This window comes from Acinetobacter sp. YH12252 (genome assembly GCF_013417365.1).
Classification (GTDB): Bacteria; Pseudomonadota; Gammaproteobacteria; order Pseudomonadales; family Moraxellaceae; genus Acinetobacter; species Acinetobacter towneri.
In genome coordinates, this window is sequence record NZ_VPEA01000007.1 from 115344 (window position 1) to 172707 (window position 57364).

General features: G+C 40.0%; 60 protein-coding genes and 1 other RNA gene (1 of these 61 running past the window's edge). 36 read left to right on the forward strand and 25 right to left on the reverse strand.

Annotated elements, in window-relative coordinates; genetic code table 11:
- The 6 genes in view from rseP to lpxA are tightly spaced (at most 42 nt apart) and all read left to right on the forward strand, a layout consistent with a single transcriptional unit that may run on beyond the window.
- On the forward strand, positions 1 to 1310 hold the 3' portion of the coding sequence (gene rseP / locus FTV28_RS08870; protein ID WP_179988734.1) for an RIP metalloprotease RseP. The gene continues 46 nt to the left of window position 1, outside the view; the window shows 1310 of its 1356 coding nt (coding positions 47-1356); its start codon lies beyond the left edge, outside the window; it ends in the stop codon at positions 1308 to 1310.
- 42 nt (positions 1311 to 1352) lie between these two features.
- Positions 1353 to 3893 (forward strand): outer membrane protein assembly factor BamA, encoded by a 2541-nt coding sequence (gene bamA / locus FTV28_RS08875; RefSeq protein WP_179988735.1) that lies wholly within the window; start codon positions 1353 to 1355, stop codon positions 3891 to 3893.
- A 41-nt stretch (positions 3894 to 3934) separates the two neighbouring features.
- Entirely contained in the window at positions 3935 to 4435 is a 501-nt protein-coding gene (locus FTV28_RS08880) for an OmpH family outer membrane protein (RefSeq protein ID WP_154320776.1), read from the forward strand.
- A 3-nt stretch (positions 4436 to 4438) separates the two neighbouring features.
- A complete protein-coding gene (lpxD, locus tag FTV28_RS08885; protein ID WP_179990154.1) occupies positions 4439 to 5509 on the forward strand; it encodes a UDP-3-O-(3-hydroxymyristoyl)glucosamine N-acyltransferase in 1071 nt (356 codons plus the stop codon).
- 5 nt (positions 5510 to 5514) lie between these two features.
- Positions 5515 to 6000, forward strand: a complete 486-nt coding sequence (gene fabZ, locus FTV28_RS08890) for a 3-hydroxyacyl-ACP dehydratase FabZ (protein ID WP_026438029.1) — start codon at positions 5515 to 5517, stop codon at positions 5998 to 6000.
- Entirely contained in the window at positions 5997 to 6785 is a 789-nt protein-coding gene (gene lpxA / locus FTV28_RS08895; RefSeq protein WP_004976696.1) for an acyl-ACP--UDP-N-acetylglucosamine O-acyltransferase, read from the forward strand. The genes fabZ and lpxA overlap by 4 nt, the downstream gene beginning before the upstream one ends.
- A 71-nt stretch (positions 6786 to 6856) precedes the next feature.
- Here the strand turns inward: lpxA and FTV28_RS08900 are convergent, their stop codons facing one another.
- Positions 6857 to 7702, reverse strand: a complete 846-nt coding sequence (locus FTV28_RS08900; RefSeq protein ID WP_179988741.1) for a YbgF trimerization domain-containing protein — start codon at positions 7700 to 7702, stop codon at positions 6857 to 6859.
- A gap of 348 nt (positions 7703 to 8050) precedes the next feature.
- Here FTV28_RS08900 and ffs point away from each other — a divergent pair.
- Positions 8051 to 8147, forward strand: an RNA gene (gene ffs / locus FTV28_RS08905) — signal recognition particle sRNA small type.
- Positions 8148 to 8213: 66 nt separating this feature from the next.
- Here the strand turns inward: ffs and FTV28_RS08910 are convergent.
- The 4 genes from FTV28_RS08910 to FTV28_RS08925 form a co-directional block, all read right to left on the reverse strand.
- On the reverse strand, positions 8214 to 8897 hold the full coding sequence (locus FTV28_RS08910) for a regulatory protein RecX (protein ID WP_179990156.1): 684 nt from the start codon (positions 8895 to 8897) through the stop codon (positions 8214 to 8216).
- A gap of 81 nt (positions 8898 to 8978) precedes the next feature.
- Positions 8979 to 10025 carry a recombinase RecA gene (recA, locus tag FTV28_RS08915; RefSeq protein WP_004976691.1) on the reverse strand — a complete coding sequence of 349 codons (1047 nt, stop codon included), beginning with the start codon at positions 10023 to 10025 and terminating at the stop codon, positions 8979 to 8981.
- A gap of 144 nt (positions 10026 to 10169) precedes the next feature.
- On the reverse strand, positions 10170 to 10610 hold the full coding sequence (locus FTV28_RS08920; RefSeq protein ID WP_004976690.1) for an RNA-binding S4 domain-containing protein: 441 nt from the start codon (positions 10608 to 10610) through the stop codon (positions 10170 to 10172).
- Positions 10603 to 11277, reverse strand: a complete 675-nt coding sequence (locus tag FTV28_RS08925; RefSeq protein ID WP_096901429.1) for an HAD-IA family hydrolase — start codon at positions 11275 to 11277, stop codon at positions 10603 to 10605. Before FTV28_RS08925 ends, FTV28_RS08920 begins: the two co-directional genes overlap by 8 nt.
- A gap of 285 nt (positions 11278 to 11562) precedes the next feature.
- On the opposite strand from FTV28_RS08925, the gene FTV28_RS08930 reads away from it, so the two are divergent.
- The 5 genes from FTV28_RS08930 to FTV28_RS08950 all read left to right on the forward strand — a co-directional run bounded on the left by FTV28_RS08930 (position 11563) and on the right by FTV28_RS08950 (position 17552).
- Entirely contained in the window at positions 11563 to 11808 is a 246-nt protein-coding gene (locus FTV28_RS08930) for a hypothetical protein (RefSeq protein WP_004976684.1), read from the forward strand.
- Between the two features lie 584 nt (positions 11809 to 12392).
- Positions 12393 to 12572, forward strand: a complete 180-nt coding sequence (locus FTV28_RS08935; protein ID WP_004976682.1) for a hypothetical protein — start codon at positions 12393 to 12395, stop codon at positions 12570 to 12572.
- 182 nt (positions 12573 to 12754) lie between these two features.
- Positions 12755 to 13612: a 3'(2'),5'-bisphosphate nucleotidase CysQ gene (locus FTV28_RS08940; RefSeq protein WP_179990158.1), complete on the forward strand. Its 858-nt coding sequence runs from the start codon at positions 12755 to 12757 to the stop codon at positions 13610 to 13612.
- Between the two features lie 57 nt (positions 13613 to 13669).
- Positions 13670 to 14404 (forward strand): histidine phosphatase family protein, encoded by a 735-nt coding sequence (locus tag FTV28_RS08945; RefSeq protein WP_004976677.1) that lies wholly within the window; start codon positions 13670 to 13672, stop codon positions 14402 to 14404.
- A gap of 349 nt (positions 14405 to 14753) precedes the next feature.
- Positions 14754 to 17552 carry a M66 family metalloprotease gene (locus FTV28_RS08950; RefSeq protein ID WP_179990160.1) on the forward strand — a complete coding sequence of 933 codons (2799 nt, stop codon included), beginning with the start codon at positions 14754 to 14756 and terminating at the stop codon, positions 17550 to 17552.
- A gap of 93 nt (positions 17553 to 17645) precedes the next feature.
- Here FTV28_RS08950 and rpsT read toward each other — a convergent pair whose 3' ends face one another.
- Positions 17646 to 17915, reverse strand: a complete 270-nt coding sequence (gene rpsT, locus FTV28_RS08955) for a 30S ribosomal protein S20 (RefSeq protein WP_004976669.1) — start codon at positions 17913 to 17915, stop codon at positions 17646 to 17648.
- 215 nt (positions 17916 to 18130) lie between these two features.
- Here rpsT and FTV28_RS08960 point away from each other — a divergent pair, with 215 nt between their 5' ends.
- From FTV28_RS08960 to FTV28_RS08990, 7 genes are all read left to right on the forward strand, one after another.
- Positions 18131 to 18796 carry an NAD(P)H-binding protein gene (locus FTV28_RS08960; protein ID WP_004976668.1) on the forward strand — a complete coding sequence of 222 codons (666 nt, stop codon included), beginning with the start codon at positions 18131 to 18133 and terminating at the stop codon, positions 18794 to 18796.
- A 12-nt stretch (positions 18797 to 18808) separates the two neighbouring features.
- The gene (rraA, locus tag FTV28_RS08965; RefSeq protein WP_004976667.1) at positions 18809 to 19321 is read left to right on the forward strand and encodes a ribonuclease E activity regulator RraA; all 513 of its coding nucleotides are present in this window, start codon (positions 18809 to 18811) and stop codon (positions 19319 to 19321) included.
- A gap of 53 nt (positions 19322 to 19374) precedes the next feature.
- Positions 19375 to 20154 (forward strand): glutathione S-transferase N-terminal domain-containing protein, encoded by a 780-nt coding sequence (locus FTV28_RS08970; RefSeq protein ID WP_004976665.1) that lies wholly within the window; start codon positions 19375 to 19377, stop codon positions 20152 to 20154.
- A gap of 226 nt (positions 20155 to 20380) precedes the next feature.
- Positions 20381 to 20740, forward strand: coding sequence for a hypothetical protein (locus tag FTV28_RS08975; RefSeq protein ID WP_131261458.1), 360 nt, complete (start codon positions 20381 to 20383; stop codon positions 20738 to 20740).
- Between the two features lie 150 nt (positions 20741 to 20890).
- Complete coding sequence (mfd, locus tag FTV28_RS08980) at positions 20891 to 24352, forward strand: transcription-repair coupling factor (protein WP_179990162.1); 3462 nt, start codon at positions 20891 to 20893, stop codon at positions 24350 to 24352.
- A 208-nt stretch (positions 24353 to 24560) separates the two neighbouring features.
- Positions 24561 to 24995, forward strand: coding sequence for an HIT domain-containing protein (locus FTV28_RS08985; RefSeq protein ID WP_004976660.1), 435 nt, complete (start codon positions 24561 to 24563; stop codon positions 24993 to 24995).
- 60 nt (positions 24996 to 25055) lie between these two features.
- Complete coding sequence (locus FTV28_RS08990) at positions 25056 to 26543, forward strand: adenylate/guanylate cyclase domain-containing protein (protein ID WP_026438389.1); 1488 nt, start codon at positions 25056 to 25058, stop codon at positions 26541 to 26543.
- A gap of 121 nt (positions 26544 to 26664) precedes the next feature.
- On the opposite strand, the gene fdx is transcribed toward FTV28_RS08990, so the two are convergent.
- The 8 genes from fdx to FTV28_RS09030 all read right to left on the reverse strand — a co-directional run bounded on the left by fdx (position 26665) and on the right by FTV28_RS09030 (position 32850).
- Entirely contained in the window at positions 26665 to 27003 is a 339-nt protein-coding gene (gene fdx / locus FTV28_RS08995; RefSeq protein ID WP_004976656.1) for an ISC system 2Fe-2S type ferredoxin, read from the reverse strand.
- Between the two features lie 15 nt (positions 27004 to 27018).
- The gene (hscA, locus tag FTV28_RS09000) at positions 27019 to 28878 is read right to left on the reverse strand and encodes a Fe-S protein assembly chaperone HscA (protein WP_179990164.1); all 1860 of its coding nucleotides are present in this window, start codon (positions 28876 to 28878) and stop codon (positions 27019 to 27021) included.
- A 45-nt stretch (positions 28879 to 28923) separates the two neighbouring features.
- Positions 28924 to 29439, reverse strand: a complete 516-nt coding sequence (hscB, locus tag FTV28_RS09005) for a Fe-S protein assembly co-chaperone HscB (protein ID WP_179990166.1) — start codon at positions 29437 to 29439, stop codon at positions 28924 to 28926.
- A gap of 99 nt (positions 29440 to 29538) precedes the next feature.
- Complete coding sequence (gene iscA, locus FTV28_RS09010; protein ID WP_004976650.1) at positions 29539 to 29859, reverse strand: iron-sulfur cluster assembly protein IscA; 321 nt, start codon at positions 29857 to 29859, stop codon at positions 29539 to 29541.
- A 36-nt stretch (positions 29860 to 29895) separates the two neighbouring features.
- Positions 29896 to 30282 (reverse strand): Fe-S cluster assembly scaffold IscU, encoded by a 387-nt coding sequence (iscU, locus tag FTV28_RS09015; protein WP_004976649.1) that lies wholly within the window; start codon positions 30280 to 30282, stop codon positions 29896 to 29898.
- A gap of 104 nt (positions 30283 to 30386) precedes the next feature.
- Entirely contained in the window at positions 30387 to 31604 is a 1218-nt protein-coding gene (locus FTV28_RS09020; RefSeq protein ID WP_004976647.1) for an IscS subfamily cysteine desulfurase, read from the reverse strand.
- Between the two features lies 1 nt (position 31605).
- Positions 31606 to 32079, reverse strand: coding sequence for an Rrf2 family transcriptional regulator (locus FTV28_RS09025; protein WP_004976645.1), 474 nt, complete (start codon positions 32077 to 32079; stop codon positions 31606 to 31608).
- A 123-nt stretch (positions 32080 to 32202) separates the two neighbouring features.
- Positions 32203 to 32850 carry a hypothetical protein gene (locus tag FTV28_RS09030; protein WP_179990168.1) on the reverse strand — a complete coding sequence of 216 codons (648 nt, stop codon included), beginning with the start codon at positions 32848 to 32850 and terminating at the stop codon, positions 32203 to 32205.
- A gap of 195 nt (positions 32851 to 33045) precedes the next feature.
- Here FTV28_RS09030 and FTV28_RS09035 point away from each other — a divergent pair, with 195 nt between their 5' ends.
- The 3 genes from FTV28_RS09035 to FTV28_RS09045 all read left to right on the forward strand — a co-directional run bounded on the left by FTV28_RS09035 (position 33046) and on the right by FTV28_RS09045 (position 36013).
- Complete coding sequence (locus FTV28_RS09035) at positions 33046 to 33513, forward strand: phasin family protein (RefSeq protein WP_179990170.1); 468 nt, start codon at positions 33046 to 33048, stop codon at positions 33511 to 33513.
- Between the two features lie 224 nt (positions 33514 to 33737).
- Entirely contained in the window at positions 33738 to 34010 is a 273-nt protein-coding gene (locus tag FTV28_RS09040; RefSeq protein WP_004976639.1) for an HU family DNA-binding protein, read from the forward strand.
- A 131-nt stretch (positions 34011 to 34141) separates the two neighbouring features.
- The gene (locus FTV28_RS09045; protein WP_131261456.1) at positions 34142 to 36013 is read left to right on the forward strand and encodes a SurA N-terminal domain-containing protein; all 1872 of its coding nucleotides are present in this window, start codon (positions 34142 to 34144) and stop codon (positions 36011 to 36013) included.
- A gap of 81 nt (positions 36014 to 36094) precedes the next feature.
- Here the strand turns inward: FTV28_RS09045 and FTV28_RS09050 are convergent, their stop codons facing one another.
- Complete coding sequence (locus FTV28_RS09050; RefSeq protein WP_096901440.1) at positions 36095 to 36967, reverse strand: DUF2797 domain-containing protein; 873 nt, start codon at positions 36965 to 36967, stop codon at positions 36095 to 36097.
- Positions 36968 to 37001: 34 nt separating this feature from the next.
- Between FTV28_RS09050 and FTV28_RS09055 the strand changes: the two genes are divergently transcribed.
- Positions 37002 to 37496: a DUF6231 family protein gene (locus FTV28_RS09055; RefSeq protein WP_004976635.1), complete on the forward strand. Its 495-nt coding sequence runs from the start codon at positions 37002 to 37004 to the stop codon at positions 37494 to 37496.
- Positions 37497 to 37636: 140 nt separating this feature from the next.
- Positions 37637 to 38239 carry a YidB family protein gene (locus FTV28_RS09060; RefSeq protein ID WP_004976634.1) on the forward strand — a complete coding sequence of 201 codons (603 nt, stop codon included), beginning with the start codon at positions 37637 to 37639 and terminating at the stop codon, positions 38237 to 38239.
- A 137-nt stretch (positions 38240 to 38376) separates the two neighbouring features.
- Here FTV28_RS09060 and FTV28_RS09065 read toward each other — a convergent pair whose 3' ends face one another.
- The 5 genes from FTV28_RS09065 to FTV28_RS09085 all read right to left on the reverse strand — a co-directional run bounded on the left by FTV28_RS09065 (position 38377) and on the right by FTV28_RS09085 (position 42621).
- Entirely contained in the window at positions 38377 to 39480 is a 1104-nt protein-coding gene (locus FTV28_RS09065) for a porin (RefSeq protein ID WP_179990172.1), read from the reverse strand.
- Positions 39481 to 39833: 353 nt separating this feature from the next.
- Positions 39834 to 40247: an HIT family protein gene (locus tag FTV28_RS09070; protein ID WP_179990174.1), complete on the reverse strand. Its 414-nt coding sequence runs from the start codon at positions 40245 to 40247 to the stop codon at positions 39834 to 39836.
- Positions 40248 to 40285: 38 nt separating this feature from the next.
- The gene (locus FTV28_RS09075) at positions 40286 to 40555 is read right to left on the reverse strand and encodes a YARHG domain-containing protein (RefSeq protein WP_179990176.1); all 270 of its coding nucleotides are present in this window, start codon (positions 40553 to 40555) and stop codon (positions 40286 to 40288) included.
- An 85-nt stretch (positions 40556 to 40640) separates the two neighbouring features.
- Positions 40641 to 41513 carry an NAD(P)-dependent oxidoreductase gene (locus tag FTV28_RS09080; RefSeq protein WP_179990177.1) on the reverse strand — a complete coding sequence of 291 codons (873 nt, stop codon included), beginning with the start codon at positions 41511 to 41513 and terminating at the stop codon, positions 40641 to 40643.
- A 13-nt stretch (positions 41514 to 41526) separates the two neighbouring features.
- Positions 41527 to 42621 carry an alpha/beta fold hydrolase gene (locus FTV28_RS09085; RefSeq protein ID WP_131261453.1) on the reverse strand — a complete coding sequence of 365 codons (1095 nt, stop codon included), beginning with the start codon at positions 42619 to 42621 and terminating at the stop codon, positions 41527 to 41529.
- A 151-nt stretch (positions 42622 to 42772) separates the two neighbouring features.
- Here FTV28_RS09085 and FTV28_RS09090 point away from each other — a divergent pair, with 151 nt between their 5' ends.
- The 9 genes from FTV28_RS09090 (at position 42773) to trpB (ending at position 50568) form a co-directional block, all read left to right on the forward strand.
- The gene (locus FTV28_RS09090) at positions 42773 to 43960 is read left to right on the forward strand and encodes an O-succinylhomoserine sulfhydrylase (protein WP_096901446.1); all 1188 of its coding nucleotides are present in this window, start codon (positions 42773 to 42775) and stop codon (positions 43958 to 43960) included.
- A gap of 31 nt (positions 43961 to 43991) precedes the next feature.
- The gene (locus FTV28_RS09095; RefSeq protein WP_004976621.1) at positions 43992 to 44321 is read left to right on the forward strand and encodes a YbaB/EbfC family nucleoid-associated protein; all 330 of its coding nucleotides are present in this window, start codon (positions 43992 to 43994) and stop codon (positions 44319 to 44321) included.
- A 10-nt stretch (positions 44322 to 44331) separates the two neighbouring features.
- Positions 44332 to 44928 carry a recombination mediator RecR gene (gene recR / locus FTV28_RS09100; RefSeq protein ID WP_019837914.1) on the forward strand — a complete coding sequence of 199 codons (597 nt, stop codon included), beginning with the start codon at positions 44332 to 44334 and terminating at the stop codon, positions 44926 to 44928.
- 224 nt (positions 44929 to 45152) lie between these two features.
- Complete coding sequence (locus FTV28_RS09105) at positions 45153 to 46295, forward strand: HRDC domain-containing protein (protein WP_179990179.1); 1143 nt, start codon at positions 45153 to 45155, stop codon at positions 46293 to 46295.
- A 169-nt stretch (positions 46296 to 46464) separates the two neighbouring features.
- Positions 46465 to 46773: a YcgL domain-containing protein gene (locus FTV28_RS09110; protein WP_004976615.1), complete on the forward strand. Its 309-nt coding sequence runs from the start codon at positions 46465 to 46467 to the stop codon at positions 46771 to 46773.
- A gap of 21 nt (positions 46774 to 46794) precedes the next feature.
- Complete coding sequence (locus FTV28_RS09115; protein WP_096901448.1) at positions 46795 to 47178, forward strand: hypothetical protein; 384 nt, start codon at positions 46795 to 46797, stop codon at positions 47176 to 47178.
- A 22-nt stretch (positions 47179 to 47200) separates the two neighbouring features.
- On the forward strand, positions 47201 to 48052 hold the full coding sequence (locus tag FTV28_RS09120; RefSeq protein ID WP_004976610.1) for a MoxR family ATPase: 852 nt from the start codon (positions 47201 to 47203) through the stop codon (positions 48050 to 48052).
- Between the two features lie 14 nt (positions 48053 to 48066).
- Positions 48067 to 49254, forward strand: coding sequence for a VWA domain-containing protein (locus tag FTV28_RS09125; protein ID WP_179990181.1), 1188 nt, complete (start codon positions 48067 to 48069; stop codon positions 49252 to 49254).
- 105 nt (positions 49255 to 49359) lie between these two features.
- Positions 49360 to 50568, forward strand: coding sequence for a tryptophan synthase subunit beta (gene trpB, locus FTV28_RS09130; protein WP_179990183.1), 1209 nt, complete (start codon positions 49360 to 49362; stop codon positions 50566 to 50568).
- A 92-nt stretch (positions 50569 to 50660) separates the two neighbouring features.
- On the opposite strand, the gene FTV28_RS09135 is transcribed toward trpB, so the two are convergent.
- From FTV28_RS09135 to FTV28_RS09145, 3 genes are all read right to left on the reverse strand, one after another.
- Positions 50661 to 51095 (reverse strand): CBS domain-containing protein, encoded by a 435-nt coding sequence (locus FTV28_RS09135; protein WP_179990185.1) that lies wholly within the window; start codon positions 51093 to 51095, stop codon positions 50661 to 50663.
- A gap of 119 nt (positions 51096 to 51214) precedes the next feature.
- The gene (locus tag FTV28_RS09140) at positions 51215 to 51589 is read right to left on the reverse strand and encodes a DUF2750 domain-containing protein (protein ID WP_004976601.1); all 375 of its coding nucleotides are present in this window, start codon (positions 51587 to 51589) and stop codon (positions 51215 to 51217) included.
- Between the two features lie 151 nt (positions 51590 to 51740).
- Positions 51741 to 51974 (reverse strand): hypothetical protein, encoded by a 234-nt coding sequence (locus tag FTV28_RS09145; protein WP_004976599.1) that lies wholly within the window; start codon positions 51972 to 51974, stop codon positions 51741 to 51743.
- 219 nt (positions 51975 to 52193) lie between these two features.
- Here FTV28_RS09145 and FTV28_RS09150 point away from each other — a divergent pair, with 219 nt between their 5' ends.
- Together FTV28_RS09150 and FTV28_RS09155 are read left to right on the forward strand one after the other, a co-directional pair.
- Positions 52194 to 52553, forward strand: a complete 360-nt coding sequence (locus FTV28_RS09150) for a hypothetical protein (protein ID WP_004976597.1) — start codon at positions 52194 to 52196, stop codon at positions 52551 to 52553.
- Positions 52554 to 52679: 126 nt separating this feature from the next.
- Positions 52680 to 52997 carry a hypothetical protein gene (locus FTV28_RS09155; protein WP_004976594.1) on the forward strand — a complete coding sequence of 106 codons (318 nt, stop codon included), beginning with the start codon at positions 52680 to 52682 and terminating at the stop codon, positions 52995 to 52997.
- Here the strand turns inward: FTV28_RS09155 and FTV28_RS09160 are convergent.
- On the reverse strand, positions 52894 to 54534 hold the full coding sequence (locus FTV28_RS09160; RefSeq protein WP_131261451.1) for a pitrilysin family protein: 1641 nt from the start codon (positions 54532 to 54534) through the stop codon (positions 52894 to 52896). The genes FTV28_RS09155 and FTV28_RS09160 overlap by 104 nt on opposite strands.
- A 12-nt stretch (positions 54535 to 54546) precedes the next feature.
- Positions 54547 to 55881: a pitrilysin family protein gene (locus FTV28_RS09165; protein WP_257222826.1), complete on the reverse strand. Its 1335-nt coding sequence runs from the start codon at positions 55879 to 55881 to the stop codon at positions 54547 to 54549.
- Positions 55882 to 56067: 186 nt separating this feature from the next.
- Between FTV28_RS09165 and ftsY the strand changes: the two genes are divergently transcribed.
- On the forward strand, positions 56068 to 57174 hold the full coding sequence (gene ftsY, locus FTV28_RS09170; RefSeq protein WP_004976589.1) for a signal recognition particle-docking protein FtsY: 1107 nt from the start codon (positions 56068 to 56070) through the stop codon (positions 57172 to 57174).
- The last annotated feature ends 190 nt before the right edge of the window (positions 57175 to 57364 follow it).

The following is a 57364-nucleotide window of genomic DNA, read 5'->3' on the forward strand; positions in this document are numbered from 1 at the left end:
CTTTAATTGCAATTCATGAGTTTGGGCACTACTTTGTTGCACGTAAATTAGGTGTCAAAGTTTTGGTGTATTCCATCGGCTTTGGACCGACCATTTTAAAATGGACTTCTAAAAAATCGGGGATTCAATATCAGCTTTCGGCATTGCCTTTGGGTGGCTATGTCAAAATGCTAGATGAACGCGAAGAAAGCGTTGCAGAAGAAGACCTACCTTATGCCTTTAACCGTCAGCATCCGTGGAAACGTATTGCGATTGTGGCAGCAGGTCCGTTAATCAACCTGATTTTTGCCATATTATTGTTCTGGCTATTATTTTTACCCTCTCAAGAACAGTTGAATACCCGTGTGGGTAAGGTACTGGCAGATACACCTGCGGCGGCAGCGCAAATGCAAGTAGGTGATAAGATTACCGCCATTGATGGTACGCCTGTGACGACATGGGAAAAGCTGAACTTTGCCTTGGTAGATCGTGTAGGTGAAACAGGCAAGATTCAGGTACAGGCCGAACGTGCAGGTGAAATCAAAACATTTAGCTTACCCATTCAAAATTTCTTAAATGATCAATCCCAATCACCTTTAGATATCTTGGGTTTTACACCGTATCGCCCACAAATTCCTGCAATTGTCAGTAAGTTAAGTGAAGATGGTGCGGCCATTCGTCAAGGTATGCAAGTCGGCGATCAAATTATTGCGATTGATGGCGTCAAAATGAATGACTGGTACGATGTGGTACAAGTTGTTCAAGTATCGCCAGAAAAATTACTGAAAGTAGATGTGCTGCGTAACAATCAAGTACAGCAACTGGAAGTGATGCCGCAAGGCAAACGTGACAATATGGGCAATGTTTCGGGTGTATTGGGTGTGCAAAGTGATCCTGGAAAAATTGTCATTCCAGAAGATTTTAAGCAAACCATTCAATACAGCCCGAGTGAAGCTTTATTTATGGCGGTAGATAAAACAGGTCAGCTGTCTAGCATGATTCTGAATTCTATTGTCAAAATGGTACGTGGTTTAATTGGTTTAGATAACTTATCAGGCCCAATTACTATTGCCAAAGTCGCAGGGCAAAGTGCGGAAATGGGGTGGCAAACTTTTATTTCCTTTATGGCACTTATGAGCGTAAGCTTAGGAATTCTAAATTTATTGCCAATTCCAATGTTGGATGGCGGGCATTTAGTTTATTATTTTATCGAGCTGATTCGTGGAAAACCTGTTTCTGAACAAATACAATTAGTTGGTTTAAAAATTGGTATGGTACTGCTTGGAAGTATGATGCTCCTTGCATTATTTAATGACATTATGCGTTTATAACAACGTAGATACGAAATAAATTTAACACTGGAAAAGACTGGCATGCAGCACACACATTTATTTATGCCCTTGGCACTGGTTAGTGCAATGGCGGCAACACAACAAGTATATGCAGCAGATGAATTTATTGCGCGAGATATAAAAATAGATGGTCTTGTTCGTTTAACGCCAGCCAATGTCTATGGAATGATTCCAGTGAATAGTGGTGATCGTGTCAATGAAGCAGTGTTGGCCAATGCGATTCGTTCACTCTATGCCACAGGTTTGTTTGATGACATTCAGGCCAGTCGTGAAGCCGACACTTTAGTGTTTAAAGTGGTTGAGCGCCCAATCATTTCTAAGGTTGAATTTAAAGGCAATAAACTGATTCCAAAAGAAGCGTTGGAAGATGGTTTAAAGAAAATGGGTGTGGCTGAAGGTGAAGTACTGAAAAAGTCAGCACTACAAACTTTAGAATCTGAACTTGAACAGCAGTATATGCAGCAAGGTCGTTATGATGCGGATGTACGTGTCATTACCACAGCACGTCCAAATAACCGTGTAGATTTAACTGTAGAGTTTGTTGAAGGCAAAGCTGCCAAAGTGGTAGATATCAACATCATTGGTAATACGGTATTTAAAGAAAGCGACATTAAGCAGGCGTTTGCAGTTAAAGAAAGTAGCTGGAGTTCGATTGTTACCCGTAATGACCGTTATGCACGCGAAAAAATGGCAGCAAGCTTGGAAGCATTACGTGCGTTATATCTTAATAAAGGTTATATCAACTTCAATATCACTAACTCTAGCTTGAATTTGAGCGAAGACAAAAAGCATATTTTTGTTGAAGTTTCGGTGGATGAAGGTGAGCAATTCAAGTTTGGCGAAAGCAAGTTCTTGGGCGATGCTTTATACAAACCAGAAGAACTTACGGCACTGAAAATTTATAAAGATGGTGAAACCTATTCACAAGAAAAAGTGAATGCGGTGAAACAATTGTTGCTGCGTAAATATGGTAATGCAGGCTATTACTATGCCGAAGTGAATATTGTTCCGCAAATTGACAAAGAAACTAAACTGGTAGATTTAAACTACTACATCAACCCAGGTCAGCAAGTTACAGTGCGTCGTATTAACTTCGCTGGTAACAGTAAAACCGCCGATGAAGTACTGCGTCGTGAAATGCGTCAAATGGAAGGCGCATTGGCAAGCAATGAAAAAATTGATTTGTCTAAAGTCCGTTTAGAGCGTACAGGTTTCTTTAAAACCGTTGATGTCAAGCCTGTGCGTATTCCAAATGTGCCAGACCAAATTGACTTAAATGTAAATGTAGAAGAACAGCACTCAGGTACCAGTACTTTAGCGGTAGGTTTCTCGCAAAGCGGTGGTGTGACGTTCCAAGCTGGTTTAAGCCAAACTAACTTCTTAGGTACGGGTAATTCGGTTTCGATTGATTTATCACGTTCTGAAACACAAGATTACTATAACCTGAGTGTGACTGATCCATACTTCACGATTGATGGTGTGCGTCGTGGTTACAACATGTACTACCGTAAAACCAAGTTAGATGATAACTATAACGTTAACAACTATGTGACTGACAGTTTAGGTGGTGGAATTAACTTCGGTTACCCAATTGATGAAAACCAAAGCATTAGTGCAGGTTTAAACATTGATCAGACCGAAGTAACCACAGGTCCTTATGTTTCGACTTATGTTCGAGACTATTTGTTGGCTAATGGAGGATCTCATACCAGCATAAGTCAATACTGTACTAATGGTACATGGAAATTCAATGAAGCTACTAAATCAAATGATTGTGTGGATGAAAATGATAATGTTTTACCAACTACTCCGTACCAAGATAAGTTTAAAGGCGATTTTTTAACCTATAATTTAAATTTAGGCTGGTCATATAATACCTTAAACCGTCCAATTTTCCCAACCAATGGTATGTCACACCGTGTGAATGCTGAAATTGCCTTACCAGGCAGTGATGTCGAGTTCCAAAAAGTGACCTATGATGCACAGGCATATTTCCCATTAGGTCAAGACTTTGTTTTACGTGGCTACGGTAAGTTAGGTTTTGGTAATGATTTACCGTTCTATAAAAACTTCTATGCAGGTGGTTATGGCTCGGTACGTGGTTATGATAATAGTACTTTGGGACCTAAATATCCTGGAGTTGAGTTCCAAGAGCGCATGAACATCGATCCTTTGCGCAATAAGCAAGACCCTTCTTTTGAGGAAGTGGGTGGTAATGCTTTAGTACAGTTTGGTACGGAACTGGCTTTACCTGTACCATTTAAAGGGGATTGGACACGTCAAGTTCGCCCAGTGATTTTTGCAGAAGGTGCACAAGTTTTTGATACGCAGTGTGATGTTCCACATGGTAATTTAACTATTAATGGTGTGGATATCGATGCTAAAAAGTACTGTAAAGACAACTACGGCTTTGACTTCGGTGAAGTGCGTTATAGCGTGGGTGTAGGCTTTACTTGGATCACCATGATTGGTCCATTATCACTCAGTTATGCATATCCGTTAAATGATAAACAAGGCGATGACACTAAAAATATCCAATTCGAAATTGGTCGTACTTTCTAAGTATGACCACTTTTTGGGTAGCATAAATACAGGATAGAAATATGAAAAAAACAATATTGAGTTTGGCATTGTTGGGTTTATCTACAATGGCTGCAGTAGCACATGCTGCAGGCTATGGTGTAGTAAGTTTAGAGCGTGTTGTAGAAAATAGCAGTTATTTAAAACAGCAAAATTTGGCGTTACAGCAGTCGATCAAACCACAAACCAGCAAACTTGAGCAATTGGCAAAAGAATTAGAAGCTATGCAGCAGCGTGCGCAGCAATCTAATAATTTATCTGATGCTGAAAAGCAAAAAATGAATACTCAGTTTCAAGCGAAATTGAAAGAATTTAATGGTTTGCAACAAGTAGTGCAAACTCGTGTTCAGTCAGAATTGCACAAAATTAACGATGGTTTTGAAACTCGTTTAAAGCAAGTTGCTGAACAATTGCGTAAAGAAAATGGTTTAGATGTGGTTTTGAATAAAAACTCAGCACTTGCCTATGACCCGAAGTATGATTTAACTGATAAAATGATCCAAAAGGTCAACGTACTTAAATAATCAATGAGTTCCCAATATTATCGCTTAGAAGAAATTGCTAGTTTAGTTCAAGGTCAATACATTGGACAAGCCGACTTAGGTTTGCAAGGTTTGGCAAGCCTTGAGTCTGCTCAGGCGCATCAACTTGCATTCGTGAATGGCGATAAATATTTAGCGCAAGCACGTAGCTCCCAAGCGGGAGCTTTCATTGTGACAGCTTCACTACAAGCCGAGTTAGACAATCATCACAACTTTATTGTGGTCGATAATCCATATCTGGCTTTTGCGATTCTGACCCATGTATTTGAGCGTAAGCATACGCAACGTGGTATAGAAAGCACAGCCCAAATTCATCCATCAGCCATCATCGCCGATAGTGCCTATATTGGTCATTACGTCGTGATTGGTGAAAATTGCGTGGTGGGTGACAATACGATTGTACAATCGCACTGTAAAATTGATGACTTTGTCGAAATTGGTCAACAGTGTTTTATTGATTCACATGTGACGCTAACAGGCGAAGCCAAGCTTGGGCATCGCGTGCGTATACACGCCAATACCGTAATTGGTAGTGAAGGCTTTGGCTTTGCACCTTATCAAGGCAAATGGCACCGTATTGCACAGCTGGGTTCGGTGATTATTGGTAATGACGTTCGTATTGGCTCGAATTGCAGCGTAGATCGCGGTGCACTAAATGATACAATTTTGGAAGATGGTGTCATTATTGATAACCTTGTGCAAATCGCACATAACGTCAAATTAGGTGCTCATACGGCTATTGCAGCAAAAACAGCCGTGGCTGGAAGTGTGACAATTGGCAAAAACTGTATCATTGGTGGTGGAAGTGCAATTTCAGGGCACTTAAATATTACCGATAATGTGACTTTGACAGGAATGTCAATGGTCACAAATAATATTTCTGAATCAGGAAAATATTCGTCAGGTATTGGCTTATTTGAAAATCAAAAGTGGAAACGTACTGTTGTGCGCCTCAGACAATTAGCAGATGTGCCATTGACCCAATTGGTAAAAAGACTTGATGATATGCAATCTCAAATTGAGTTCCTTGAATCAACTTTTAAATTGCGTAAATAATTATGATGACTGAGTCGAATTCTAGCACCTTCACTAAACCTGAATTGCCAATGCACATTCAAACCATTCGTGAATATTTACCCCATCGCTATCCGTTTTTATTAGTAGACCGTATTGTAGAAGTCACTGATAACGGTATCGTGGGTTATAAAAACGTATCTATCAATGAAGAATTCTTGCAAGGACACTTCCCGAATTATCCGATCATGCCGGGTGTTTTAATCGTTGAAGCGATGGCACAAGTGTCGGGTATTTTAGGTTTTATCATGAATAATGAGAAACCGAGCGCAGGTTCTTTGTTCCTTTTTGCAGGCGCAGAAAAAGTTCGATTTAAAAAACAAGTCGTTGCAGGCGATCAACTTGTATTAAAATCTGAATTAGTTATGCAAAAACGAGGCATTTACAAATATAATTGTATCGCCACCGTTGATGGCGTCGTCGCAGCAACCGCGGAAATTATGGTTTCGCATCAGAAAACAGAGCAAGCATGAGCAATAACCCACTCATTCACCCAACCGCTATTATTGACTCATCTGCAGTAATCGCTTCAGATGTCACGATTGGTCCATACTGTATTATTGGCCCAAATGTAACGATTGGTGAGGGTACAAAACTTCATTCGCATGTGGTGATTGGTGGTTACACCCGTATTGGTCAGCACAATGAAATTTTCCAGTTCGCCAGCGTAGGTGAGGTCTGTCAGGACTTAAAATATGCAGGTGAGGAAACTTGGCTAGAAATTGGTGATCACAACAAAATTCGTGAACACTGCAGTTTGCATCGTGGTACGGTGCAAGACAATAGCCTGACCAAAATTGGTAGTCACAACTTACTTATGGTCAATACGCATATCGCACATGACTGTATGGTGGGTGATCACAATATTTTTGCCAATAACGTGGGTGTGGCAGGTCATGTGCATGTTGGGGATTATGTGGTTGTCGGTGGAAACTCTGGTATTCACCAATTCTGTAAAATTGACTCTTATAGCATGATTGGTGGTGCATCGCTCATTCTTAAAGATGTGCCTGCATATGTCATGGTTTCTGGTAATCCTGCACATGCATTTGCAATGAATGTGGAAGGAATGCGTCGTAAAGGCTGGTCGAAGGATGTGATTCAAGGTCTTCGTGAAGCCTTTAAACTCATTTACAAATCTGGATTAACCACTGAGCAAGCCATTCAGCAAATTCGCATTGATATTTTGCCAAATGTGGCAGAAGCGCAGCGTTTAATTGATTCTTTAGAGCAATCTGAACGTGGTATTGTGCGTTAAGGTTTGAGTTTACCGAATGCGGCAAGCTTCAGAATATTAAAAGACATCCTCGGATGTCTTTTTTTATTGGCTTATTTAAAGAATCTTGCTTCTTCAGACTTTGGATATTGGCTCAGAATTTTACTTTTGTATTGCGCTGCTAAAGTAGGTTTGTGATCTACATCTTGCGCAATACTATATAAACGATATAGGGCACTTGATGCTTTTGCAGATTGAGGGTACTTTGTTGCTACAATTTCAAAATTCTTTTTGGCTTCGGTGTAATTGGTCGGTTCAATCGCTAAATTAAACTCAGCTAACCAAAAATACGCATTGCTGATATACACACTGTTTGGGTGGTTTTTAATAAAGTTTTGCATAGGTGCAATCGCTTTTTTGGCACCACCTTGTTTATAGGCATCCAATGCAACAGTATAGGCTGCTTTTTCCAGCTCAATATTGGTATTTAAACCTTGAGCTGTTGGACTCACATGCGTTGTATTTTGCACAGATTGCGTGGCATTGTTGTTTAACTGGTTGTTGCTGGCGCTGGGTGCAGTATCTTTTTGGTTATCCTCCTCAGCGGCAGGAGCAGATTCAGGGTCTATTTTTTGTTGGAGCAGTTCTAGACGTTGATCTAAATCGGTATAGCGATTTTGCAATTCATGTTTGAGCTGCGCAATTTCATTGTCTTGTTCTTCAATTTTGCCACGTAACTGGCGGATGTCATTTTCAAGTTGCTGATTTTTTTGCATCAACTGCCAATTGATATTGGTGGGTACATTGGCAGTTGCCATATTACTCGTTGCAATCGCAGGGCTATTGGCATAGCCAGCACTGCTTTGGCTGAGGTTGTGGCTTTCAATTGGAATATTGGCAAATACAGACGTTGAGCACAGTAGGGCAAGAGCACAAAGTGCATGCTTTTTTAGCATAATTGAATATCCATCTTAATCTTGTATAAGTGAGTCCTTGTAAGCGTATTGGACTCAACCTGTTGATTTGGTCATTTTCCACATTTAAAACGTCCGCGCGTGGAATTGCAATAAGCTTTTACAAACTTATCATCAATCTCAGCGCAATATGGGTAAATCTAGGATTTAAATCTCAAAATAATTTTATGATGGTTTAGTTAGACTAAGTTTTGAATTTTAAGTGAGGTTATTCTATAAATGTCTTCAATTGTTTTTAAAATAATCAATTGGATAGCATTATAAAAGGAAATACAGAACAACGCTTGCAAGTTTGTTAAAAATCTCTATACTCTGTTTTTGCAATGGTAGCCCTGCTGGTTACTTCGCAATTGTACTCTACGAACCCCGTCAGGACCGGAAGGTAGCAGCGGTAGTGGAACTATGATGTGCCGAAGGCTTGCTGGTAGGGTTGCCACCAGTTTTGAAATAATAATTCTATTTATCTTCTACTTATTTTGATCTTATATCCACTATTTTAAAAATCCTGCTCTTTCCTACGAATTGCTTTCATAATCGCATCCATATCAAAGCCCCGATACTGTAAAAAACGAATTTGTTTGGCTTTAAGTTTTGGCTCGTTTGCGACTTCTGTGCCGAATTTTTTCACTTTCAGTTGATAGGCTTGTTCTGCCCAATCAGTTTCTTTAAGTTCTTCTGAAATTAAACTGCTATCCACTTTTTTGTTTTTAAGTGCCATTTTAATGCGATTTGGCCCTTTACCTTGGCGCTTTTGGCTAGCCAGTAACATTTCTGCAAGACGCTGATCACTCTGATAATTTTCGCGTGCCAGTTCATTGACTAATTCAATCACTTCATCACGGTTTTCTGCATATAAAGCCAATTTTTCAATTAAGTCATTTTTAGAATATTCTTTACGAGTTAAGACAGCGAAGGCATAGCTACGTAGACGAGAACCTGTCAGTCCTGGGCGTTTGCTTTGCTGTTCGTCAGGGTCTTCAATGTATTCTTGATCATCAATGGCATCTGTATAAGCAGGGTATTGTTTATTAATGTTAGGCGCAGAATTTGAGGCAAAATGCAGGGCAGATGTTGTTTCTGAATATGCCTGCTTAGTTTGGCTGCATGATTGCTCATCTTCGCCAAATTGTTGTTTTAGCGCAGCATAATCAATCAGTTTGGGGAATTTATTTTCAGACATGGTAATGCTTCCATATACAATAAAACGCTCCGTAGAGCGTTCTATTTAATTCAGTTTGTTGTGTTCATCTTAGCGCATGCTTTAAACATCAAGTAAGTCGAATTCTTCTTCGTCTTTATCTTCTACAGGTGCAGCTTGACCTGTCGTGAGTAGTTGTTCACGAATAATCGCTTCGATGCCTTTAGCAAGCTCTGGATGTTCTTCAAGATGGCGAATGGTGTTGTTTTTACCTTGACCAATTTTATCGCCTTGATAAGAATACCAAGCACCAGCTTTTTGCACGATATTTTGTTGAACAGCTAAATCGACCAGCTCGCCCAAATGGTTAACACCTTTACCGTAAAGAATTTGGAACAATGCTTCTTTAAATGGAGGTGCCATTTTGTTTTTCACAACTTTGACTTTGGTTTCAGAACCAATAATCTCGTCACCTTCTTTCACTTGACCTACACGGCGAATATCTAAACGAACAGAAGCATAAAACTTCAATGCGTTACCACCAGTTGTGGTTTCTGGGCTACCAAACATTACACCAATTTTCATACGAATTTGGTTAATGAAGATCACCATACAGTTCGAGCGTTTGGCATTACCTGTGATTTTACGCAAGGCTTGGCTCATTAAGCGTGCTTGTAAGCCCATGTGTGAGTCACCCATTTCGCCTTCAATTTCGGCACGAGGGGTTAAGGCAGCTACGGAGTCGACCACAATCATGTCGATTGCGCCAGAGCGTACCAACATATCGGCAATTTCAAGGGCTTGTTCACCGTTGTCTGGTTGCGATACTAAAAGATTGTCAATATCTACACCAAGTTTACGTGCATATTGAGGATCAAGCGCGTGTTCGGCATCAATAAAGGCACAAGTTCCACCAGCTTTTTGACATTCTGCAATGGCTTGCAAGGTCATAGTCGTTTTACCTGATGATTCAGGGCCGTAAATTTCAATGATACGACCTTTAGGTAAGCCACCAATACCCAATGCAATATCTAGGGTCAATGAGCCTGTAGATACGGCTTCTACCGCTTGCACAGTGTTGTCACCAAGACGCATGACTGTGTTCTTACCAAATTGTTTTTCAATCTGGCTTAACGCAGCGTTTAACGCCTTGCTTTTATTCTCATCCATCTTACAACCTCAATACGATGTCACGAAACAATATACTCAAGTGGATGCATTTACTTAAATCTTTTCCACATGCAATATAGTGACAGAATTTGTCCTGTAGTTCTATTTATATCACGGGCTGTGCGACAGCCTGTGACGCTCTATTTAATCATCATTATATGACCAAAATTGGTCAAATTGCTGATCATTCTCTTGTTTAAATTTGCTGATGTCACGACGGTCTTTTTTACTTGGTCGATGATCAGGTCGTGCTAGATTATGCAACTTTCTTTGGGTCGCAATCAATTCCCTGCGTGCAATACTCACTTCAGTTTCTTCATAAAGTTGCTGAGCGACAGGGGCAGGGCCGCGTACGCCGGATAATGCCTTGACCAATACGGTTTTCTTATCAAAACCTTGTTGAATGGTCAGCTCAGTTCCCACACGAATTTCTTTGGAAACTTTAACGCGCTCGCCATTGTGATGTACTTTGCCGCCTTCAATGGCAGCTTTTGCAATAGAGCGGGTCTTGAAAAAACGTGCAGCCCATAGCCATTTATCAATTCGGATCGTTTCAATGGCTTCGTGGGACGAAGTTTTAGGCATATTTTTGAGTGTCCTCAAATTGTTCTAAGACAGGAATTAAATCTGTTAATTGGTGCAACATAGGGTAATTACAAGTCTGACGCGTAGGTTTTGCTGAGGATGGCTGGGCAATACTATATAAGTGTCCAATCCCAAAGGCTTTAGCACCATTAAGCACCTTTTCGGTGTCATCTATAAAATAGCAATCTTCAGGATTAAATGCATGTTGTTGTTGCAATGTTTGCCAAAATTCAACGCGCTCTTTGGCATAACCAATACTTTCAGAACTAACAATCACTTCAAAATACTTTGCTAAACCTGTATGTGCTAATTTAAAGTCTAAACCTGCACAATCGGCATTGGTGGTGAGCCAAATGTGATAGCCATTATTTTTTAAATATTCCAGTAATTCGATAGCTTGTGGACGCAACGTGACTTGATCTTTATATTCAAGTTGCATCGCAAGCATATCTACACCCACTTTAGCCGTCCAAAAACGTGAGGAATACCACTCTAAGGTGTGGCTATGCGCTTGATAAAAATCGTATAAAATTTCTTTGCTGCGCTCTAAAGAACAGGCGTGTAATTCTGCATAGCGAATAGGCAGTTGTTCATTCCAAATAAAATCATCATAAGCGAGATCTAACAGCGTTCCGTCCATGTCAAACATGATGATATTTTTGTGCATTTAGACATCCTAAACCATTAAGCAATTGCCAAAAGGCAAATAAAACTGGCTCATTTAAACATGCTTGAGGCATAACTCAAAATACTGTCTGATTATTCGCCAAATTGTGCTAGGCTAAATAAATAAGCACTGTACATGCGTAGCATATAAATTAGGTGAGATGGGGCAGTTGTAAAAAGTAACTGTAGCGTTCACAAAAACAATTTTTTTGACATATTTCTGTATTTGTTTGTCTGTACAAGCATAGAAATTGAATGGTAAATTTTTTAAATTAGGGAGCTAGTAATGGCTGAACAACAGTATTTAGATTTAAAACACTTAGATAAACAACTCGATGAGTTTGAGAAAAAGAAGAAAAAAATTAAGAAAATGCGTATCGGCTATAAATTATTTGCGCATTTAATGGGCGATGAAAAATTCGCCCATCATGTTTCAGAGTCGGCATTAAACCCAGATAAACGTAGTTATCGTAAAGTCAAAATTAAAATCACCTCAGATGAGGGAGAGTTAACTTTTCTAGAAAAGGATTGATTAATTTTTTGATTTAAAATTCTAGTGATTTTGATTATGTATACAAATTTGTGTACCTTTAAATCTGGCCCGATTGATGCAGATCGGGCTTTTTTATACCTTAATTCTATGAATGGTTCAACCTGAATTAGAATCCTTTTATAAGTCGAAATTTGATCATAAATGATCAGTAAAATTAGTATTGAAAGTCCTTTCTTTTACGCCATGTATTGCTCAGGATGAGGAGTATATTCCGCAAGTGGATGAGGGGGTTCTTATAAAAAACCTCTCCCTGAGGAGCATGCTCCGCAAGTCTCCTAAAAGGAAAGGGAATTTCCTTTGCAGTGATTCAAAAATGATTTAAGAAAGAATCTTTTTAAATAAAATGCATCAAGTTGTCATAATCTGCACTTAAGCTATTCAGCAAACTCAGTAAAATGTAATAGGTCGTGTTTAGTCTATTTCAGTATAAGTTCTGTGTATAAATGTGGCAAGGTGCGCTCAAATGTTACGCTTTAACTATCAAAAGAGGCATGAATATGACAGAACGATACCTAAGAATATTGACAATTTTTCATGATTAAATAAATTTAAAAGGAATTGTGATGTCTATTTTAGGAATTGCCATTACCACTATTTTGGGTTTATTGGGTATTGCTGCAATTATTATTGGTTTTTTTGGTGGTGAAACTTATTTGGTGATTGTGGGTATTTTATTATTGGTTAGTGGTGCACTCACTTTATCGATGTTTAAAAAAAGATTATCCAATCCATTTAAAGATTAATTAACTAAGCACTCAATAAATAAAAAACTCAAGTAAAAATGAATTGCCTTGACACATAAAGTCTTGATTTAGCATATCTAGCCACTAAATTTTATCTACGCATCAGCCGTAAATTTTATTACAATGTTTTTATGAAAGTAATGAAAAATTAGACCTTTAGATACAGTCTAAAAAGGATAGTTATGTTTATAAAAACAAAGGCGCCAACGCATACTTTAATTTTACAGTTATTGCCAATCGTGCAGCAGGCGTGTGAAATTTTAAATCAGGAATTTCAAGATTATTGTTCAGGTGCTGCTTTTGATGTAGAAAAGAAAACTGATGATTCTCCTGTTACGCAAGCCGATTATCGAGTCAATTATTATTTAATGCAGGCTTTGGCAAAAATCTCCAATTTACCTGTGTTGTCCGAAGAAGGTGAGCAAGACCAACGTCAGCAATGGCAGCAATTTTGGTTGCTTGATCCTTTAGATGGCACGAAAGAGTTTTTACATCAACGTCCTGAATTTACCATTAATTTAAGTTTAATTTGTGGTGTGCAAACAACTTTTGCAGTACTTGTAGTACCAGGCGAGCAAACTATTTATTTTTGTCCTGAACAGGGTATGCCATTGAAATATCATATTTTAACTCAGCAATGGTATCTCTATCAGTCTGAACCCACGGTAACATCTTCAGTTCTAAAAATTGGATTAAGCCACAGTAGTCAAAAAAAATCACACTATGCAGACTATTTAAAAAGCTTGGCGCAGTTGACCAATTTTGAAGAACTAAAAGCAGGTAGTGCTTATAAATTCTGCATGATTTTGGAAGATCGTGTCGATATTTACCCACGTTTTCATCCGACTTCTGAGTGGGACACCAGTGCAGGACAATGTTTATTGGAACGAATAGGTGGTGGATTGGTCGATTTTCAGGGGCGGGCATTTTTATATAATCAGCGCGATACATTGTTAAATGGTGGTTTTATCGCCTATAAAAATACGCAGATGAAACAGATTGCCTTACAAGCACTTGGACTTATGGCGAAGTCAGATTGAGCAAAGTGCTGAACATGGTATAGTGTCAAGCAACCAAGTTAAAATTTTGGCTAGATCATGGCATTAGAACTACTCCCTGCAAGTATGCTTAAAGCAATTGATTTATTGCCTGATGCTCAGACGCCTGTGACTTTGTTTACCCGTCATTCTATTCGTGAAATTGTCGTTGGTCAGGGTTTGGCTGGCTATAATTTACAATTGACCGAACAAGGTCGCGATTTAGCCGAAGCATGGGGAGGCTACTTGGTTGGAAATACAGATCGGGTGATTCAACACTGTATTTCAAGTCCTATTCAGCGTTGTGTCGATACGGCTGCTTTAATGATTCGTGGGGCAGATGGCATTACCCTCGAACCCAATACCCATCACATTGAAATTATAGAACAAGGTTTATTGGTGGAACCAGGAAGCTTTGTACTTGATATCAAACAGGCAGGCCCATATTTTCAGAAACAGGGTGCTTTAGGCTTTATTAATAGTTTTGTGAATAATGCCTTGCCCGGCATGAAACATCCGATTCATGGTGTCGTGGATGTCCTTGAGCTGATTTATAACACCCATCCAACCAACCAATACGGACTGAGTTTGGCTGTGAGTCATGATACGATTTTAGCTGCAATTATCGCGGTGATTTCTGGACGTAATGAAGTCACGCAAGCCGATTGGCCAGACATGATGGAAGGTTTATTCGTTTGGTTTGAAGGTGATGAGTTTTTAGAATCCAAGCTAAAATGGATTTGGCGCGGTCAGATTCACACTTTAGATATCTCGCAATTTCGTCAGAAAGTTTAAGCAGAACATTGAACGCATATTCTAGTGCTATCCATTCAGTACGATAGAATACCGTCTGTCAGAAATTAAAAAAAATAATTCAAATTTTATTCTCTTTTTTTCCTTCATTTTATGCAGTTGTGAGCGCAAACTCGATCAAATATTGTCTATCAATCTGTGTGCTGCTTTAAAAATTCGCTGATTTTTATAAAGAAAAATTAATAAAATTGTGTTGAAAATATAAAGCGATATGAAACTTGAGAATTGCATAATTTTATACATCTATTTAATATAAAAATACAAGTGATTGAAAAATATGTGTTTATTTTTATATTTTTTGTCATAAATTGACATTGGGGAGGAATAAATAATGAAAAGTGTGACTCGGTTTTCGCTTAGTCTATTAAGCGTATGTATATTATCATCCATGCTTGCTGCATGTGGTGGTGGCGATGGGGATGCCGCTGGGAATTCAAATCAAGAAAATCCAACACCATTGGAAATTCCTCAGCAACCACCTGTGGGTAATGTGGCTAATCCTTACCCTGAACCTACACAAGATGTCATCAATCAATCGGCACTTGGGTTTTATGATTACAACGCCAATTCTGAATCACGTGAAGTGCGTAATGATTTAGAAGGTGATTTTCAGGCAATGATTCAATTTGCTCAAGGGCATGTGGTTGATCCGAATGGTAACGAGGCGAAAAAAATGCCACGTTTGACCGCAGAAAAAGAAGCATTATTATTGGTTACACCAAATCAGGGCATGGACAATATCGACACTTTGCAGCTTGAAGTGTATCAAAATGAACGCTTGTTACGTCGTGTTGCTTTACTTGATCCAACCCAGCTTCCTGCTTCAGACCAGAGCAATCAAGATGGTCGTGCTGAGGTGTTGTATAGTAAGCGTGCGTGGTCGGCTAAATTAAATTGGGATGAAGTACGTCCCGGTTTAAAGCTGCGTTTGGTCGATTCTAAAAACCGTACTGGTGCACTCGAAGCAGAAAAAATTGATTTTGCCGCACCGGGTGAATTGGTACTCAATAATATTCGTATCGGTCTACTAACTGCACCACCCAAATCGGGCGGGCATTATATGTTATTAGAGCCTGAAAAAGCGGGTACCGATTATTTCCAAACCATTCCTGCGGCACAAATGACCGTGGCAAAATATGATGACATTCAGCTAGATCGAGTGATGGTCGCCAACGGCACGATTTACGATACCCAAAGTGCGGGTGAAGGTGGTGTCTATTCGGGGGACATGCGGGAAAATACTGCAAAATCGACCTTTAGTGTGGGAATTAACTTAGCCAACTGGGGTGTGACCAGTGCCTCTATGCAAAGTCAGCAACAGCCACAACTTACACAAACTGTAATTGCCCATCATGCACGAGGTAAATATACAAATGGTGATCAAACGCATGGTTTAAGTGGCGGTAATGGTATGTTGACCCTGTATGATTCTGTGGGCAACGAGTTTAGCCATGAAATTGGGCATCATTATGGTCTTGGGCATTATTCGGGTTCACAAGGTGAAAATATGTTCTGGGCTGCACACCATGCAGACAGCGGTTGGGGCTATATTGCGTATCGTAATAAAATGCGTGGCAACTTGGCGTGGCATACTCGAAACTTGGGTGATGGCAAAAATGGTGTGCCTAACTTCCTGAAACAATATGCTTATGGTTGGGATGCGATGTCAGGTGGTGCAACCAACAGTAGCATTTCGCGTTATACCCATTACACGGGTTACAGTACCCATATTCGGATTCAACCCCACTTTGGGGCGCGACATGTTTGGGATGAAAGCTCACCAAGTGGTTATAAAATCTGGAATAAAGACACACGCCAAATGGAAGTGGTTTATCCAAAAGTACCAAGCTCCAATCAGGTTTGGTACAACAGTGCCGATGGATATTATTTAAAACCGCGCTTATTTGGTGTGCCTGTAATTACTATTATTGGCGGATATGATCCTGAAACTCAGCAAGGTGTGTTGTATCCTGCTGCACGCAGTAACTGGGGTAATGTTTATAATTTACCTGTGGCAAATCGTGCTGCTGAAAATGCCGCATGTTGGTTAGATGTTCAATATGCCAATCGTAATCAGAACGTGGCATTGGCACCTAACCGTATGACCAGCAATGCCAATAAACTGCATGTCAATTTAGCACTTGCTGAGCAGCCAAAACAGGTGAATTTATACTGTAAAAAAGCCAATCATGCCGAGAAGTTATTATCGACACTGAATATTCCGCAATATAGCGATAGTATTCAACCTGCGGTAAAAATTGGTCGTACACATGGCTATGAAGCTTTAAGAAAAGTTGAAATGCCTGATTTTCAGAAGCAGTTGGAAGCGCAAGCCAGTCAAGCTGTGGTGGCTTTAAAACCTGCTGCACAACTATTGTATGATTCTTATGCAGATTATCGTCAAGAGCTAAGTGCAACTGCACAGCAACAATTACAGCGTTATGAACAACAGCAAAATACGATTTATCGTTTAAACCGCTGGATGAATGTTTATCGTGCCGATTTAGAAAAGACTAAGCCTGAAGCGGAAACAGCATTGCACAATTTTGTGGAGCGATTGGGTTTAGGCAATGAAAATATTGTGGCTGAAGCAACACTAATGAAAAACAGAAATAACTGTTTGAAAGTTGAAACTTTGGCGAGTGGTCAGAAAAATGCTTACATTAGTGGAGCAAGTGGCTGTACAGGCGATGCAACTGAGCAGTGGATTTATGATGGTTTGGGGCGTATTCACAGCAAAGCAGAAATGGATCAGTGCTTAACTAACAACGGCAATGTGGTCTCACTTGCAAGCTGCAGTACATCTAAAGACAGTCAGGTCTGGGAAATGCACACAGCTTCGGGAACGATTCGTCAGGGGAATCAGTGTTTTGATTTAGAGCATGGCTACCTAAAAGAAAACCGCGCGCGTTTAATTCGTTATGGTTGCACAGGTGGTGCGAATCAGCAATGGACGCAATTAAAGGCTAATAACAGTTTGCAACTGGCTTATTTAAGTCCACAAAATTTACGACTGATGCTGAATAATTCCTCGTCTGAATTATTCATCTTCATTAATTTAAAACACCTTTTGACCAGTTCAGGAGGTGTTTTTTATTTTATGGTGGCAGGTGTATTTGAAGTGATGTAATTGGCGTGCAGAAACTAAAGATTGCTTAATTTGATAAATTATCGAAACAGCAGGCACAAAAAAAGCCCTTAACGGGCTTCTTTTGTTTAACACTTAGTTAGAAGCTAAAGCTTTAACTTGAGCGTTTAAACGGCTCTTATGACGAGCTGCTTTGTTCTTATGGATGATGCCTTTATCAGCCATACGGTCAATTACTGGAACAGCTTTTTTGTAAGCTTCAGTAGCAACCGCATAATCACCTGCAGCAATAGCAGCGATTGTGCGTTTTAAATAAGTACGAACCATAGAACGTAAGCTTGCGTTGTGTTTACGTGCTTTAACGTTTTGACGAGCACGTTTTCTAGCTTGAGCAGAGTTTGCCACTCGTGCACTCCTTGAAATAGATTGGTCTGGGCGGGCTGCAATTACTTCCGAAAACCAACATCAGAAGAATTATCACCAGCCCGTAAACAAGTGCCATATTTTGATGAAACTAGACAGTTAAGTCAAGTCTTGACATGCTTTGACAACATTTTAGCTGCAGAAAAATCAGAAAGAAACAGGTAGATTAGCTTTAAGCCTCAGAGATTGTTTAAAAAATGACAAATTCTATTCAAAATGCAATTGTAATTGGTGGGAATGGTTTAGTTGGGCAGCAATTGGTCAAACAGCTTAATCAGCTGCCTGAATGTAAAAATATCACCGTTGTTTTGCGTAGACCTTGCTCGGAATTAAATCGCTTAGAAAAAGTCCAGACGTTACTCCTCGAAGACTTTTTATTGCTCAATGATGAAGATGTGAGCGGTTATAGTCATGCATTCAGTTGTTTAGGCACAACCTTAAAAAAGGCAGGCTCAAAGCAGGGATTTTATGCTGTGGACTATACCATCAATGCACATTTTGCCGAATTATTGCAGGCGAAGGGTACGCATTACATATTGGTCAGTGCTTTGGGAGCAGAAGCCAAATCAGCCGTATTTTATAATCGTGTCAAAGGTGAGCTAGAACAATATATTGAAAGTTTGGATTTAGACAAAGTATCAATTTTGCGTCCATCTTTATTATTGGGTGAGCGCAACGAACAACGGCGTTTAGAAGATTTAGGACAAAAGCTGTATCTTAAAATATCACGATTTATTCCCGATCATTTTACATATAAGCCAGTAAGTGCTACGCAAGTGGCTCATACTATGGTCGAGGCAGCGCAATCGCAAATTCATAAATTTCAAATTTATGATAATTTACAAATACAAAAAACCAAGTAAAAGGGGAACAACGTGTCTACAGTACCATTCGTAACTTGTGACTTATTAGATGACCATCCAGAACATGACCTTCAAGTGGTGATTCCATCTTTGGATGGTAAATTTTTCAAAAGTTACGGTGCACGTAAAACTTTTGGTGGTCAAATTGTGACTGTAAAATGCTTTGAAGATAACTCACGTGTAAAAGAGTTATTGGCAACCGATGGCACAGGCAAAGTTTTGGTGGTAGATGGTGGGGCATCTATGCGCTGTGCCTTAATGGGTGACTTGATTGCTGAATCCGCAGTGAAAAATCACTGGAATGGCGTGATCATTTACGGCTGTGTACGTGATGTCGATGCAATTGCAGCACTTGATTTAGGCGTACATGCTTTGGCTTCAATTCCACAAAAAAGTAACCGCAAAGGCGTGGGTGAAGTGGATGTGAGTTTGCATTTCGGACAAGTCACTTTTAATTCGGGCGATTATGTCTATGCTGATAACAACGGTATTATTGTGGCAAAAGAAAAGTTGGTCGATTTATAAGCGGTTTGATGGCGCAGTCATCAAATTGCTGAGCACATCACAAGGAAAACAAAATGGTGCATCATCAAATTAAAGTCATTCAGGCAGTGGCATCTATGCTCACCGAAGGTGGACGTGGAGTGAATGGGACAGCATTTCCTAAGCAACCCGAAAAAGCCTTAAAGTTATATGAGTTTGAAGGTTCACCATTTTGCCGTCGTGTACGCGAAGTCATGACCTTGTTAAATTTGGATTATGAGGTTTATCCATGCCCCAAAGGCGGCACAAAATATCGACCTTTGGTGAAACAACTGGGTGGTAAAACTCAGTTTCCATTTTTAATTGATGAAAATACAGGTGATCAGCTCTATGAATCACAGCAGATCATTCATCATTTATTCAAACATTATGGCAAAAGTGGAAAAACGCCAAAAAAATACGCGCATTTTCCTAAAATTCCTTATGTTGCACTTGCAGGCACGTTATTGAATGGTGCACGTGGTGTGTGGATTAACCAGAAAATTGTAGAGCGCGCTGCACCTGAACAACTGATTGAACTGTGGGGTTTTGAGGGAAGTCCTTATACACGTGTAGTACGTGGTGTATTGACTGAACTGGAGTTGCCATTCAAATTTCATAATGTAGCCAAAGAGCGTTGGCAAGATCAAGGCTTGGCAAAATTACGTTTAAAACCGGGTAAATATGTGCCACTGGCAGGTGGTAAGCGTGAGCAGGTATTAAAAGTCATGGGTGATAATATTCAAGTCCCATTTTTAATCGATCCAAATACCCAGACTCAGCTTTTTGAATCGGCCAAGATTGTGAAGTATTTACAGCAAACTTATGGCAAATAAGCTTTAAGTCATTTTTTGATTGTTATAAAAGCATCTTCAAGATGCTTTTTTGCATTTGGCAGGATGCAAAATATGCATCATTATAAATAGCCTAAGCAAAGTGGGGTTGAAACACTGACTTATAACATCAGGGGAGCATAAATCACCCTGATCAGTTGCATCTATTTTAGTGAAGCATTTAAACTCTGCAGCATTCACTTTGATTTCGCCAATTTATAGGTTCAAAATGTTCAGCAAACTTACAGGGTTGTTTAAAAATAAAGCCAATCTCGAAGAAATTGCCTATTTAGAAGCACAGAATATTCAATGGGATGCGGAACAAGGCTATATGGTCGATGGTATTTTGCTTAACGATGTTTTGGCAGAGCGTTTAAATTATTTATCCAACCGCCGTATGCAGCAGTTTGATGATTTGGCACAGCTGTATTCTACAGCTATGATTATCAATGAAAAAATTGATCTGGAAATTGCGCAACAGCGTTTTAACACAATGCTTGGTAATACCGAAGAAAACTTACTGGAATTTAAAGCGATTGTTAAAAAATTGAATGATTATTATCGACAGTTTTTACGTGATCAAAAGTAAAGAGGCGTGTGTATCAAACTTTAAAGCTCGCTGTTTTATAAAATTTTGCAATTAAATACGCTGTAATGGTGGATGAAAAAAATTACGTAAAACCGTCAATTCATCGTGCTAGTATAAGCCCCATGTTGTTTAGACCCTAAAGCTATATACATGTTCCAACACGAAATTTCCCAACTCAATTTAGCACAACTGAAAGCTGGCGAAAAACGCTGGATTGGTAATCTACAAGGTTCTGCCGCAGCATTATTATTTAAAGAAATTGGTCAGCAGAATCAGCATTTATTTGTGATTGTCGCGCGCAATCAACAACATTTGGCGCAGTTAGAAAGCGAATTAGAATTTTACGGGGTAAAACCGACTATTTTCCCCGATTGGGAAATTTTGCCTTATGACCGCTTGTCACCGCATCAAGATATTGTGTCGGAGCGTTTGGCGATTTTATCCAATATGCCGCAGCAAGGTGTATTGTTGGTTTCGGCAACCACTTTGGCACAACGTGTTGCACCAACCTCATGGGTGTTAGGCGAGCATTTCGATATTCGTGTTGGGCAAAAGTTTGCTTTGGAACAACAAAAGCAGCGTTTGGTACAAGCAGGCTATCATCTGGTCGATACAGTCTATGATCATGGTGAATTCGCTGTGCGTGGCAGTATTATGGATATTTATGCTTCGGGACAGGAAGCACCCATCCGTATTGATTTATTTGATGATGAAGTTGAAACCTTAAAGTTTTTTGATCCAGAAACGCAGCGTACCACCCAAAGTTTGCAGAATTTTACGGTTTTACCCGCCAAAGAATTTCCATTAAAAGAAGGTCGTGCGATTTTCCGTGACCGCTATGCAGAAAGTTTCCCAACGGCAAACCCGAAAAAGAACCCTGTGTATCAGGATGTGTTAGAAGGCATTGCATCGCCTGGTTTAGAGTTTTATTTTCCGTTATTCTTCACTCAAGCACAGCTTGAAGGTCAAAATACATTACTTTCATACTTACCAAAGCATTGCATTGTCATTACAGATAAGGCGGTGGATGACTGTTTAACTCAATTTTGGAAAGATGTGCTGTATCGTTATGAGGACAGACGTCATAACATCGACCAGCCGATTTTGCCGCCTGAGCAATTATTCCTACAACCAAATCAATTATTAGAACAACTGAATCAATTTGGACGTGTGATTGCATCGCCCGAAGCTTTTGAGCAAAAAGCAGGTGTAGTGAACTTAAGCACACTTGTACCACCACGTTTGGCGGTTGATCATAAACAAGAACAACCCTTTCATGCCGTTAAGCAATATATTGATGCGGCCAATCATCCTGTTTTATTGGTGGCAGAAAGTGCAGGTCGTCGTGAAACCTTAAAAGATGCGTTGCGTGCCGCTTTGGGTGAAATTCCACAAGTGGAGAGTTTTGAGGCATTTCAGCAGTCTTTACAAGCCATTGCGATTACCAATGCACCTTTAGATCGCGGCTTGGTCATTCAAGATCAATTGAGTGTAATCTCAGAAAATCAGTTGTATGAACATCGTGTGGTGCAGCGCCGTCGTAAACGTCAGCAGGAAGTTTCTGAAGAGTTTTTAATTCGCAGTTTGACCGAGTTAAGCATTGGTGCACCTGTGGTACATATTGATTATGGCGTAGGGCGTTATGCAGGTTTAATTACTTTAAATATTGATGAGCAAGAGCATGAGTTTTTACAACTTGATTATGCCGATGCTGCAAAAGTGTATGTACCTGTTACCAATTTGCATTTAATCAGCCGTTATAGCGGTGGTGATCCAGACCTTGCGCCTTTGCATAAATTAGGCACAGATGCATGGAATAAAGCCAAACGCAAAGCGTTGGAACAAATTCACGATGTGGCAGCAGAATTACTGCATATTCAGGCACGTCGTCAATCTAAACCGGGTTTTGCTTTTGAGTTGGATCATAGTCTTTATATGCAATTTGCCAGTGGCTTTGCTTATGAAGAAACCCTAGACCAAGCCAATGCAATTGAAGCGACTTTACATGACATGCAACTGGCAAAACCAATGGATCGTTTGGTCTGTGGTGATGTTGGTTTTGGTAAAACCGAAGTCGCCATGCGGGCTGCATTTGTCGCGGTACAGAATAATAAACAAGTCGCGGTATTGGTTCCGACCACATTGTTGGCACAACAGCATTATGAATCTTTTAAAGACCGTTTTGCCGACTGGCCTGTGCGTATTGAAGTCTTATCGCGTTTTGGTTCAAGCAAATCTCATCAAAAAACCATTGAAGATTTAGCTGAAGGCAAAGTCGATATTGTGATTGGGACGCACAAAATTCTGCAAGAAAATATTCAGTTCAAGCAGTTGGGTTTAATGATTGTCGATGAAGAACATCGTTTTGGGGTGCGTGACAAAGAACGTATTAAAGCGCTGCGCGCCGATGTGGATATGCTGACTTTAACCGCAACGCCAATTCCACGTACCTTAAATATGGCATTTAGCGGTATGCGCGATTTATCCATTATTGCCACACCACCTGCACGCCGTTTAGCGGTCAAAACCTTTGTGCAAGAGCATACAGGCGATACGGTGAAAGAAGCCATTTTACGTGAATTGTTACGTGGTGGTCAGGTGTATTTCCTGCATAATGAAGTGGAAACCATTGAGCGTAGTGCTGAAACCATTCGTGAATTGGTACCAGAAGCGCGGGTTGCAGTTGCGCATGGGCAAATGCGCGAGCGTGAATTAGAGCAAGTCATGCAGCAGTTTTATCATAAAGAATATAACGTGTTGGTTTGCTCAACCATTATTGAAACAGGGATTGATGTTCCAAATGCCAATACCATTTTAATTGAACGTGCAGATAAACTCGGATTGGCGCAGTTGCACCAACTACGTGGTCGTGTTGGACGTTCGCATCACCAAGCTTATGCGTATTTGCTGGTACCTTCCATTAAGGGCTTAAAAGGCGATGCTGAAAAACGCTTGGATGCGATTCAGCGTGCCTCAACTTTGGGTGCAGGTTTTATGCTGGCAACCGAAGACTTGGAAATTCGTGGTGCGGGCGAATTACTGGGTGAGCAACAAAGCGGTTCAATGCAAGCTATTGGTTATAGCCTGTATATGGAAATGCTGGAAAAAGCCACCAAAGCCATTCAAAAGGGTAAAACTCCTAACTTCGATGCACCATTGTCTTTAACTGCAGAAATCAACCTGCACATGCCTGCTTTAATTCCAGATGATTATTTGGGCGATGTGCATCAGCGCTTATTGTTCTACAAACGCATTAGTAATACCGATACTCAAGAAAAGCTTGATCATATTCGTATGGAATTGATTGACCGTTTTGGTATTCCGCCACAAGCAGTGAAACAATTGTTTGCTGTGCACCAACTGCGTTTAAAAGCAGAGCAGTTGGGCATCACTAAAATTGATATTGGTACAAATGGCGGTCATATCGAATTTTCACCAGATACACCTGTGCAAGCCATGAGCATCATTCAAATGATGCAAAAACATCCGACCTATTTCCGTATGGATGGTGGACAGCGTTTAAAAGTGATGGTGATGTTGGAGGAAGCTGAAAAGCGGATTCAATTTATTGCCGATCTATTAAACAGCCTGCTAAAAACTTTGCACAGCTGAGTTTAAAAATGCAAATTGATCCAAATATCATATCGGTAAATTTATGAATATTTGCTAAGAAACCTCTGATTCTATAATGAATATTATTCATGATGAATTTGGTTAAAATTGCACTTTATTTACATCGAAACATGATGGGAATCATACTCAGTTCACTAGGGATGTGATAGTATTACCCATCATTACAATTTGCGTCATTTATAAAGATATGTTTAGTTTGCATCCACAACTTGCTCAAGATACTTTTTTTGTAGGCGACTTTCCTCTGTCAACATGTCGTTTAATGAATGATATGCAATTCCCTTGGTTAATTCTAATTCCACGTGTGCCAGGGGTTACAGAACTATACGAATTAAGCCAGGCAGACCAAGAACAATTTTTACGTGAATCTAGCTGGTTATCTAGCCAATTATCACGTGTATTCCGTGCCGATAAAATGAATGTGGCGGCTTTAGGTAATATGGTTCCACAATTGCATTTTCATCACGTCGTGCGTTATCAAAATGATGTGGCTTGGCCTAAACCAGTTTGGGGTACGCCAGCTGTACCATACAGCAATGAAGTTTTGGCTCACATGCGTCAAACCTTGATGCTTGCTCTGCGTGGTCAAGGCGATATGCCATTTGACTGGCGAATGGATTAATTGAAATGAATTGCCACGCAGGATGCGTGGCTTTTTAATCCTAGATTGGAGTAGGCCGCGGTGTTCATGTACAATTGGATGGAAAGAGATCCCAAACAATTCGAATTTCTGCATCGTTTAGTCGGGTATGCAAGTTTATCCCTGATTATGGTGGTCTATCACTACACCTACGCCGATACCAATTATCAAATTTACCTTCCGTTTTTTCTTACTTTTTTATTACTGATAATTCCTAAATTTTCGCGTTGGCTGCAATATAAATATAGTCATCAAGCCAAGCGTAATATCCTGTTTATTATTGATATTGTGGTAGTCGCAGTATGTTTGTCTGCGGTACATCTGAATTTGGTACTTACTTTTGCCGCTTTATTTGCGCTGCTATATACCGCCATTTATATTAAAGTTTCTTTCTTTTTGGTGGCATTGGCATCCTTATTGGCGGTCACAGTTTTTTATTTTTGTAATATTTTTATTTTTGGTTTTAACGAATATTTTGAACAAAGCAGTACCGAACTTACGATTTTAGCCTTTTTATGTATGATCTTTTACTTTGGCATGGGCAGTGCCTATCAGGCACGTCGTATCCGCTATACCACGGCAAAGAAAGACCATTACTACACACAAATGAACCGCTATATGGAATTTGCGAATCAGCTTAGTCGCTATGCACCTTTGCAGTTGTGGCAATCGATTATGAAAGGTGAGTCGGAAGCGAAAATTGAATATAAACGTAAAAAAATGACGATTTTCTTTTCTGATATTCAAGGCTTTACTGAACTTTCTGAAACACTAATTCCAGATGATTTAGCATTCCTGCTCAATGATTATTTAAGCCACATGACCGAAATTGCCAAGCAATATGAAGCGACGGTGGATAAGTTTATGGGTGATGCGATTTTAATTTTCTTTGGTGATCCAAATACGCAAGGTGTTGAACAAGATGCTAAAACTTGTGTAGAGATGGCTATTGCGATGCGTCAGCAAATGAAATTGTTACGCGAACGTTGGGTCAAAATGGGCTATCCGCCTTTACATATTCGTATGGGTATCAGTACAGGATATTGCCACGTTGGGAACTACGGTGCAGCACATCGGATGGCATATACCATTGTTGGGCGTGATGCTAACTTAGCTGCGCGTTTGCAAAGTGCGGCCGAAGTTGATGAAATTTTACTTTCAGATGACACTTATAAACTGATTAAAAATGATTATTTGTGTGCTCCGAAAGCACCGATCTTTTTAAAGGGGATTCAAGGTCCTGTAAAAACTTGGCAAGTGATGGAAAAATATGCGGCCAGCAAGTCGGATTATCAGCGTTGGTTTGACTACGAATATAAAGGTTTTCATTTGTTGCTTAATTTGGATGAAGTGCAGAATTTTGAATATCCTGAGCTAATTACCGTATTAGAAAAAATGATTAAAAGAATTCAAACGCAGCAAAAGCTGACCAACTCACAGGGCATTGTAAAACTTAATCTTGAAGATGAAGTGATTGAACATCCACCTGTTGAAGAAATTGCCAAAACTCATATTCCTGAAAAACACTAAAATTTTTCTTATAATGTAGATCTCGTTTAACTTTTAAATCCTCAAAAATTTTAAATCTAAAGTTGTGCAATAAAAAAACTGCGCCGTAGCGCAGTTTTTTAGAATTAGCATCATTTTATGATTAATGATTTTCTGAAGCATGGTTAATGGTGTATTTTGGAATTTCGACTTCCAAGTCTTCATTGACCACTTTAACCTGACAAGATAAGCGTGAATCAGGCTCTAAACCCCAAGCACGGTCTAATAAGTCAGCTTCAACATCATCCATTTCTTCTAGGCTGTCAAAGCCTTTACGAACAACAACGTGGCAAGTGGTACATGCACAAGACATATCGCAAGCATGTTCAATTTTAATGCCATTTTCAAGTAAGCTTTCGCATAAGTTGGCATTTTGTTCGACTTCAAACTCAGCACCTTCTGGGCAGAATTGCGCATGTGGAAGTACTTTAATACGTGGCATAATCTTTACCTTAAATTAGTTTGAGTTTGACCAGTCGTCGAGTTTAGTGCCTTTAAGTGCTGCATCAATATGTTGATTCATACGAATTGCAGCAAAAGCATCACTGTGTATTTTAAGCTGTTCAACAGCATGTTCAATGGCGTTAATGTCTTGTCCAGTCAATTCGGCTTCCAACTGCGCTTTGGCAGTATTTAAAGCTTCTAATTGTTCTGGGCTTAATAGTTGTGCATCTACTTTTAAGGCTTGTTGTAAAGCTTCAAGTTCACGTTGTGCTTCAACTTTGGTTTCATGCAAATGACGCAATTGCTTGTCTTCTTCTGCATATTTGAAACCATCTAGCAGCAAACGCTCGGTATCTGCTTCAGATAAACCATAAGATGGCTTGATGTCGATATTTGCAGTCACACCAGAAGTGGTTTCTTTAGCAGAAACACTGAGCAAGCCATCAGCATCGACTTGGAACGTAACTTCAATGCGTGCCTGACCCGCAGTCATTGGTGGAATACCGTGTAGCACAAAACGACCTAAGCTACGACAATGTTCTACCAAATCACGCTCACCTTGTACCACATGAATCAACATAGCAGTTTGGCCATCTTGATAAGTGGTAAATTCTTGGCGACGTGCTACAGGAATTGCAGTATTGCGTGAAATTAAGCGTTCCACCAAACCGCCCATGGTTTCTAAACCCAAAGACAGTGGGGTAACGTCTAATAGCAACGAACCATCTTTGCTGTTACCAATTAGTTGATTGGCGGTAATTGATGCACCAATTGCAACCACTTCATCTGGGTTAATTGTGCATAATGGTTCTTGATTAAATACTTCACGAACAGCTTTTTGCACGGCATAAGAACGTGTTGAACCACCAACTAAAACTACATTTTGAATGTCATCTAGGTCAAGTTTGGCATCGCGTAATACACGTTTGCATACACTAATGGTTTTATCTAAAGCAACCTGAATAATACTTTCAAAGTTTGCGCGGTCTAATTGCAGCGTGTGCTCTAACAGTTTTAATTCAACACTTTCTGCATTGCTGAGCGCTTCTTTGGCTTTACGTGCAGACACAATAAAGTGTGCATATTCTGCATCATCTAAACTTTCAATATTCAGCTGTTTTTTTGCCCATTTTACAATCAGACGATCTAAGTCATCACCACCTAAAGCAGTGTGGCCGCCTGTGGCTAAAACTTCAAAAACACCTTGAGAGAAACGTAAAATAGAAACGTCAAACGTACCACCGCCCAAGTCGTAAATCACATAGTTACGGTCTTGAGCCAAGTTGGTGTCTTGATCTAAACCGTAGGCAACCGCTGCTGCAGTCGGTTCATTCAATAAACGCAATACTTTTAAACCTGCAAGCTCGGCAGCGTCACGTGTGGCTTGGCGTTGAGCTTCATCAAAATAAGCAGGAACAGTAATCACTGCACCATTTACAGGGTTTTGTAAGCTGGCTTCTGCGCGGTCTTTGAGTTGTTTAAGTAATTCTGCCGAAATTTCAACAGGTGTTTTACGGCCTTGAGCTGTTTCAAAAGCAGGCATTTGATTGTCTTCACCCACTAACGTGTATGGATGTTGAAATTTAATGTCCGCTTTAGAACGACCCATAAAACGCTTGACTGAAACAATCGTGTTTTTAGGGTCTGTAGTAATAAATGGCGCAGCAGCATTGCCATAATGTGTATTTTGCTCTGCATAATGGACGATAGAAGGCAGTAGCACGCGACCTTGCTCATCATGCAAGACTTTGGCTTTACCAGAAAGAACTGTGGCAACCAATGAATGAGTGGTGCCTAAGTCAATGCCAATCGCAATGCGATGTTCATGCGGTGCACTTGATTGACCTGGTTCTGCAATTTGCAAGAGCGCCATTATGTAAAATCCTTTGCCCGTTAAATATTAAAATACTAACTAAAATTAAAAATCATCGTCTAAATCAAAACTGTCATCATCAAGGAAACGATCTTCAGCTTTGTCTAGGTCAGCCATAACTTTCATGAAAAAGCGTAATTTACGCACAGTGTCACGCGCTTCTGCCCAATCTTCTTCGGCATAGTCAATTTTAAATTCACGGACTAAGCCATCAACCCACTGTTGTACTTCAAACTTTAATGACTGTAAGTCATCAGCACAGTTGGCATCATCCAATTGCTCACGAATTTCCAAGGCATCTTGTAAAAATTCAAAGTCATGGATGGATTGATCGAGATGATAATCTTGCTTTTTCAATGAGAGTAAATATGCAGCACGACTGTCTACCGCAGAGAGTTGTTTAAACGCCTGATTAATTTTACTAGATTTAATCAAGGCTTGATCTTTGTCTTCGGTTTTGTCGGGGTGATATTGCTGCTGTAGCTTTAAAAATTCAGCTTTTAAAGTAGCGAAATCAATATCGAGTGCAACAGGAAGATTAAACAACTCAAAATGATTCATGGGAGATGGAATCCGCAATTAGTGTGCAAAATTGGCTGCATAAATGCAATTAAAACAGTGTATTGTACACTGTTTTAAGCTAAAAAGAGGGAGGTGGCGTTATACCGTGAACGATTCACCGCAGCCACATTCACCTTTTTTATTGGGGTTGTTAAACTCGAAACCTTCGTTTAAACCATTTTTGACATAGTCCATTTCCATGCCATCTAGGTAAACTAGGCTTTTCGGATCAACGAAAACTTTAACACCAAACTGTTCAAACATTTGGTCGTGCGTATCGACTTCATCTACAAATTCGAGTACATAAGCCAAACCAGAACAGCCTGAAGTTTTCACACCAACGCGAATACCTTGACCCTTACCGCGATTCTTTAAGTAATTGCTGATATGAGTTGCAGCATTTTCAGTTAAATTGATCATGAAAACTCCGTTTGTTTTTCCACAAAACTTAGCAAATTAAGCTTTGGTCTTTTTGCTGCGATAGTCTTCTACAGCAGCTTTAATTGCGTCTTCTGCCAATACAGAGCAGTGTACTTTCACTGGTGGAAGGGCAAGTTCGGTAGCAATATCAATGTTCTTGATCGCTTGTGCTTCATCTAAAGTTTTACCTTTAAGCCACTCAGTAACCAAAGAACTTGAAGCAATGGCAGAACCACAACCATAAGTTTTGAAACGTGCTTCTTCAATCACGCCTTCGTCATTCACTTGAATTTGCAGACGCATTACATCGCCACATGCAGGTGCGCCCACCATACCTGTACCAACGTTTTCAGCATTTTTGTCTAAAACGCCAACATTACGAGGGTTTTCGTAATGATCAATTACTTTATCGCTATAAGCCATGTCGCTTCTCCAAACCTCGGGGTCAGCCTTAATATAAATATGGGGGTGAAATTACCTTTATCAATCTAATGGCTTCCTGTCAAAGCCATTAGATTTGGGATGAATTAGTGTTCAGTCCATTCTACTTTAGAAAGGTCAATCCCTTCTTTATACATATCCCAAAGCGGTGAAAGTTCACGTAACTTTTCAACAGCAGCTTTAGTCACAGTTAGGACATGATCAATATCTTCTTCAGTGGTGTATTTACCAAAACTGAAACGAATTGAGCTGTGTGCAAGTTCGTCTGAAAGACCTAGTGCACGTAATACATAAGATGGCTCTAAAGTCGCTGAAGTACACGCAGAACCTGAAGATACCGCAGCATCTTTAAGAGACATCATTAGAGATTCACCTTCAACAAAGTTGAAGCTGACGTTTAAATAGTTGGCTACGTTTAGTGTTGGGTGACCATTCAGGAAAACTTGTTCCATGGTGTTCAAGCCATTCCAAAGTTTGTCGCGCAATACACGTAAACGGGCTTGTTCAGAAGCCAAGTTTTTGCCTGCAAGTTCAAATGCTTCGCCCATACCTACAATTTGGTGGGTTGCAAGTGTGCCTGAACGCATGCCACGCTCATGACCGCCACCATGCATTTGTGCTTTTAAGCGTACGCGTGGACTGCGGCGTACAAATAGCGCACCAATACCTTTAGGGCCATAGATTTTGTGTGCAGAGAAGCTCATTAAGTCTACTTTCAAGGTAGATAAATCAATTTCTACCTTACCTGCAGCTTGCGCAGCATCAACGTGGAAGAAGATTTTTTTGGCACGGGTGATTTCGCCAATTGCAGCGACATCGGTAATCGTACCAATTTCGTTATTGACCATCATCAACGACACTAAAATTGTGTCTGGACGAATTGCCGCTTCAACCATTTCAGGTGTAATTAAACCTGTTTGTGGTTGTGGCTCTAAGTACGTGATTTCAAAACCTTCAGATTCAAGCTCACGGCAGGTATCTAAAATGGCTTTGTGTTCAATTTTAGAGGTAATAATGTGTTTGCCTTTAGACGAATAGAATTGTGCTACGCCTTTTAGTGCAAGGTTATCTGATTCTGTTGCACCAGAAGTCCACACGATTTCACGTGGGTCTGCTTTGATCAAGTTCGCAACTTGTTCACGTGCATATTCAACTTTTTCTTCTGCTTGCCAGCCATAAGCGTGCGAACGAGAAGCGGCATTACCGAAAGTCCCATCAAAAGTCAGGCACTCCATCATGCGTTCTGCAACTTGAGGATCTACAGGAGTGGTTGCTGCGTAGTCAAGATAAATTGGACGTTTCATGTCAAATACCTGTAACCGATAACAGAGCTGAATCAAACGGTGCTGTGTTCTGGCGAATGGCAACAGTTTGTACGTTGTCACGCGCAACTAAATCAGCAAGTGAGATTTTAGCGAGATAGTCGGCAATATGATGGGAGAGTTCCTGCCATAAGTCGTGAGTCAAGCACATTGCACCATTTTGACAGTTGCCTTTATGGTCGCAACGCGTTGCATCAACAGTTTCGTTTACGGCTTCAATGATTTCTAGCACAGTGATTTCATTTGCACTACGTGCTAAATGGTAACCACCGTTAGCACCGCGAACACTAGACACTAAGCCGTGGCGCTTAAGTTTTGCGAATAACTGCTCAAGATAAGCAACAGAAATAGTTTGACGGGCTGCAATTTCAGCAAGCGTGATCGTTTGTTCAGTTGGCTGCAAAGCTAAATCAAGTAGAGCAGTCACTGCGTAGCGACCGCGAGTTGTTAAGCGCATGATTCGATACACATGATTAGACTAGATATGGGTATTCTATGAATCCCGACTAAATTAGTCAAGTATTTTATTGTGATATTGCGCGCGAGGATTTACGCTGTTTTTCTTGATATTTTAATGCGTTTAAACGATCCATAAATTATACACTAATAACGTAATTAATAGTGCTGTTATTACACCAAAGACGATGTTAATGCGCTTTTGACGACGTTCAATCCGACGAATACGGTTTTTATGCTGTTTAAGCTCAACTTGTAGGGTGTTGATCTTAGAGCGTTGTTCATCAATTTTGTCTAAAAGTGGGGCAATGCGCTTTTTAGAACCAATCACTTCTTGTTCTTGCGGTGCTTCTTTCAGCCATTGTTTCCAGTCAGCTAAAACTTTGGGTGCACTAAAATGCAAAATTAGATCACGAAACTCATCTTTAAGGGTAATGTCACCATCTATACGCATGTGTTTAATACTGCGACGATTACCTAAAATAAAGATTTTAAATAAATCTATGAGGGTGGTGCGCACATCTAAATCGACAGCTTGTTCAGGTGCTTTGCTGTCAAATAAGATGCCGTTTGGATTGAATTCCACGTAAATGTCGAAATAAGGAATATAGCTATTAATTTTAATGGTGATTTTCTGGTCGACAAACTTTTTAGCCTGCAAAGCGACCACACGATCATGTTTTAGAATAAAGCTAAAAATTGTTTCCAGCACAATCATGAGCATGGTCAGCAACAAATGTGGATTACTTTGTCTTTGTTGCGAATCACTCATAAAATCAAGTCCCTAAATCTAAAGTTGAATTCCTTGTTTTGCGCTTCGTTGAGAATACATTCTAAGAAGCGCAGCGAATAATCTTGCTTTGTAGAACAGTTTAGCAAAACGATCAAGTATTTAATTTGCTATTATGAAAGCATTTTGTAGGTTTATTACATTCATGTGCGCATAAAATAAGCAGGAGAGAGGTTCATGGAAAAAACGACGGATAGCGTAGAAGAGCATTGGCTTGAATCAGAAACCACATTGAAAAATAAAGATAAATTACGCTCAGGACGTAAAACATCACTCGATTTTCGTAAATATACCAAGCAAATTTGGCTAGCAGGTTTAGGTGCATTTTCACGCGCAGAAGAAGAAGGCAATAAATTGTTTGACTCTCTGGTCAAGGTGGGTGAGGAATTAGAATCTAAAACTACAGAAATTGCCGATCAAACAGTTGAAAAAGTGTCTGAAAAAGCCAAAGAGTCGGTCATTGATACTAAAGATAAAGTTGAGCGTTTAATTGACCATAGCGTCAATCATTCTTTAAATAGAATTGGCTTGGTGACAGCAAAAGACCTACAACATTTGGAGCAATTGGTACTGCAATTACATGCCAAAGTCGATGCGTTGATTGAAGAAAATAAACAATTAAAAGAAGATGTTGCGAAAAAGTAATTCTGTGGAAAGGGGGCTTAAAGGATGTTGCTTTATTATACATCGGGTATTTTAGGGCAAAACTGAATAGAGGCTAACAGTTCCATCGTTTTTACCATTTATTTTGCATAAAAGCGTGCAGGGAGTATTGCTTTTACCCTCAAAGCATTGCTATAAAGGCGTTACGGTAATTTAAATTAAATCTCTGGACCTTAAATAAACGATATTAAGAGGACGTAATTTTCATGAATAAATCAGAATTAATCGATGCAATTGCAGAGAAAGGGGGATTGTCTAAGACTGATGCAGGTAAGGCCTTAGACGCAACAATTGCTTCTATTACTGAAGCGCTTAAAGCGGGTGATACTGTAACCCTCGTTGGTTTTGGTACATTTAATGTGAAAGAGCGTGCTGCTCGCACAGGTCGTAACCCACAAACAGGTGCTACACTTGAAATTAAAGCAAGCAAAGTACCAAGCTTTAAAGCGGGTAAAGGTTTAAAAGATTCAGTAGCATAATCTTTTAAAATGCCAAGAAAGCGCGCCAATTGGCGCGTTTTTTATTAATAATGTCAATAAACGGCTTCAACGCATTCATTCGTTGAGGGTTTTCAGTTAAAATCTCGCACAAATAAAATATTGGAATACTTATGGAATCTTTTCGTAAAGTTATTAAGGGTTGGTTGGGCAAAGTTTTGCTCGTCTTGTTCTTGACCCCTTTAGCACTTGTAGGTATTGAAGGATATTTTAGTGGAGGTCAGTCTGAAGACACTGCACAAACAGTCAATGGTCAGCAAATTTCAAAACGAGAATTAGATAATCTGACCAATTCCTTGAAAGAACAATACTTGGCCTATACCAATGGTGATGAAACACTATTGAATCAAAATTATATTCAAAACAAAGCCAAAGATACGTTGGTTGCACGTACCTTGTTATTACAACAAGCTGAGAAATTAGGGATTTCTTTGAGCGATGCACAAATTGAACAAATGATTGCACAGCAACCGAATTTCCAACAAGATGGCAAGTTTTCTGAAAGCTTGTATGCGAACTATCTGCAATCTGTAGGCATGACCAATCAGGCGCTTGTGGCAAATTTACGCCAAGACCATGCGTTAAAAATGCTGAGTGCTAGCTTTACCGATTATGCTTTAGTTAGCCCGTCTGATATTCAGCAAATTGCCAATTTACAAACCCAGCAACGTACTTTGCATTTATCTAGCATTAAGTTAGATGACTACAAGAAAAACATCACCACAAATGCACAAGAGATTGCTGCGTATTATGAACAGCACGCCAATGCCTTTAAACAGGTTGCTAGCGTTGATGTCGATTACATTGTGGTGACTCCAGCCAATATTGCACCTGCAAATACGGCTGTCACTGACGCAGAGTTACAACAGGCTTATCAAAAGTTTGTCGAAACTCAAAAAGGTGCTGCTGTACCGACAGTGAAACATATTTTAATCACCACCGATGCGCGTGATGATGCCGCAGCTAAAAAACTTGCAGAGCAAGCCGCAGCTGAAATTAAGCAAGGTACAAGCTTTACTGCAGCTGCACAAAAGTATTCGGATGATCCTGAGTCTAAAGCCAAAGGTGGTGAGGTTGCAGGTTATGAAGCAGGCGTATTTGGCGATGCCTTTGACAAAGCCGTGGGTAGCTTAAAATCTGGTGAAGTATCACAGCCGATTAAAACTCAATATGGCTATCATGTGATTCAAACAGAAGGTGCTACAGTTCAAGTCCCTGCGTTTGAAACTCAAAAAGCACGTTTAATGGCAGAGTTGCAAAAAGCCAAAACTGAAAATGCGTATACCGATACCATCAACAGCTTAAATGAATTGGTGGTGAGTAGTGATGCTTTAGATGTTGTGGCAGAAGAAGTGAAAACGGCCAAAGTCGAATCTGTTAATGGTTTAACTTTGGCGGCGCAGCATCCTGTTTTAAGCCAGCCATCTGTCAAAGTTAAATTGTTTAATGATGATGTGAAAAATGGCGATCGCAACGCATCGAGTAACATTACTTTAGCCAATGGCGATGTGGTATGGGTGAAAGTGCGTAATTACCATGCCGCAGGTGTGCAAACTTTAGAAGAAGCAACACCCCGCGTAAAAGCTAAACTGATTGAGAAAAAAGCCTTTGATGCAGCGAAAAAAGATATTCAAGCTGCGTTGGATGCCTTTAAAACTCAACCTGCAGCGACCGTTTTGGCGAAAAACCAAATCCGTTTTGAAAATGCAGGCACATTCACCCGTGCAGATGGTTTGTTAAAGCGTGAAATTGAACGTGCTGCATTTAGTGTGCTTGCGCCTAAAGATGGTATGTGGTCAGTAACAACAGCATCTATACCAAATGAATTGGTGGTGGTAGCTGTATCAAATGTAAACGATACTACATCGAATGCTTTAACGCCTGAGCAACTGAAAGAGTTAGCGCAGTTGTATCAACAATTACGTGCTCAACAAGAGCTAGATGACTATACGCAATATTTGAAATCGAAAGCGAAAATCAAATAAGTGATGAACATCTACAAAAAAACCAGCAAATTTGCTGGTTTTTTGTGCATCTAATAATGATTAGGCAAGCATCTGAAAGACTTATTCAGCGCGAATTTTTAGCTCATAACCTGTGTATTTACGAATGTTGATGACACCTGTATCCAAGATTAAATATTGCCCTTTAATTCCTTGCAGTTTGCCGCGAATAATTGGGGTTTTATCTAAGTTATGCGATTTAATTTTCTCAGGATACTGTTCTACAGGATAAACAAATTCACGCGGAAGTTCCTGATCTAAAAGCTCTACCGTTTCGTTGAATTCAAGGTTTTGACTAAACTCATCACGAATGGTCTGAATTTTAGGTGCAAACTCTTCAATCAGTTGTTCACGCACTTCAACTAGGTTTAAAGGCTCTGCTTCGCCTTTGAGTAGTTTGCGCCAGTCGGTTTTATCTGCGACCTGTGTACCAAACATAACTTCCAATTGCCCAGATAAACGGCGTGAGCCGACTTTCATAATTGGCAAGGCTTGAGTTGCGCCCTGATCTAGCCAACGTGTTGGCATTTGACCTAAACGGGTGATTCCCACTTTTAAAGCACTTGAATTGGCTAAATATACGATGTGCGGTTGAAAGCAGACTTCTTGAGCAAAACTATCTTCACGACAGGTACCTAAATGATAGTGACAGGTCTCAGGCTTCATGATGCACATATCGCAAGATGCTTTGGTTTTAAAACACTTGAAACAATGTCCTTGCGAATAGGATTTTGGTGTTTTCACACCACAAGAAACACAATAAATATTGCCCGTCCATTCCAGTTCAAGTTCTTGCCCAAGCTGAAAAGGCAGGTCAATTTCTGCACGGTCTAGAATAAATTTATATTCAACATTTGCCTTGTGTACCTGTTCATCAGTTACACTATGGTCCTTAAGACCTGCGTGCATTTTATGGCAAATGCCTTGTAGTTCCATAAGAATACTCTCTCGAAAATGAAGGAATGCAGTGATGGCTGAAATGCGTTTAATTCAAGCATTAATTGATGATTTATCTCAACAACAGCCAATTTCTACTGCATTGTGTATAGGGCAAAATATTGAAGCAAGCCCGAAGTATAACAATCAAGCGGCTGATGAGCAGCCAACTATCCAATGGCAGTATTTTAGCGCATTGGCATTTTTAAATCTGCCTTTTACCCAACGTTTTGATTTGGCAGTTGTATTTTTAGATGCTGCCGATTTTGCTGCGCAGACACCACAACACACCTCGCAAATTTTGGTGAAGCTACGTGATTTATTGGCAAAACGTATTGTGGTGATTGCTGCGCGTGAAGATGAGCAATTGCTTAGAGCGCTTGGTTTTACGCAATTGATTGAACATCGCTTTGAGCAGCATCATTTGTGCTTATGGCAATTTAATATTTTGACTTATAAGCACGTGCCTGATTGGTTTAATTCTAAGTTTTGGGCAAACCCTGAAAATTGGGATAAATTCCGCTGGTAAGTGCTGAATTACGATCACAAAATTCTAATAATGATAATTAATTCACATAAATTTAGGATATTGCAAAATTTAACAATTTCAAGCGCGCAATTCAGTCAAAACTTCGTATGCTGTCATAAGGGCATTATGAGGAAAATAAAATGACCAATTTAAGCAATATTGTTGAAATTTTAGCAAAGCAGGCATTGGGCGCGAATCAGCAATCTAATCAATCTCAAGGCGGATTGGGTGGTATTTTAGGTTCGGTTTTGGGGCAACTTGGTGGTAATAACCAACAATCTGCGCAAGGCGGCTTGGGTGGCATTCTTGGTTCGGTACTAGGTCAGTTAGGTGGGCAACAACAGCGTTCTGCTACAGGTGCTTCAGGTACACAAAGTTTATTGATTGCAGTTTTGCCTTTGGTGTTGGCATGGATTCAAAAACAGGGTGGCTTGCAAGGTGCTTTGGATAAACTCAAAGGACAAGGCTTAACCAGTCAGGTGGATGATTGGGTGTCTACAGGCCCAGGTGAAAATGCGCATGTAGGTGCTGAACAAGTACAAAGTTTATTTGATGATGCCGATGTAGAGCAGGTCGCACAGCAAACTCAGGCGCCAAAGCAAGATATTTATAATGCGATTTCTGCAGTATTGCCGCAAATTATTGATTCATTGACACCACAAGGTGAGCAAACTAGCAAACAAGAAGCCAATGATGATATTCAACAAGTGATGAATTTAGTGTCTGGATTTTTAAAGCGTTAATATTGAAAAATTCAGCTTTGCAAAACTGACTTGAATAAACTAAGCCAGCAAGTTTGTTGGCTTAGTTTTTATTTGGTTTTTTAAGTATGCAAAAAACACGCCGAAGCGTGTTTTTATGTTTTAAGTTTGGTTCAGACTTAGAAGTCGTAACGGAAACCTAGAGAAAGACCTAGAGCATCTTCATCAAAAGCACCAGTAACGTTGTTTGAACGACCTTGTGACCATGGTGTTAATCTAGAGTTTGTATCATTTAACATTGTTGCAAGATTTGCGTATACACGTACAGCTTTGTCTAAACGGTGTTCTACACCTACAGCCAATAATGTTGCATTTGCGTCAGTCGCATCAACATCACGGTGGAAGACTTGACCGCGTACATAAGTTTTAGGTGCAACTTTATAATCCGCTGCTACACCAAATACGTGTGTATCTTGTTTTGAAAGAAGTTTCTCTAAATCACCACCTTTAGCAGCTGCAATATCTGCTGCTGTGCCTTGTTTATCAAAAGTAGTGTATTGATATAAAGCACCAATATTTAGCTCAGGTGTAACTTTGTATGCTGCTGCAATACGGAAACCATCACGTTCACCACGACCAGCTTCTTCTTCGTAATGCTCATAAGCAGTAGCAAAATCGACTTTTCCTTCTTTATAAGTTAAAGCTAAGTCATAAGCTTTATCTTTGTCATTTTTACCGTCTTTTGTTGCATCAGGGCTATTCTTTTCGTGTAAAGAAAGTGCGCCTAATACGTTAAAGCCACCACCAAATTTTGGTGTTTTATATTCAATTGTATTCGCATTACGTTCATCAAAACGCTGTTCAGAAACGCGAGTTACGTTGCGAATGTCGCCAACCATATCACCAAAGAAGTTAACTGGACCACGAGCAGCTTTAAATGGACTGTCAAAACGACCTAAACGTGCTTGACCAAAGTCACCTTTTAAACCAACAAATGTATCACGGGTAGCAAACTCAACGTCATCATTTGCAGAGCCACTAGCGAAGTTAATTTCTTGTTCAATTTGACCAAAAACAGTCATGCCATTTTCTAATTTTTGTTCAGCTTTGAAGCCTAAACGTGATGAGTTAGAAGAAAGACCAACTTCGTTGTAGTCTTTACCATCATCAAGATAGTCTAAAGATACGTGTGCACGGCCATAAACTTTAACATCAGCAGCCATAGCTAGTGCTGGTGTAAATAAGGTTGCCCCAACTGTTAATGCGCAAAGCGTTTTTTTCATGTGTAGCTCCAATACAGACTATTGTTTTTAGTCCTAAACATTGTTCAGAAGTAGGGTTGATCTACCGCTGCTCTCTATTGGTGCTAAGTATTCCTTACAAATGCGACAGTAATATTAAGGAAATATTTCAAAATTATTAAAAAGAACAAATTAGATCAAAAACTTACCTTTAATCGCAAATTTTAAATGATCAGGTTTTTAAATTTAGAAAAAAATTATGAAATGAATAACTTAATTGCAAGGGGAGTGACATATTATTGTCATCAATGCTGTAGTTAATCCTGAAATTAAACATGAAGCGAAAAAAATGGAGCGAGTGCTCCATTCATTTTTAATGCAATTTTGGAAATATTTTAAAGCGCTGCTTTAATTTTTTCCGCTTGGGCTTTAATTTTGTCTTGGTCGCCCATTTGTGCAGCATGTTTCCCAAGTTGATGAACCGATGTTGGAATTAAGTGAAAATGCACGTGGGGGACAGTTTGACCTGAACTTGCACCAGACAATTGCATTAACACGATACCATCTACACCCAAAGCTTGCTCCATTGCTTTCGCAATTTTTTGCACAATTTGAATGGTATATGCTGCTGCATCTGCAGGTAAATCCAATAAAGTTACTGCAGGTGTTTTAGGAATCACGAGAGTGTGACCATCGGCTTGCGGCATGATGTCCATAAACGCAAGCACTTGGTCATCTTCATACACTTTAATTGCAGGAAGTTCGCCACGTAGAATTCTTGCAAAAATATTTTGATCATCGTAAGCCATTATGATTCCTTAAATTCAGCTTTGATATTTCAGAACGGTTATTTACAGTTCAGTTCTTTTTGACGTTCTTTGATTGCGTCAAGACGTTGTTGTTCTTTTTCAGAAAACTTAGGTTTGGTTGTATAGCAGTTGTCATTACCAAAACGTGCTTTAGCTTCTGGGTCTTTGAAGCAGAACCCTTTAGATGCATAAATAACATCGTGGTCATTTTTAAGTTTTTGACATTCTTGTTCAGATGCAAAAGCAGTTGAACTTGCCCCAATTAAAGTTGCAAGGCTTGCAAATAAGGCAATGCTAAACTTGTTCATAAGAGTTTCCTCTATTTAATGATGGTGTGACTAGCCACTTAATACACATTATTGGGTTTATTGCTGCATATTCAATGGCGAGTTCTTACTCTAGGGTAATATTACTCCATAATTCATACATTTTCACAGCAGTGGAAAAATCACTGTCTTTTTCTGCGGTTAAATTCGCTGCTTGAATCAGACTTTGGGTTAAAGCCAATACAGGTGCAGGCAACGCTGCTTCACGAACTAAATCCAATGCAATCCCTGTATCTTTAGCCAGTAAAGGCAGAGCAAAAGTATTTGGAAAAGCGCGGTTCAGTACTCGCTGCGGCAAAATCATTTCCGTTACTGCACTTTTTCCGCTTGAAGCATTAATGCACTGTAAGGCCTGATTTAAGTTTACGCCATGTGCTTTTAAGGTGGTAAAACCTTCAGCTACAGCACACAAACTCACTGCCATTAACATATTATTCACCGCTTTTACGGCAAAGCCAGCACCAGGTTCACCCACATGCTGAATCACTTTACCAAAAGCCTGAATTGCAGGTAGGGCTTTTTCAAAAGCAGCAGCTTTACCGCCAATCATGACTGTTAATGTGGCATTTTCTGCACCAATGGTTTGTCCGCTTACAGGTGCATCTAAAAAGTCGATCTGTTGTGCTTCAAGTTGTTGTACCAATTTTTTAGCACTTTCGGGTACGCCACTGGTGCAATCGACCCAGACTGAACCTGCTTTAAGTTGAACTTGTGCAATCAGGTTTTCAACTTCGGTACTGGTGGGCAAGCAAGAAAAAATAATATCTGCTTGCACCGCTTGAGCCAATTCTACCGCTTGTGTGCCATATTCAGCAGCATGTTGCTCGGCTTTGGCAAAGTTACGATTCCAGACATAGACCGTATCAAAATGTTTAGGTAAATGGGCTGCCATGCGGTAGCCCATTGCGCCTAAGCCAATAAATGCAACAGATTGAATCATGTTTTTGCTCTCTTTATGCAATTTTGCTAGATCGTTGTTCTAACCAAGTGGTCAGTTTAGGCCAGAATTCATTGGCACTTTTTTGACTGGACATTAAACCCAAATGTCCACCTGGAATAAGAGTAAACGTGACATCGGTACTACTTGTCAATTCACATAAAGGTTGAGCAGCTTCAGCAGTGACAATTTGATCGCTATCACCCGCACCGACCAAAAGTGAACAATGAATATTTTTAAGGTCTATCTGATGTTGTTTGAGTTGAATATGACCTTGTTTGAGTGGGTTTTGCAGCCATACATTCAATACCATGTCCTGATTAATCCCACCCGGATAATCAATCATATTATTTAAAAAATTGGCTAAAGTTGCGTTTTCATGCAAGGTTTGTAAGTCGTGCAGATTCGACAGCATCTGTTTATTGCTTTCCAGCCATGCTCTAGGGTCTAAAATCTTAAAACCAATCGCATTGATTAAACCCGGTGTATGAATTAAATGCTTTGGAATTTTTCCTGAATAAAAGGCATGTTGCAATTTGGGATATTTAGAAATCAGTTGATTGGTCAGTTGAAAGAGTTTACCAACCCGCCCCGAAGCATAGCTATCTACAGGGCTACCCAAAACCATCAAGTTTTTAATATGAGTTGTTTGTTGGTCGGCGGTATAAAGCATGGCAAAAATACCCGCCATACTCCAACCATGTAGTGAAATTTGTTCGACTTTGGCGTGTTGTAAAATGAGTTGAATACAATTAGGGATTGCATCCTGAATAAAAGCCATAAAATTTAAATGACAATGTTGATAGGTCAATTGTCCCCAATCAACCAAATACACATCAAAACCGCTATGCTGAAAATGTTTCACTAAAGAACGATAAGGATATAAGTCATAAATCGACATGGTAATTGCTAAAGGCGCAACAAAAACCAGCGGCTCTTTATATTGCTTATCTGGCGAAGCGTAATAGCGAATCTGCGCATACTTATAACGTGCCACGATGTCGTATGGCGTGGTCTGAGATAAGATCAAATCACGGCTTTTAAATAAGCGAGTGCTGAGGTTTTTAAGCTTTTTTCGGTGCGGATTAAATTTTCTTTGTAGCTGATTCATGAGGTGTTCCATCACACGTGGCGCAGATTTGAATGAAGTCTAAGCGATATTTATACATTTTACCTTGACCTTAAATGCGCTTGGCGCTCAAAATGTTGGCAATTATTTAACAAACAGGTCTTAGGACTAAGTTTAGGGCTGAGCAGTAAAGATGAGTCAACACGACGACATTGAATATCAATTAGATACTTTGGCAATTCGTACCGGACACAACCGTACAATTGAAGGCGAACACAGTGAGCCAATTTTCCTGACTTCATCATTTGTTTGTGAAAATGCTGCCGATGCAGCTGCAAAATTCTCAGGTGAAATTGAAGGCAATACCTATTCACGTTATACCAATCCAACTGTACAGGCTTTTGAAAAACGCTTGGCAGTATTAGATGGTGCAGAACGTGCGGTTGCGACAAGTTCGGGTATGGCGGCCGTTCATGCGATCACTTTGGCTTATCTTAAAGCGGGTGATCATGTAGTCTGTTCACGTGCTGTATTTGGCTCGATCATTTCACTATTTGAAAAATACGTGATGAAGTTTGGTGTCGATGTCACTTTTGTTGATTTAGAAGATTTAGACAGCTGGAAACAAGCCATTCGTCCAAACACACGTCTTTTATTTATTGAAACGCCATCGAATCCATTGGCACAAGTAGGCGATTTACAAGCCATTGCCGATATTGCACATGCAAATAATGCTTTATTTGCAGTTGATAACACTTTCTGTACCCCAGTTTTACAACAACCAATTAAATTTGGTGCTGACCTAATTATCTACTCATCGACCAAATATATTGATGGGCAAGGGCGTGCTTTAGGCGGCGCTGTGGTAGGTAAAGACAAACTGGTTGAAGAAATCAACGGTGTGATTCGTACTTTGGGTAACTCATTAAGTCCATTTAACGCATGGATCTTCTTAAAAGGTTTAGAAACTTTAAGCCTGCGGATGAAAGCACATTGTGCCAGCGCACAAAAACTTGCCGAGTGGCTAGATGCACATCCAAAAGTTGAAAAAGTGTATTATGCAGGCTTGCCGCATCACGCGGGGCATGAGTTGGCGAAAAAGCAACAGTCTGGCTTTGGTGGTGTTGTATCTTTTGTGGTAAAAGGCGAGCGTGAAGGCGCGTGGACTGTGATTGACAACACACGCTTCCTATCTATCACCAGTAACTTAGGGGATGTAAAATCAACCATTACTCATCCTGCAACAACATCGCATGGTAGAATGACCCCAGAAGCCAAACAAGCAGCAGGCATCAGCGAAGGTTTAATTCGTGTTTCTGTTGGCTTGGAAGATATTGATGATATTATTCGCGACATCGAGCGCGGTTTAGACCTCATTTAAAACTAAATAGATCATTTGTTCGGAGATTTTTATGAACATTAATATGTTGATGCAGCAAGCACAGCGCATGCAAAAAGAAGTGGAAAACAACATTAAAAAAGCCAAAGAAGAACTTGCGCAAACTGAAGTGCATGCAGAAGCAGGTGGTGGTTTAGTGAAAGTGACTATGACCTGCCGTAATGTGGTCAAACGCATTGAAATCAACCCTGAATTATTGCAAGACGATGCAGACATGATTGAAGATTTGATTGCCGCTGCAATGAATGATGCTGCCCGTCAAGCCGAAGCAATTTCTGAAGAAAAAATGAAGTCTGCAAACTCAGGCATGGGCTTGCCACCGGGCTTGGCTGGTTTATTCTAAGGAACGGCGTATGTTTAGTGATCGTTTTGATCAACTGGTACAAGCGCTACGCATTTTGCCAAGTGTTGGGCCTAAATCGGCTCAACGCATGGCATTGCACCTGATTATGAAAAATAGAGAAGGTGCAGTCGGTCTGGCTCATGCTTTGAATGAAGCCACCAGCTATATTCACGAATGTTCGATTTGCCATTCATTAACTGAAGATGAAGTTTGCAATATTTGTGCCTCACATGATCGGGATGCACATTTGCTGTGTGTCGTGGAGTCTCCAGCCGATGTGATGGCCATTGAGCAAAGCGGTAGTTTTCGTGGAAAATACCATGTCTTGGGAGGGCATTTATCGCCTTTAGATGGTATTGGCCCAGATGAAATTGGCATTCCGTACTTGGTACAGCGTTTGAGTGATGGCAATATCACCGAAGTGATTTTAGCCACCAATGCAACTGTGGAAGGTCAGGCAACAGCGCACTATTTGGTGGAAGCCACGAAGCATTTACCTGTGCAGATGACGCGGATCGCACAAGGTGTACCGCAAGGTGGCGAGCTTGAATATGTCGACAGTCATACTCTAAGCCAAGCTGTGCATAATCGGATGCGAATGAAATAAGCATCTTGGTGCTTATTTCATGTGAATGATCATTTAAAGTCTTTGCTTGAATTCACATAGAGTAAAAACTCAAATTAAGATAAAAAAACGATAAAAAAATCTAGAAAATATCTGTATTGACTTAAAAATAAGATAAAAAAGTAAAATACCGATTATATTTTTATAGCTAAACGCTATTTAATGTTTAAAATGAAACTCTAGAGAGTGCAGTCTATCTGGTCGCTATGTTCCAATTTATTCACCAACAAAAAGACTTTGAAAATGTCTTGGCATTAATGAGTCAAAACAGCATCTATGGTTTAGATACCGAGTTTATTAAGGTCGATACGCTTTGGCCTAAATTGGGTGTATTCCAAATTAATGTCAATAATCAGGTTTATTTACTAGATGGCACCTCGCTCAATTTGACCGCTTTTTGGGAAAAACTGTTTCAGGCGCAGCAAAATATTTTTCATGCCTGCGGTGAAGATATTGATTTAATTTATCATTATGCACAGCAAAAAAACTTAGATAACGTGTTTGATACCCAAGTTGGCATGTCATTTTTAGGGCATGGTTTACAAGTCAGTTATCAAAACGCTTTAAAAACCATGCTCAATGTCGATATTGATAAAGGGCAAACTCGCTCAGACTGGCTTGCACGTCCGTTGTCCGATGAGCAGTTAAATTATGCTGCCAATGATGTGCTGTATCTAATGCAATTGGCAGATAAGGTACAAACCGACTTAAAACAAAATTATTTACTGGATTTTGCACAAGAAGATTGCCGCAATTTAACTCAGGAAATTGGTGAAGAAACACCTTTAGAGTTGTTGTATCAGGATGTGGGCAACTATCGTCATTCACGCCGTCAACTCATGCAATTGCAACAATTGGCCGTTTGGCGTGAGCAAATGGTAAAAGCCTTAAACCAACCACGTAGTTTTATTTTGCGTAATTCTACTATGCTGGACTTGGTCGAGAAAAATCCTAAAAATCAGTTCCAGCTCAGTACTATTAAAGATTTACGTGCGCATATTGTGCGTGAACATGGCAAAACTATTTTAGATTTAATTAAATATTTGCCTGATCAATCACAATGGCCATTACGTATGGCGCGACCAATTCGTCATTCTTCAAAAGAAGTGGGCGAAAATGTAGAACAGGTGATTCAACGTGCCGTACAGGAAACTCAAATTCCAAAAGAAGTTTTGCTGCGTAAAAAATGGCTCAATGCGCTTTATCAGCATGTGGTATTTCATAACGATGAGCAAGATTTGCCTAACTATTTGTTAGGTTGGCGTTATGAATTACTCACCAAGCCTTTAATTGAAGTTTTACATGCCGACGAGCGTTATTTGTCTGGTCAGATGAAAGTTGCTGAATAAATCAAACCGATCCACATTTTAAATAAAGCCGTTTTTCACCTGAAAATGGATGAATTTTCACGCCATTCTTTGTTTGAGTGTAAACATAGACCAATGCGTTAATAATGGTTAATGTATCTCGGTTTTTTTTGTTGTATCCTTTGACTGAGTTTTTAGAGTTTTGTTGTTTATGCACTGTTCAATTTATAAATCGAGCAAAAAAGATGAGATGTATTTATACATCGCCCGTCCTGAGCAAACTGAAGATCAAGCAGAAGCGTTTAACCCGCTAGAGGTTTTACCTGAGCCAATGCGAGTTGCATTTGGTCGTGCGACATTTGTAATGGATTTGCAACTGTCTGAAAGCCGTAAGTTGGCACGTGTGAATGTTTTGCATGTCATGGATTCTATTCAAACACGTGGCTTCTTTATTCAAGTGCCACCAGAAGGCTTAATTAACCCAAATGCCGTTGAACCAGAAGGTTTACGTGGTGCTTAAGCTTTATTCAGGAGTTGAGAAATGAATAGTGTGATGACTGGATTGGATTCAATTCCTGAAACTGCAATTGCTGTTTCTGTTTATTTGTTGGGGAGTGCCATTATTTTATGGTGCTGGTACGAAATTGCCAAACGCTTGCCCAATCCGTTAGGTGGTATCACTTGGATTGTGCTGTTTGCAATTTTACTTACCCCAACAGTATCAGAAGGCAGCAATGCAGCACTTGCCCCAGCCATCTTTGGACTTCTTTTTGGTGTTTTAACCAAAGAAACCCCATTGGTTTGGTCTAATTTATCTGCCATTTTATTTGTGATCGGTCTTGGCTTATTGATCGGTTATTTCTGGTCAAGATACTGTCTTAAACAAACGACTTATAAAGCCAAGAAAAATACCTCACCACTGTAACTAAAACAATTAAGGTAAAATCATGTCTGTTGATGCGCAACAATTTTCGGGTACAGATCAGTACATTGCGACTGATAGTTTAAAACTTGCGGTGAAAGCCGCACGTGCTTTGCAAAAACCGCTTTTGGTGAAAGGTGAGCCAGGTACAGGTAAAACCTTATTGGCAGAGCAAGTTGCTAAAAGTTTGGGTTTAAAGTTGATTACATGGCACATTAAATCGACCACCAAAGCGCAGCAAGGTTTATATGAATATGATGCAGTGTCGCGTTTGCGTGACAGCCAACTGGGCGATGACCGTGTGTATGACGTTAAAAACTATATTAAACCCGGGAAATTGTGGGAAGCATTTACCAGCGAAGAACGCTGTGTGTTGTTGATTGATGAAATTGACAAGGCAGATATTGAATTCCCAAATGACCTGCTACATGAACTCGATAAAATGTCGTTTTATGTTTATGAAACAGGCGAAACCATTACGGCAACACAACGTCCAATCGTGATCATCACATCAAATAATGAAAAAGAGCTGCCAGACGCTTTTTTACGTCGTTGTTTCTTCCATTATATTGATTTCCCAGATGAAGCGACCATGCGCGATATTATCGATGTGCATTTCCCGAATATTTCAAGCACATTGGTTTCAGAAGCTTTACAAGTTTTCTTTAAATTGCGCCAAGTTCCGGGCTTAAAAAAACCACCATCTACGTCTGAATTAATTGATTGGTTAAGCCTATTGATGGCAGATGACATGCCGGAAGATATTTTGCGTAATAGCGATAAAAGCAAAGCCATTCCGCCTTTATACGGTGCATTAATCAAAAATGAACAAGATGTGCAATTGCTTGAGCGTTTAGCCTTTATGTCGCGCCGTTAAGGGAGGACAACGCCATGTTCGTGCGCTTGTTTTATACCTTGCGACGTTACGGTGTACCTGTCACCACACGTGAATTGATTGACTTAAATCAGGCGGTGGCATCGGGTCTGGTTTTTGCAGATCAAGATGAATTCTATCAACTTGTTAAAACCGTCATGGTCAAAGATGAGCGTTTTTTTGACAAGTTTGACCGTGCCATGAAAGATTATTTTGATGGCATTTCCACTTTTGATTTAGATGATTTACTGCAGCAAGTTCATCAATTGCCTAAAGACTGGTTCGACTTAGAACTATTAGAAAAACATCTCACGCCAGAACAACGCGAAGAGCTGAAAAAAGCAGGTTCTTTAGAAGAATTGATGAAAATGCTGGAAGAGCGTTTACGCGAGCAGCATAAAAAGCATCAGGGTGGCAACCGTATGATTGGTACGGGCGGTACATCACCGTTTGGTGCTTTTGGTGATCATCCTGAAGGTGTACGCATTGGTGGGCCTGGACGTAAGCGTTCAGCTGTTAAAGTCTGGGAGCAGCGTCAGTATCGAAATTTAGACGATGAACAGATTTTAGGTACACGACAAATGCAATTGGCACTGCGTCGTTTGCGTAAATTTGCCCGTCAAGGTGCAGCTGAAGAATTGGATATTGATGGCACTATCCGAGAAACTGCCAAACAGGGCATTTTAGATGTGCAATTGGTGCCAGAACGTCGTAATCGCGTCAAAGTGTTGATGTTGTTTGATGTGGGTGGCTCGATGGATGCACACATCGCCCAATGTGAAAAACTGTTTAGTGCGGCCAAAACTGAGTTTAAAACCCTCGAATATTTTTATTTCCACAACTGTTTATACGACTATGTTTGGAAAGACAATTTACGCCGTAGCAGTACCCGTATGAATACGTGGGATTTATTTAATACCTATGGACGCGACTATCGGGTAATTGTGGTCGGTGATGCGAGTATGGCACCTTATGAGCTGAATTCGATTGGTGGTTCGGTAGAATATATGAATGATGAGGCAGGGCAAGTTTGGTTACAACGTCTGCGTCAGCATTTTGAAAAAACCGCATGGCTGAATCCTGAACAGGAAGGCTATTGGCATTACACACATACCATTGGTTTAATTAAACAAATTTTTGAACATCATATGTATCCAATGACTTTAAAAGGCATTGAAGATATGACTAAATATTTGGCGCGTTAATCGTCATTTTCGTCAATATCACTCAACTTTTGAGTGATTGTTAGGCGAAGACTAAGTAAGTGCAGACACGATAGGCAACGTGAATTTCAATCTGAGGGGATCGATATGGATCATCAAATCAATGGCATCGCATTACCGAATGAAGACGGTTTTTTCGGGCAATATGGCGGGCAGTTTATTCCACCACATTTAAAAGAAGCCATGGATGAAATTAACGTTGCTTATGAGGAAATTCGTAAAACGGCAGAATTTCAGAATGAATTAAAAGATTTGTTTGCTCACTATGTTGGCCGTCCAAGTCCTTTATTCCATGCCAAGCGTTTATCTGAACAGTTAGGTGGTGCGCAAATTTATTTAAAGCGTGAAGATTTAAACCATACTGGTGCACATAAAATTAACCACTGTTTAGGCGAGGCATTACTAGCCAAATATATGGGTAAAACCAAAGTCATTGCAGAAACTGGTGCGGGACAGCACGGGGTAGCCTTGGCGACGGCATGTGCGCTAGTGGGAATTCCGTGTGAAATTCACATGGGACAGGTGGATATTGAAAAAGAACATCCAAACGTCGTGAAAATGAAAATTTTAGGTGCTAACCTGATTTCAGTCACACGTGGTACAGCGACTTTAAAAGATGCTGTAGACAGTGCTTTTGAAGAATACTTAAAAGACCCGAAAAATTATATTTATGCAATTGGTTCGGTGGTTGGCCCACACCCATTTCCAAAAATGGTACGTGATTTCCAAGCAATTATTGGCGATGAAATTAAAATGCAAAGCCAAGAACGCTTTGGAGTAAATCCAGATTATATCGTGGCATGTGTGGGCGGTGGTTCAAACGCAGTGGGTGCATTTACCGCATTCTTAAATGACCCAGAAGTTAAGCTTGTGGGTGTAGAACCTGCAGGTCATGGTTTAGATACAGATCAGCACTCTGCAACCTTAACTTTGGGTAAACCGGGTCAATTACACGGTATGGCGTGTTATGTGCTTGAAGATGAACAAGGCGAGCCATTGCCAGTACATTCAATTGCTTCAGGTTTGGATTATCCGGGTGTGGGGCCGCAGCATAGCTTCTTAAAAGACATTGGTCGCGTGGAGTATTCAACGGCAACTGACCAAGAATGTTTAGATGCCTTTATGACGTTGTCACGTGTAGAGGGTATTGTACCTGCTTTGGAAAGCTCACATGCGGTGGCGTGGGCATTACGTGAAGCACCAAAAATGGCAAAAAACGTGAAAATTGTGGTTAATCTTTCAGGTCGTGGTGATAAAGATTCAGACTATGTAGCAGAAAAATTAGGTTTGAATTAATTCTACTGAATATGAAAAACCGCCTAAATGTGTAAGTTTAGGCGGTTTTTTTATCTTTACTTTATATTTGGCAGGTTTTATAAAACAGTGTCTTAGCTTGCAATATATTGTTGTAACTGCTCGATCAGTTTGTGCTGATCATCCATAGTCGCTTTCACCAAGTCACCAATCGACACTAAACCTACCAACTGCTCACCTTCAAGTACAGGTAAGTGACGTAAATGATGGTCAGTAATTAAGTTTAAGCATTCTTTCACACTGGTGTTTTTGGTCACGGTCAGTACTTTAGCAGTCATAATTTCACTAACCGTTGTGCTTTTAGAAGTTCGTTCCATCAAAATAACTTTACGGGTGTAATCACGCTCAGACAGAATACCAACCACATGATTGTTTTGATCGGTAACCACCAACGCACCAATGCCTTTTTCAGCCATTAAACTAATTGCTTCTAAAACCGTTGCTTCTGGGCGAATTGTGTAAATTTCGTGATGTGCTTTATCTTGTAAAACGTGAGTTACCTTGGTCATATTCTGTGTCCTGATTTGTTGTTTATTGTTTGACTTTTAAAGTAACGTGAATTGTAAAAATTGCAAATACTTTAGAGTCACGATTGTTGATTTTTACGTCAATTCTATTCAGTTTTTATTTAAGCAATATTTAACGCAGGTTCATTAAAAAAGAAATGCTTCATTTGTGAAGTGGTCAGTTTAATTTTTTGACTTGACGAACCAAACAAGGTTGGCGTGACATTTAAACGGGTGAGCGTTGGTAATAAAAAAGTTTCAAAATCCTGCGCGGAAATTTTACGAGGACTATATTGTGGCCAGTGTTTAGCAGCATATTTATGCGCTTGTACCGCATTTAACCAAAAAGGGAAAATATAATCATCGTGATCTGAACTCATTGCCCAACCTTGATGGAATAAACCCCAAAGTACACCGCAGTACATCATTGATTTTAATAGTGTAACTTTAAGCAGAAAATCCTTTGGTAAAGGGTGGAGTTGGTTAATCTGATTCATAATCAAGCAAGGTTGTAAAATTTGGCTATATTGTAAAAAGAATTGATGAATATACCGTTTAAGCTTTGCTTAAAATCGTAAACAAATATGTATTTATGGTTGGAGCATCTAAAAAAAGGGTCAAAAAAAACGCCACCTAAGTGACGTTTTATTATGCTTGCATGGTGGCCATGTTTTGCCAGTATTGCGCTTTCAATGAATCACGTTCTACGCGGAAACCTTGATAATACAGTTCTGCTAAGAACATTGCCGCTTTACCATGTCCTGCACGTGCAGCTTCTTCGAGTTGTTTTACCGCGTCTTGGAAGTTCATTTGTGAATGAATCGTGTTTACTGCATTTGCATAAACATGCTCTAAGTCATGGTGAGAGATCGTTTGAATCATATTAAACTCCTTATTGTAATTTTGATTACTTATTTAAGCCTACCTTTTAGGCTTCATATCAATTTAACGCTTTATTGTTAAACTAATATTACAATTTGATTGAATTGTCAAATAATTATCGGGGTTAATGAGCATATTTCAAGTTTACATGATTAAACATTGAACAAGTTTAATTTTGATTAAACTAAAGCTCTAAGCATGATAAAAAAGGAGAACAACATGACAAGATCCGTAGACGGATGTGCTTTTGATGTACCTCCATTGACTTCTCAAATTATTGAGTTGGCACATCATCACCGTAAAAAACTAGATGAGGTAATTTTCCGTCGAGATGTTCATTTAGGTGAATACTGCTTGGCGCAACGTAAACGTGTGGCTGACTTTGCTAAAACTTTAGAGCGAAGCGATCGTATAGAGTTTTATCGTAATTATGATGGTGAATTACTCCGTATTGCCGATGAAGATGAACTGCATCCTGCCGAAGCAGAGGGCGGTGTCAGTGTATTTGCTATTTTCTTGGTGCTTGCAGTCATTGCATTGGTTTTATACTTTGCGGTAATTCGTGGCACGATTGGCTAAAGCTAAATCCTTTGTAGAATTTGTAGAAAAAGGCTCAATTTTTACTGTGACGATACAGTAAAATTGAGCTGTTTAACTTGTACATCTCACAAGGGCATCCTACACTAAGGCGATTAGAGGTAGGTCATGCACAACGCAATTCAAAAAACGATTCAATTTATTTCTCAACTGAAACTCGAGCAAATTTATAATATTGTTGTGCTGAGTATCATTTTTATTATTTTAACTTTAGCAAGTGTTGCGCTTTATCGCCCAGTTGGGGTGCAACAATTTCAAAATGTTGAGCGTTTGTCACAACAATCTATGTATGCCAATACCCAAGACATGGCAGTTCATTTACTCAATCAACGTCCGATTCGTTATGTGCATTATTTAAAGTTGATGCAGGCACATCAAATGGAGCAAGATCGGGCTCAACAACTTCCTGCCTTGGTGCAAGAGTAATTTTTTCTGTTGGCATGTTATTCATATTGTGCGGTGTCGGTGTTAAAGATGTTGGTGCGAGTAAATTGTCCTGCAGCATTTTTACCAATGCGGCTTTATCTAAATGTTCGCTCACAATTACTAAAGTTAAACGATCAGGATGCAAATGTTTGCGAATTGCACGTTGCACATCTTCAGCGGTAACTTTTTCCACTCGTTCTGCATAATCACTTAAATAATTTGCAGGAAGTCGATAAAAACCGATGTGCCCAAGCTGGGCATTAATACTGGCATTGCTGCTGTATTGATTCGGAAATGCACGAATTAAACCTGCTTTGGTTTCTTTTAATTGTTCTAAATTCATAGGTTGTTGTACAAACTGAATTAAGCTCTGGTGAGCGACTTGAATACTATCGAGTAACTGATCTTGGCGCGTAGAATAGCCTAAGCTAAACAAACCCGCTGCTTGGGTAAAACGAAACGAACTGCTAACACCGTAAGTGTAGCCACGTTTTACTCGTAATTCTTTCATCAAAATTGAATTGAAACTGCTGCCGCCCAGCATTTTATTGGCAATTTCTAAAGCCAAATAGTCAGGATCATCCCGTGTAGTCGCAAGTTGTGCAATACTGACATGCGCCTGTTGTGACCGGTAGGGAATATGCTGGATGTTGAAACGTGTTGCAGGTGTAGGCTGTGGCAAAGCTGTTGCTGCAACACCTTGGGCAATATGTGCGCTGATGGTATTGGCAAGTTTTTCTGCTTCTTTTAAGGTTAATTTGCCTGTAATGGCAATGTTCATATTTTGCGCGACCAGAAACTGATCTCTAAATTGTTGTAAGTGCTTTGGTTGAATCCGTTTGATGCTGCCATTGGTGCCTGTAATGGGTTCTGAATAGGCATGTTGTCCGTAAATTGCGCGATATAAGCGAATATTCATTAAACGGCTTGGATTTTCTTGCAGTTGTTTTTGCCCAATTTGTGTATTGCTTTGCACACGCTGGATATTAGAACGCTCAAAAGTTGCATGTTTCAGTATTTCCAGCATCATTTTGACGGCAGTTTGCATTTTCTGCGGATCAGACAGTGTTCTTAGCCGTACCACAAACATATCGCGGTACGCCGTGGTACTAAAACGTGCGCCTGTGGTTTCAAAGGCTGCGGCAATTTCCTCTGCCTTATAACGCTTGGTGCCTTCATCAATCAGTTGGGCTGCCATATTGGCAACGCCAAATAAACCTTTTTCAATTTCTGCATCGCGGGCAGAACCTGCATTAAAAGTCAGTTGGATATCAACCATTGGCAAAGCAGGATTTTCGACAAATAAAGTGCGTACGTGTCGATGATTTTTTAATTCATATACCTGTGGAGCGCGAACATCGACCAATTCATTTACGGCATTTAAACTGTGCAGCAAGCTCAAAGATTGTAAAGGCGTACTTACATCTGTTTCAGCAAAATCATGCGCTGCTCTGGTGGCAGTTTCCATCGCAAAGCCAGCAGAACATAGGCTAAAACTAGTGCTTAAAATAAGCGTGCTGAATAGATGTTTTTTCATGAAAATCACAGTTTAAGGTGTTGTGCTTTGAGGTAATAAATACAAGGTGCTAAGTCTGTCTTTGTTAAAGTAACTTTGCGCAACACGTTGCAGATCCTGGGCAGTAATCGCTTGGAAGTGTTGTGGTAAAACATCGATTAAACGGTGACTGAATCCATTGACTTCCAAATTGCCAATGGTTCGGGCTTGTCCTGCCAAATCATCCTGACTATAAATCCAATTGGCCACAAATTGAGTCACCACGCGCTCAATTTCACTTGAATTGACCAAATCCTGTTTTAGCGTATCCACTTCGTTTTGAATCGCGACCTGTGCTTCGCTTAACGTTACACCTGCTGCAGGCAATGCTGAAATACTAAACAAACTATCCCCACGTTGATACGGGTCATAACTGACACTGACTGAGCTAAGAATCTTATTGTTTCTGACCAAGCGCTGTTCTAAACGTGAAGTAATTCCACTGTCTAACAGTTGTTTGATGATAGTGAGCGCGAAGGCATTTTGAGGATTTTTAGCTGTTGCCAATGAACCGACATTCCAAGCCATATATAAATTAGGAACTTGCACAGTCGCAGACAATTCCATGTGCCGATAACCTAATTGTTCAAACTCCAACACATCATTGCGCGGTGGCGTAGGTGCTTTCGGAATATCTCCAAAATACTTTTGGACTTGCAACAATGCGGCTTGATGATCTACATCGCCCACAATCACTAGAATAGCATTATTGGGGCGATACCATTTTTTGTACCACGCCTGTACATCTTGCAGCTGAATGCTTTGCAAGTTTTTCATGTGCCCAATAATGGGTTGGCGATAATGACTGGTTGGGTAGGCAATCCATTTAAAGCGTTCAAAAGCCAAAGCCCGTGGATTATCATCGGTACGTTGCCGCCGTTCTTCCATTACCACCTTAATTTCAGGCTCAAAGTCTTGTTGGCGAAGTAACAAATTACTCATTCTGTCGGCTTCCAACTCTAAAGCCAGTGGGAAATAAGTTTTGGGATAGAGCTGATAATAATTCGTGTAATTGGTAAAGGTTGCTGCATTGACACTGCCACCATAAATACGACTTAAACGGGTAAATTCATCATTCGGCACCTTGGCTGTACCTTTAAACATCATGTGTTCAAGTACGTGCGAAATCCCAGGTGTATTTCCGGACTCATCGCTACTGCCCACTTTGTACCAAATTTGAGTCATCACCATGGGAGAACGATGGTCTTCACGGATAATGACTTTTAAACCATTGTTGAGTGTGGTTTCAAAAGTGTTATTCGCAGCTAAAACTTCAGCATGGCTAATCGAAGCTGTTAAACCCCAAAGCAACGCACAAACAGACTTCATCGAAAATTGGAACATAAGCAAGTGGAGATCAATCGTTATCGGCTTATCTTTCAGAAATTAAAGCGGAAAGGCAAGGATTGCTGTAGGTATTTTTTGTATGCGGCTATGTGGTTGGAATACGAGGTAAAAGCAATTGGTTTATGTTAGAATCCGATTTTTTAACGCAATGCTTTTCAAGGATTCGGCATGCAACAGCAATCTAATGGGCAAAATAAATTTTTGATTGATGCTGATATCGGAGATGATGATGTCACATTACCGAATTTACCAGCGGTAAATATTCCGATTGTTGAAACAACACCTCTACAACAAGCAGAAACCTCTGAACATGCTGCAGAAACATCATCAGACACGGATGCGCCTGCGAAAGGTGGTTTCTTTAGTCGCATGAAAGAAGGGTTAACCAAAACCCGTAAAAACTTTGCCGATGGCATGGTGAATATTCTGATTGGCGGTAAAGAAATTGATGATGAATTATTAGAAGAAGTCGAAGAACAACTGTTGGTTGCAGATATTGGTGTAGATGCAACGAAAACCATTATTGCCAATTTGACCGAGCGTACTGCGCGTGGCGACTTAATTTATTCACATTCTTTATATAAGGCTTTGCAAGAAGAATTAGTGGCTTTGCTTGCGCCACGGGTAAAACCTTTACATATTGATGCCAATAAAACCCCTTATGTGATTTTAGTCGTGGGTGTGAATGGTGTAGGTAAAACCACAACCATTGGCAAGTTAGCGAAACGCTTACAAGGCGAAGGTAAAAAAGTCATGTTGGCCGCAGGGGATACTTTCCGTGCTGCAGCGACAGAACAATTGCAGATTTGGGGTGAGCGTAACGATGTTGCCGTTGTTGCACAAGGTCACGGTGCAGACAGTGCTTCTGTTATTTTCGATGCGTTTGAAAGTGCGCGTGCCAAAGGCATTGATGTGTTAATTGCAGATACTGCTGGACGTTTGCATAACAAAAGCAACCTGATGCAAGAATTGACTAAAGTTAAGCGTGTGATGCAAAAAATTGATGCGACTGCACCGCATGAAGTGATGTTGGTTGTGGATGCAGGCACGGGTCAAAATGCCATTAACCAAGTTGAAATGTTTGATGAGGCTGTTGGCTTAACAGGCATCACCATCACTAAACTGGACGGCACTGCAAAAGGCGGCGTGTTATTTAACATTGCAAGCCGTAGCCATGTGCCAATTCGCTTTATTGGTGTGGGTGAAAAAATTGATGATTTACGTCCATTCTCAGCCAAAGCATTTGTTGCAGCACTGTTTGAAACTGAAAAATAAGTTTTGAATTAAGTTTTAAAGCTAAAATGTAAAATGCTGTAAGTTTCACACAAACTTCGCAAAATGCGGAGTTTGTTGTTTTTAGCGGGTTTGAGTGTTGTAAAAAGCAGCAGCTAAAAATACGAATGTGAATAAAAGCACTTTCGTCTATATAGAATAAGAAAAAATATTAGATTGATTTTGATTGGTT

Bases quoted from the DNA above. Each gene is read 5' to 3' on its own strand.
- bamA (WP_179988735.1), top strand. From the start codon at position 1,353: ATGCAGCACACACATTTATTTATGCCCTTGGCACTGGTTAGTGCAATG.
- FTV28_RS08880 (WP_154320776.1), top strand. From the start codon at position 3,935: ATGAAAAAAACAATATTGAGTTTGGCATTGTTGGGTTTATCTACAATG.
- lpxD (WP_179990154.1), top strand. From the start codon at position 4,439: ATGAGTTCCCAATATTATCGCTTAGAAGAAATTGCTAGTTTAGTTCAA.
- fabZ (WP_026438029.1), top strand. From the start codon at position 5,515: ATGACTGAGTCGAATTCTAGCACCTTCACTAAACCTGAATTGCCAATG.
- lpxA (WP_004976696.1), top strand. From the start codon at position 5,997: ATGAGCAATAACCCACTCATTCACCCAACCGCTATTATTGACTCATCT.
- FTV28_RS08910 (WP_179990156.1), bottom strand. From the start codon at position 8,897: ATGTCTGAAAATAAATTCCCCAAACTGATTGATTATGCTGCGCTAAAA.
- recA (WP_004976691.1), bottom strand. From the start codon at position 10,025: ATGGATGAGAATAAAAGCAAGGCGTTAAACGCTGCGTTAAGCCAGATT.
- FTV28_RS08920 (WP_004976690.1), bottom strand. From the start codon at position 10,610: ATGCCTAAAACTTCGTCCCACGAAGCCATTGAAACGATCCGAATTGAT.
- FTV28_RS08925 (WP_096901429.1), bottom strand. From the start codon at position 11,277: ATGCACAAAAATATCATCATGTTTGACATGGACGGAACGCTGTTAGAT.
- FTV28_RS08930 (WP_004976684.1), top strand. From the start codon at position 11,563: ATGGCTGAACAACAGTATTTAGATTTAAAACACTTAGATAAACAACTC.
- FTV28_RS08935 (WP_004976682.1), top strand. From the start codon at position 12,393: ATGTCTATTTTAGGAATTGCCATTACCACTATTTTGGGTTTATTGGGT.
- FTV28_RS08940 (WP_179990158.1), top strand. From the start codon at position 12,755: ATGTTTATAAAAACAAAGGCGCCAACGCATACTTTAATTTTACAGTTA.
- FTV28_RS08945 (WP_004976677.1), top strand. From the start codon at position 13,670: ATGGCATTAGAACTACTCCCTGCAAGTATGCTTAAAGCAATTGATTTA.
- FTV28_RS08950 (WP_179990160.1), top strand. From the start codon at position 14,754: ATGAAAAGTGTGACTCGGTTTTCGCTTAGTCTATTAAGCGTATGTATA.
- FTV28_RS08960 (WP_004976668.1), top strand. From the start codon at position 18,131: ATGACAAATTCTATTCAAAATGCAATTGTAATTGGTGGGAATGGTTTA.
- FTV28_RS08970 (WP_004976665.1), top strand. From the start codon at position 19,375: ATGGTGCATCATCAAATTAAAGTCATTCAGGCAGTGGCATCTATGCTC.
- FTV28_RS08975 (WP_131261458.1), top strand. From the start codon at position 20,381: ATGTTCAGCAAACTTACAGGGTTGTTTAAAAATAAAGCCAATCTCGAA.
- mfd (WP_179990162.1), top strand. From the start codon at position 20,891: ATGTTCCAACACGAAATTTCCCAACTCAATTTAGCACAACTGAAAGCT.
- FTV28_RS08985 (WP_004976660.1), top strand. From the start codon at position 24,561: ATGTTTAGTTTGCATCCACAACTTGCTCAAGATACTTTTTTTGTAGGC.
- fdx (WP_004976656.1), bottom strand. From the start codon at position 27,003: ATGCCACGTATTAAAGTACTTCCACATGCGCAATTCTGCCCAGAAGGT.
- hscA (WP_179990164.1), bottom strand. From the start codon at position 28,878: ATGGCGCTCTTGCAAATTGCAGAACCAGGTCAATCAAGTGCACCGCAT.
- hscB (WP_179990166.1), bottom strand. From the start codon at position 29,439: ATGAATCATTTTGAGTTGTTTAATCTTCCTGTTGCACTCGATATTGAT.
- iscA (WP_004976650.1), bottom strand. From the start codon at position 29,859: ATGATCAATTTAACTGAAAATGCTGCAACTCATATCAGCAATTACTTA.
- iscU (WP_004976649.1), bottom strand. From the start codon at position 30,282: ATGGCTTATAGCGATAAAGTAATTGATCATTACGAAAACCCTCGTAAT.
- FTV28_RS09020 (WP_004976647.1), bottom strand. From the start codon at position 31,604: ATGAAACGTCCAATTTATCTTGACTACGCAGCAACCACTCCTGTAGAT.
- FTV28_RS09025 (WP_004976645.1), bottom strand. From the start codon at position 32,079: ATGCGCTTAACAACTCGCGGTCGCTACGCAGTGACTGCTCTACTTGAT.
- FTV28_RS09030 (WP_179990168.1), bottom strand. From the start codon at position 32,850: ATGAGTGATTCGCAACAAAGACAAAGTAATCCACATTTGTTGCTGACC.
- FTV28_RS09035 (WP_179990170.1), top strand. From the start codon at position 33,046: ATGGAAAAAACGACGGATAGCGTAGAAGAGCATTGGCTTGAATCAGAA.
- FTV28_RS09040 (WP_004976639.1), top strand. From the start codon at position 33,738: ATGAATAAATCAGAATTAATCGATGCAATTGCAGAGAAAGGGGGATTG.
- FTV28_RS09045 (WP_131261456.1), top strand. From the start codon at position 34,142: ATGGAATCTTTTCGTAAAGTTATTAAGGGTTGGTTGGGCAAAGTTTTG.
- FTV28_RS09050 (WP_096901440.1), bottom strand. From the start codon at position 36,967: ATGGAACTACAAGGCATTTGCCATAAAATGCACGCAGGTCTTAAGGAC.
- FTV28_RS09055 (WP_004976635.1), top strand. From the start codon at position 37,002: ATGGCTGAAATGCGTTTAATTCAAGCATTAATTGATGATTTATCTCAA.
- FTV28_RS09060 (WP_004976634.1), top strand. From the start codon at position 37,637: ATGACCAATTTAAGCAATATTGTTGAAATTTTAGCAAAGCAGGCATTG.
- FTV28_RS09065 (WP_179990172.1), bottom strand. From the start codon at position 39,480: ATGAAAAAAACGCTTTGCGCATTAACAGTTGGGGCAACCTTATTTACA.
- FTV28_RS09070 (WP_179990174.1), bottom strand. From the start codon at position 40,247: ATGGCTTACGATGATCAAAATATTTTTGCAAGAATTCTACGTGGCGAA.
- FTV28_RS09075 (WP_179990176.1), bottom strand. From the start codon at position 40,555: ATGAACAAGTTTAGCATTGCCTTATTTGCAAGCCTTGCAACTTTAATT.
- FTV28_RS09080 (WP_179990177.1), bottom strand. From the start codon at position 41,513: ATGATTCAATCTGTTGCATTTATTGGCTTAGGCGCAATGGGCTACCGC.
- FTV28_RS09085 (WP_131261453.1), bottom strand. From the start codon at position 42,621: ATGAATCAGCTACAAAGAAAATTTAATCCGCACCGAAAAAAGCTTAAA.
- FTV28_RS09090 (WP_096901446.1), top strand. From the start codon at position 42,773: ATGAGTCAACACGACGACATTGAATATCAATTAGATACTTTGGCAATT.
- FTV28_RS09095 (WP_004976621.1), top strand. From the start codon at position 43,992: ATGAACATTAATATGTTGATGCAGCAAGCACAGCGCATGCAAAAAGAA.
- recR (WP_019837914.1), top strand. From the start codon at position 44,332: ATGTTTAGTGATCGTTTTGATCAACTGGTACAAGCGCTACGCATTTTG.
- FTV28_RS09105 (WP_179990179.1), top strand. From the start codon at position 45,153: ATGTTCCAATTTATTCACCAACAAAAAGACTTTGAAAATGTCTTGGCA.
- FTV28_RS09110 (WP_004976615.1), top strand. From the start codon at position 46,465: ATGCACTGTTCAATTTATAAATCGAGCAAAAAAGATGAGATGTATTTA.
- FTV28_RS09115 (WP_096901448.1), top strand. From the start codon at position 46,795: ATGAATAGTGTGATGACTGGATTGGATTCAATTCCTGAAACTGCAATT.
- FTV28_RS09120 (WP_004976610.1), top strand. From the start codon at position 47,201: ATGTCTGTTGATGCGCAACAATTTTCGGGTACAGATCAGTACATTGCG.
- FTV28_RS09125 (WP_179990181.1), top strand. From the start codon at position 48,067: ATGTTCGTGCGCTTGTTTTATACCTTGCGACGTTACGGTGTACCTGTC.
- trpB (WP_179990183.1), top strand. From the start codon at position 49,360: ATGGATCATCAAATCAATGGCATCGCATTACCGAATGAAGACGGTTTT.
- FTV28_RS09135 (WP_179990185.1), bottom strand. From the start codon at position 51,095: ATGACCAAGGTAACTCACGTTTTACAAGATAAAGCACATCACGAAATT.
- FTV28_RS09140 (WP_004976601.1), bottom strand. From the start codon at position 51,589: ATGAATCAGATTAACCAACTCCACCCTTTACCAAAGGATTTTCTGCTT.
- FTV28_RS09145 (WP_004976599.1), bottom strand. From the start codon at position 51,974: ATGATTCAAACGATCTCTCACCATGACTTAGAGCATGTTTATGCAAAT.
- FTV28_RS09150 (WP_004976597.1), top strand. From the start codon at position 52,194: ATGACAAGATCCGTAGACGGATGTGCTTTTGATGTACCTCCATTGACT.
- FTV28_RS09155 (WP_004976594.1), top strand. From the start codon at position 52,680: ATGCACAACGCAATTCAAAAAACGATTCAATTTATTTCTCAACTGAAA.
- FTV28_RS09160 (WP_131261451.1), bottom strand. From the start codon at position 54,534: ATGAAAAAACATCTATTCAGCACGCTTATTTTAAGCACTAGTTTTAGC.
- FTV28_RS09165 (WP_257222826.1), bottom strand. From the start codon at position 55,881: ATGAAGTCTGTTTGTGCGTTGCTTTGGGGTTTAACAGCTTCGATTAGC.
- ftsY (WP_004976589.1), top strand. From the start codon at position 56,068: ATGCAACAGCAATCTAATGGGCAAAATAAATTTTTGATTGATGCTGAT.